Source organism: Pseudomonas fluorescens group sp. PF-69 (assembly GCF_054481235.1).
This window is the reverse complement of the sequence record NZ_JBTMNC010000001.1, coordinates 2,406,204-2,463,874: the sequence shown is the minus strand read 5'-3', so window position 1 is coordinate 2,463,874 and position 57,671 is coordinate 2,406,204. Positions and strand designations below refer to the sequence as shown.

Here is a 57,671-nt window from a genome sequence, read left to right as displayed (position 1 = left end):
GCTTTGCCTTGCTGACCGCCCTCAATACCTTGCTGATACTGCTCGGCCTGTCGCTGTATTTCCTGCCGGGCATCTGGCTGATGGTGACCCTGGCCTTCGGCGAGTACCTGCTGGTGCTGCGAGGCCTGAGCCCGCTGGCGGCGATGAAGGAAAGCCTGCGCCTGACCCGCGGGCATTTCATGCGCATCCTGGTGTGCATTCTGTGCGTGATGGGGCCGTTGTGGGTGCTCAAGGGCGCGACGCTGGCGGTGTATCCCGACCCGCAGAACCCGGTGATCTCGCTGTTGATCGACAGCGCCCACAGCTTCCTTCAACTGTTCACCAGCGTGGTGCTGTTCCGCCTGTTCATGCTGATCGGCGATACGCCGGAAAAAATCGAGGGACCACGCTGACCGTGGGCGATGGCTCGTCACTGGCGTATGCTCGAGGTCAATTTTCGTAACGCGATAATAAGCCGAGCCATGACCCAACCATTGCGCTACGCCCTGCTGGGACTGTTGATTGTGATCGGCCTGGCAGGCGCGATGGTCTACAGCCTGACCTGGCGCCCCGACGTCAGGGAGGTGCTGGCGGTCAGTTGCAGTACTCAGCCCCCCACCCTGGCACCTGGCCAGGCGTTGAAGGTGATGACCTGGAACGTCCAGTACCTGGCGGGCAAGCGCTACGTGTTCTGGGATGACCAGGCGGCCGGCACCGATGAAGCCCCCACCGCCGATGACATGGCCTTCAGCCTCGATGAAGTGGCGCGGGTGATTCGTGACGAACAACCGGACATCGTGCTGTTGCAGGAACTCGATGACGGCGCCAAGGCCAGCGGCTACCAGAATCAGCTCAAGCTCTTGCAGGAGCGGGTCGCCGACCTCTACCCATGCAGTGCCCACGCGTTCGACTGGAAAGCCGACTTCATCCCTGATCCGCACATTTTCGGCAGCGTTGGCCGGCAACTGGCGACCTTGAGCCGCTACGAGATCGAACACGCCGAGCGCCTGCAACTGCCGGTGTCACAGGGCAACCTGATCAGCCGTCAGTTCAAGCCGAAAAACGCCTTGCTGGTCACCTACCTGCCGTTGAGCGACGGCGGCCAGATGGCGGTCCTCAACACCCATCTGGACCGTGCGACCCAACCCGACGAAACCCTGCAAGCGCAGATCTCGGCCGTGGCCAAGGTCCTCGACAAATTCGAAAGCCATGGCACGCCGTGGCTGATCGGCGGCGACTTCAATCTCCTGCCGCTGGGCCAATACCAGCGCCTGCCCAGCGAGCAACGCACGCCCTATTCCGCCGACAGCGCCTTGCATGTGCTGTGGGACAAATACCCGATGATCCCCACCAACAACGAGGCCAGTGGCATCGACCGCGCGCGCTGGCTGACGCACTACCCGAACGATACGAACGTGAGCGGCCCGGACCGGACTGTCGACTACCTGTTTTACAGCCCGCGCATCAAACGGGTCGAAGCGAGGGTGCGACAGGACGATACGCTGCGCATCTCCGATCACTTGCCGGTGATCGCCCGGTTCCTGCTGCCGGCGGCGCCGTAACGCCAGACTCCAGGCCAACACCGACCTTGTGGGAGCGAGCTTGCTCCCACAAAGGAATGTGCATCAATGCACCTCTTCCAGGTCGTCATGCAGCAAGCCGAAAATCTTGCGTTTCATGTCAATGAACGAGTGTTCCATGACCATGTCCAGCGTGCGTGGGCGCTCGATCGGCACGTCGAGAATCTGCTTGATCCGCCCCGGCCGCGCGCCCATCACATAGACCCGGTCACCGAGCAGAATCGCTTCGTCGATGTCATGGGTGACGAACAACACGGTTTTCTTGCTGTGGCCCCAGACCCGCAACAACAACTGCTGCATTTGCAGGCGCGTCTGGCTGTCGAGGGCACCGAAGGGTTCGTCCATCAGCAGGATCTGCGGGTCGTTGGCCAGCGCGCGAGCGATCGCCACACGCTGCATCATGCCGCCGGACAGCTGCTTGGCGTAGTTGTCGGCGAAGTTGCTCAAGCCGACTTCGTTGACGTAGTAGTCGACAATGTCCTTGCGTTGCGCCGCCGGCATGCCACGCCGCTTGAGTCCGAACTCGACGTTCTGGCGCACGGTCAGCCACGGGAACAGCGTGTAGCTCTGGAACACCATGCCGCGATCCGCACCGGGCCCCTGCACTTGCTGGCCCCCGACATAAATCTCGCCCGAAGTGGGTTCGTTGAGGCCGGCGGTGAGGTACAGCAGGCTCGACTTGCCGCACCCCGAAGGGCCGACCAGCACGGCGAATTGCTGGTCCGGCACGTCGAACGACACCTCTTCCAGCGCGGTAAACGTGCCGCCATCGGGTTTCTTGTAACGCAGGCTGACCTTGTCCACTTGCAGTCGTGGCGCGGCCTGGACCGCAGTGGCCTGGGGGGTGGCGAATCGATGATTGGCAGCGGTTACTGAGCCCATGCGGTGATCCTCAGACGTAGGAAGCGGAACAGTTGATCGGTCGCGAGGCCCAGCAGGCCGATGATCGCGATGGCCAGGAAAATCACATCCACTTGAAAGCCGCGCATGGCTTTGAGGCTCAGGTAACCCAGGCCACTGGAGGCCGCGACCAGTTCGGCGACGACCAGGTAAGTCCAGGCCCAGCCCATGGTCACGCGCAGGGTGTCGAGCACGCCCGGCAACGACGCCGGGGCAATCACGTGCAGCACCGCGTCACGACGGTTCGAGCCCAGGGTGTAGGAGGCGTTGATCAGGTCCTTGGAGATGCCCTTGGACACATCCGCGATCATCACCAGTTGCTGGAAGAACACGCCGAAGATAATCACCGACACCCGCTGCTCCAGACCGATGCCGATCCACAGGATGAACAGCGGCACGAAGGACGTGACCGGCAGGTAGCGGATGAAGTTGACCATCGGCTCGAGGAACGCCTGGACGATGCGGAAACTGCCCATCAGCAACCCCAGCGGCACGGCGACCAGGGACGACACAATAAAACCGACCATCACCACTTCGACGCTGGCCCAGACATGCTGGCCGAGCGTGCCGTCGCGACCCAGGCGCACGGCGGCCTCGACCACGGCGCCCGGTGTCGGCAGGAACATGCCCGGCACCACGCCGCCGTAGGACAAGCCGGCCCAGAGGCCGACCAACAAGACCCAGGCCAGGCCGCTCGCACTCCAGATCACCGACACCGGCAGGCCGGTCTTGGGCGTGATGCAGCGGCTCAGCCATGAATTGCGCTTGAACATGCAAACCTCCTAGAGCGGACTGACGAAACGGTTGTCGATCAGGTCGTCATTGCTGACGTTGTAAGGCTTGCCCTGCAACTCGCTGGCGGTCTCGTTGGCCAGTTTGATCAGCGGCTCGCTGTCACCCGGCTTGCCCGGCGAGCCGAGCAGTTTTTCGCTCATGGCCTGATCGTAGAAACGCACGCCTTTTGCGGCCGCCGCCAGCTCCTTCGGATCGGCAAGGTAGCCGCCGACGCCCTTGGCCATGATGGTGTAGGCCTGCTCCGGGTGGTCCTTGGTGTACTGCACCGCTTTGTACAGACCGGCCACCAGGGCCTTGACGTCTTCCGGTTGTTTTTCGATGACGGTGCAGTTGAGTGCCACCACGTCGACGATCACGCCCGGCGTGCTGCTGCTGTCGATCAGCACCTTGCCCTGTTGCTTGTCGCGGACCATCGACAGGTGCGGTTCCCAGGTCACGGCGGCGGGCACGCGACCGGCGATGAAGGCGGTGGCGGCGTCGTCAGCAGTCATGTTCTGCACGGTGATGTCGCTCATGGTCATGCCATGTTTTTTCAGCAGGTAAGACAACCAGAACTGCGAGGTCGAGCCTTCGTTGACCGCCACGGACTTGCCCTTGAGCTCCTGCAGGCTCTTGACGTCCTTGCCCACCAGCACGCCGTCGCCACCATGGCTGTCATCCAGCGCGGCCACCGCCTTGAAGCAGAATTGCGGACGGTATTTCAGCACTTCGTCGATGGTCGAAGCCGAGCCCGACAACTCGCCCGACGCTTGCGCCGCCATGTACATCGAAGCCTCTTCGACGACGGGCAGTTCCACGGTCAAACCGTTTTCCTTGAAGTAGCCCAGGTCCTGGGCCAGGTAGAGGGTGCCGTAACCGACCCAGGTGGTGTGACCGATGGACAGGGTGCCGGCCTGGGCGCTGGTGGCGACCGTCGCGGCGATGGCGGTGACCGCCAGTGGATAAGTAACGCGGGTAAGCAAGGACTTGATCATAGGGCACTCCCAAAGCTGTTGATTTAGTTTTGATGGGCAGTACGGCCAGCGGCCCTGAACATCAGCTGCCACCGGCGATCTCTGACGGACCTTTGGTTGGGCAGCATGGGGCTGACTGGCGAAGTCGATGTTGGCCCAAGGCAGGGCTCAGGAAAATGAGGAAATATGTCGATGGGAACGATGAAAAAACTGGGTAGCGTGCGCGGAAAAAGGGCGGGGTCAGCGAGGGTGCACAGGGTGGGTGCAAGAAATGAAAAGTGTATTGAATGGGCCAATGCAATCGCGAGCAGGCTCGCTCCCACAGGGATTAGTTGTCGACACCATTACCGGGGTCGACACAATCCCGATGTGGGAGCGAGCCTGCTCGCGATAAGGTCCGCAGGACCTTCAGGCGGTGTTAGAGCCGGCCGTATTCCTGCGCCGTACGATCGACTGCTTTCAGGGTCTTGCCCACCAGCTCGTCAATCTCTTCACGACTGGCAATCAACGCCGGCGCCATGATCATCCGCCCCAGCGTCGAACGAATGATCACCCCTTCTTCAAAACCAATCGTGCGGCAGCGCCAGGCGATGTCGTTCTCATTGGCAAAGCGTTTACGGCTGGTCTTGTCTTCGGCCAGTTGCAGTGCCGCCACCATGCCCGTGCCCTGGATATCGCCCACCAGCGGGTGATTGCCGAACACCTCGCGCAGGCACTGTTGCAGGTACGGGCCGATGTCATCCTTGACTCGCGTCACCACCCCTTCATCGCGCAATGCCTTGAGGTTGGCGATCGCCACCGCCGCCGCCACCGGGTGCCCGGAATAGGTCAGGCCGTGGGCGAACACACCGCCCTGCTCCACCAGCACCTGGGCCATTTTCTTCGACAGGACCAACCCACCCATCGGGATGTAGCCCGAGGTCAGGCCCTTGGCGATGGACAGGGTGTCCGGCTCGAAACCGAAGTACTCGTGGGCGAACCATTCGCCGGTACGACCGAAGCCGCCAATCACTTCGTCGGCGCACAGCAGCACGTCGTACTTGCGGCAGATGCGCTGGATTTCCGGCCAGTAGCTTTCCGGCGGGAAGATCATGCCGCCCGCGCCCTGGAACGGCTCGGCGATGAAGCCGGCGACCTTGTCCGCGCCGAGTTCGAGAATCTTCGCCTCCAGTTGCTGCGCCGCGCGCAGACCGAATTCGGCCGGCGTCAGGTTGCCTTCGTGGGCGAAGAAATACGGCTCGTCGATGTGCTCGATGTCGGGGATCATGCCGCCCATTTCGTGCATGAACTTCATGCCACCGAGCGCCGTCGCGGCCAGGGTCGAACCGTGGTAGCCGTTCCAGCGGCCGATCATGATTTTCTTCTCGGGCTTGCCGAGCACCTGCCAATAACGCCGCACCGTGCGGATCAACACTTCGTTGGCTTCGGAGCCGGAGTTGGTGTAGATCGCGTGGCTGTAGTGACCCGGCAACAGGCTGAACAACAGCTCGGAAAGCTCGATCACCTGCGGGTGAGTGGTGTGGAAAAACATGTTGTAGTACGGCAGCTGCTCCAGCTGCTGGCTCGCCGCCAACGCCAGGTCCTTGCGCCCGTAACCGAGGTTGGTGCACCACAGCCCGGACATGCCGTCGAGGTAACGCCGACCGTCGTTGTCCCACAGGTGCAGGCGTTCGCCACGGACCATCACCCGAGGCCCTTCATCGTTGAGTGCCTTTTGATCGACGAATGCGTGGATGTGGTGCGCGGCGTCGGCGGCCTGGTAGTCGCGGGTTTCACGTGGGGTGGTCATCGCCAGTTCTCCGTTTTGTTATCAGCGCAATTGAAACCAGGTGGTCTTCAACTGGGTGTATTTATCGAATGAGTGCAGCGACAGGTCACGGCCAAAACCGGACTGTTTGCCACCGCCGAAAGGCACGGTCACGTCCAGCGCATCGACGCTGTTGACCGACACGGTACCGGCTCGCAATTGTCGCGCCACGCGGTGGGCGCGATTGAGGTCATCGGTCCACAGCGACGACGCCAGACCGTAGACGCTGTCGTTGGCCAGTTGCAAGGCGTGGGCCTCGTCATCGAACGCCGTGACCGCCAGCACCGGGCCGAACACCTCATCGCGAAACAGCGGCATGTCCCGGCTCACGCCGGTAAAAATGGTCGGCTGGATGAAGTTATCGGAGCCATTGAAGATCGACTGCCGGCCGCCACAGACGCGGGTCGCGCCCTGCCGCTCGGCCTGCTGGATAAACGTCATGATGCGTGCCGTCTGGCGGCTGTCGACGATGGCACCGGCAGCGCTCGACGGGTCCAGGGGATTGCCCGGCTGCCAGCACTCGGCCTGGGCCTTGAGGCGCTCGACGAATTCATCGTGAATCGAGCGCTGCACCAGCAACCGCGAGTTGGCGGAACAGACTTCACCCTGATTGAAGAAGATGCCGAACGCCGCCTTCTGCGCCGCCAGATCCAGGTCCTGACAGTCGGCGAACACCAGGTTCGCACTCTTGCCGCCGCACTCCAGCCACACCTGTTTCAGGTTCGATTGCGCCGAGTACTGCATGAAGTATTTACCGACCTCGGTGGAGCCGGTGAACACCAGGCAATCGACATCCGGGTGCAGACCGAGGGCTTTACCGGTCTGCTCGCCAAGCCCCGGAAGCACATTGAGGACACCGGCCGGCAGTCCGGCTTCGAGCGCCAGCTCGGCCAGGCGCAGCGCGGAAAACGGCGATTGCTCGGCCGGCTTGAGGATCACCGAGTTGCCCGCCGCCAGGGCTGGCGCAAGTTTCCACGCGGCCATGTCCAGCGGAAAGTTCCAGGGCACCACGGCCGCGACCACGCCCAACGCTTCGCGGGTGATGGTCGCCAGCACGTTCTGTGCGCTGGGGGCGACCTGATCGTAGAGTTTGTCGAGGCTCTCGGCGTACCAGCGGAACACCCCGGCGGCGCCCGGCACGTCAATGTTGTAGGCGTCCATGACGGGTTTGCCCATGTTCAGCGAGTCGAGCAGCGCCAGTTCTTCGCGATGGGCCAGAATCAGATCCGCCAGGCGCAACAGCACCTGCTTGCGCTCGCTCGGCGAACGCGCCGCCCAGGTGCCGGCTTCGAACACCTGCCGCGCGTTGCGCACCGCAGCATCGACGTCCTCCTCACCGCAAGCTGCCACGTTGGCCAGGCACTGGCCAGTGGCGGGGTTGATGGCGGCGAATGTCTGTCCCGACTGCGCCGCACGGGATTTACCGTCGATCACGGCCTGGTCGGGTAGCCGCAGCGCAGCGGCCTTGTTTTGCCAATATGCAAGCTCGAACACGTTCAGATGCTCCAAGGGCTTTTCTTGTGCATGGATGGTGGCCCAGGCCCGTGTCGAGGAAAAATAGTAAAAATGTCTTCGCAGACGATGAAAAAACTGGGTAGCCAATCTCCCTGGTTGCGCCGCTTGTGGTTATTGTTCAAACGCGACAAAAACTTCGCCTGAAGGGATACGGGCGGTGCGTAAATTGCTTGGATGCCTTACCCGTCCGTCCCGAGGTTTGTCGTGGCCGCCTACAACCTGCGTCAATTGAAGTACTTCATTACCACCGTCGATTGCGGCAGCGTCGCCGAGGCTTCGCGCAAGTTGTACATCGCCCAACCGGCGATCTCCACGGCGATCAAAGGCCTGGAGGACAGCTTCGGCGTGCAACTGCTGATCCGCCATCACGCCCAGGGCGTCTCCCTGACGCCCAGCGGCGGGCGCTTCTACCGCAAGGCCCAGGAGCTGCTGCGCATGGCCAAGGAGTTCGAACAGAACGCTCTGGCCGACAACGACGTGGTGGCCGGGCAAATCGATATCGGCTGTTTCGAAACCGTCGCACCGCTGTATCTGCCAAAGCTGATTGCGGGGTTTTCGGCACTGTACCCGGGGGTGAAAATCCGGATCCGCGACGGTGAGCAGCAGGAGTTGGTGCAAGGCCTGACCTCGGGCACCTTCGACCTGGCGATCCTCTATGAACACGACCTGGACGCCACCATCCAGACCGAACCGCTGATGCCGGCGCAGCGCCCTTATGCCTTGCTGCCGGCGGATCATCGCTTTGCCCAGTTGAAGCAAGTGTCGCTGCGCGACCTGTGCCTGGAGCCGATGATTCTGCTGGATGTACAGCCGAGCCGGACCTACTTCGTCAGCCTGTTCGAGGAACTGGGCCTGACGCCGCACATTGCCTTCAGCTCACCGTCGATCGAGATGGTGCGCGGAATGGTCGGACAAGGGTTTGGCTTCTCGATCCTGGTCACGCGACCGCATTCGGAGTGCACCTATGACGGGCAGAAAGTGGTGTGCGTGGACATTATCGAAGACGTCACGGGGTCAGGACTGGTGGCGGCGTGGTTGAAACGCGGCCAATTGACCAAACCGGCACAGCTGTTTGCCGATTATTGTCGCGAGCAGCTCACCGAAAAATCCGAAAAAACACATCCGACCCTGTAGGCGCCGGCTTGCCGGCGAAGGGTTTGGAACCTGTGGTGTTTTGCAGGACGCCTTCGCTGGCAAGCCAGCTCCCACAAGTTCCGTGGTGGTTCGGCGGACGCCATCTGTAGCAGCCGGGCCAGCGCCTACTTGCGCGGCTTGATCCGCGCGGTCGCCTCGGCCACCAGCGGATCATCCGGCCAGTAGTGTTTCGGGTAGCGCCCCTTCAAGTCCTTCTTCACTTCGGCGTAGGTGCTGCGCCAGAAGTTCGCCAGGTCCTGGGTCACCTGCACCGGTCGCCGCGCCGGGGACAATAGATGCAGCTTGACCACCTGCCGGCCACCGGCGATGCGCGGGGTCTCGGCCAGGCCAAACAGCTCTTGCAGACGCACCGCCAGAATCGGCGGTTGTTCGCTGTAATCCAGACGGATCGACGAGCCCGACGGCACGCTCAAATGATGCGGCGCCAGCTCGTCGAGCCGTTGCGGCAACGGCCAGGGCAGCAGGTTATGAACGATACTCGACAGGTCCAGATTGGCGAAGTGACTGAGCCGCGAGACCTTGCCCAGATACGGCATCAGCCAGTGCTCCAGGCTTTTGAGCAACGCGGCGTCGCTGACATCCGGCCACTCGCTCTCGCCCTTGCCCGCCAGATCCAACTGGCGCAACAAGGCGACCCGCGCCTGCCACTGACGCAGTTCCGGCGTCCACGGCAGCAGTTCCAGCCCCTTGCGGCGGACCAGATTGACCAGCGCCTGGCTGCGGGCGGTTTCATCGAGGCCGGTCAGCGGTTCGCGGCTGAGGATCAGTTCCCCGACCTTGCGCTGACGCTCGGCGCGCAACACGCCTTCGCGTTCGTCCCAATCCAGTTGGTCGACCACGCGCACCTGTTCGGCCAGCACCGAGTCGAACAGTGCCGGATCGAAATCCGTCGCCAGATAAATCCGTTCTTCACGCTGGCCCTGACGACTGCCAAGGTCAGCGATCACCAGCCAGGGTTGCTTCATCAGGCTGTCCGCTTCGGCGAACAGGGCTGCACGGCCGTTGGCCAGGCGATACTCGGCGCCACCCGCGCGGCGCTGCTGGGCGACGCGATCGGGATAGGCCAGTGCCAGCAGCGCACCGAGCCAGCGCGGGTGATCCGGGTCACTGACTGGCGCCGTTGCCTTGCCGCGCAGATAGCCCCGATATTGCCGCGCCAGTTGCCGCGCCCGCTGCACCCCGCCCTGGGCACCGCGAGCGGCGCGCGCTTCGCCGGACAACAGCACCAGTCGGCTGTGCAGATCCGCGCCGGCACCGCGCAAGATATCGCGCTCGCCGAGCAGTGCTGCGACATCGCAGGCCATGTCTGCCAAACCCAGGGCCTGGCCGCGCAACAGCAAATGGGCGATGCGCGGATGGGCCGGCAACTCGGCCATGGCCTGACCGTGACGGGTCAGCGTTTCGCCATCCAGTGCGCCCAAACGCTCGAGCAGGTCCTGCGCCTGAGCGTACGCGGCGGCGGGCGGCACATCGAGCCAGACCAGTTGCCCCGGCGTCACGCCCCAGCGGCCGAGTTGCAAGGCCAGACCGGCGAGATCCGCCGAGAGAATTTCCGCACTGCCGTAGGCCGCCAGCTGTTCATGCTGATCCTGCGACCACAGGCGATAACACACGCCGGGCTCCAGTCGCCCGGCGCGACCCGCCCGCTGGGTAGCGCTGGCCTTGGAGATACGCTGGGTGTCGAGGCGAGTCATGCCGCTGCCAGGGTCGAAACGCGGTACCCGCGCCAACCCGGCATCGATCACCACGCGCACGCCATCGATGGTCAGGCTGGTCTCGGCGATGTTGGTGGCCAGCACCACTTTGCGTTGGCCCGCCGGTGCCGGATCGATCGCCGCCCGCTGCGCGGCCAGGTCCAGTTCGCCGTGCAACGGGCAGAGCAACACCTGAGGGTTATCGCCCAGCGCATCGGCCAGCTGTTGATGCACGCGTCGAATTTCAGCCTGCCCCGGCAGGAACACCAGCACGCTGCCGGTTTCATCGTTCAAGGCTTCGAGAATGGTCTGCACCAGCCGTGGCTCGATGAATTCACCCGCCTGGAACGGCCGCCCCCAGCGCATCGCCACCGGGTACATGCGCCCTTCGCTGCGCAGGATCGGCGCATCGTTCAGCAGCCCGGCCAGGCGTTCGCCCTCCAGGGTCGCGGACATCAGCAGGATTTTCAGCGGTTGATCGTCGCGAAACAGCTCCCGGCCATTGAGGCTCAGGGCCAACGCCAGGTCGGCGTCGAGGCTGCGTTCGGGCTTTTTGTCATTTACACATACTTGTCAAATTCGTCAGAATATAGATAGCGCGGGCCTTACAGATGAGCAACTGCATGACCAAAAATCTGACAATTCTCAAAGGATCGCTGGCTTTGGCGAACTACCCGTTCACCACCCTGCCCGAAGATGTTCAAGACCTTATGCACCGCTGCTATGAGCCAATCGCGCTCGCCGGCATGGGGCAGCTGACTAAGATATTCGACGCCTACTGCAACATGACCCGCGCCCCCATCACCTACCTCAGCCTCTCGTCACCAAGCTTCGAACGCACCGTCCGAGGATTCCTGGGATCCCTGTACGACCCCAACTTCATCGACGTAGCTCGCGGCCTGCGTAACAGCTACGCTCGCGAATTCGTACGGATGTTGCGTGAAATGGCCAAAGTGATTCCACTTCTCCACACCTTCGAAGACCGAGGTGGCCGAGATGGCTGGCCGAAGTTCAACGTGAAGTATTGGGTTGCTATCAAGGATAATCTTGACCCTCACGCCGTCAGGTTCTGGAACGGCTGGCCATTAGAGTATGGCTCTGAAAAAACCGCATATTTGTCTCTAGCCGGCGTATGGATTACTCATGGGCCTGAATTCGCAGAAGAGGTCTACAAATGCATGTCTCAGCACTTCATAAAAATGAAGCGACCAAGGAGCACTGATCTCAATGCATTTTTAAACTTTATCTCCGAGCGTGCTGAAGACTGGCCAGTCGAAACCTTCCAGAACCCAATCCAAATCAAGCACGCCTTCTTGGAGTATATGCGCTATTACTTCATAGATCAGCTTGAAAAAGAAAACGACCTAGCCACAGCCACTAAGACCTACGCCGAATTTATCAACTTGATCAACACCACACTGCTTGCTTCTGGAATCTGGGTTAAGCCTTTTGCCGGTACCCTACCTAAACCGAAAGTTCAAACCGTCGCAGGTATCGACACCAACAAAAAGAAGAACGCGAAGGGTGAAGTAATCAAAGTCAAGCTGATTACCGAGATCCCTTATCAAGTTACGGACACGCAAGCGATCGAGTTTCTTTTCAAAACTATAAAAACTGACAACACCGTTCTTTACCGCTGGGCAAATTCCAAAGCATGGAAAACATCCAATGCACAAAAGGCGCGAAATAAACTAGCAAGTACTGGCAACCCCAAAAAAATCATTTATCCAACTAACGCTCAAACTGAGGATATCAATCCCGATGATGTTTGCGCCGCTGTCAAGGCCCATGGCTTGGGCTACGTCAATAAAGAATTCCCGAAGCGCTTCGGCAAACATACCACCAAGGAGTGGATAAACAGCTTCCTGCAGTTGCCTTCAGCTAACGACCTGTACCCATTTAAACTCCTGCTAGTGCATGAATACCCCTGCATTACACAGTCATTCCTGGATAACTTTGAGCTGTACAACAAGAACGGAGATTTGACGGGATTCATCAAACTGGATGGCTACTATCAACTTACCGGGTACAAAGATCGAAAAGGCGCAAATCTCAGCGAGATGAAAATCCAGCTGAGGCCACGCGACGCCGTCAGAGTCAGGCAGCTCATCCGATGCACCCAGCCGCTGCGAGACTACCTCCGCGCTGAGGGTGACGACGCGTGGCGCTTTCTCTTCATACATTGCTCGCGCGGCCTGACGTATCCAACTAAGATGCAGCCTATACACTGGAACCCTGGAACGCTTGAGACTCGTTATCAGCACCTGGCCGACGAGTTCGCTGAATTCCTCGACTTGCCCGAGAAGCAAATCGAAGAATATATCTGCAGGATCTCTATCACGTCTCTTAGAGCCACCCGAGCAGTGTTGCTGTACATAGAGAATAACAGCTTGACCGAGACGGCCAAAGCGTTGGGCCACGCCAACGTCTCCCCCGATCTTTTGAGCAGCTACCTCCCCGAGCCGATCCTGGCGTTCTTTCAGACCAGGTGGATCAGGGCGTTCCAGCGCGGCATCATCTGCCATGCAATGAAAGACAGCAAATACCTGCTGCAGGTGTCGAATTTCCAAAAGATGGAGGAGCTCCATCAATTTCTCGAAAACAACACTCTCAAGGATATTCCTGAAGCCATGCGAAATCCTGAGGGTTATCGCAATGCCCGAAGCAATCCTCCCCCCCAAAAAAAAGTAATAAGCAAGCCAATACAGCAAACAACGACAGCGCTGACAGAGTGATGATCTCGGTCGACGTCGGAATCCTCACGGCCCTGCTGTCGCTTGAGGAAGCGGTCAGGAGATCGAAGCGCCAAGACGAAATCTGCGCAAAAGCTATGTATTGGGCCAAATTGACGAACTTGCTGGTCAGCGAGATCACCGAGGGTTACGAATTCGATCTCCAGGAATATCTGGCCACCGCCCGAACCCAGATTGACGCCAGCCTAATGGAAAGCCTGATTTATGCTACTGCCGCCTGAACTCGAATTCCTCGCCCCTCTGCTTCGTTCTCCGCGAGAGGAGTACCGGACAGCGCCTTGGCTTCTCAGCGACTTTGATGCGCAGAAGTGGGAGTATTCATTTGGGTATAAGAAGAGTCCAAAAGTTCTCGACTGGGACATCAAGCTCTCAGACGGCAGTTCGCTGCTTGACCCGAAGAACTATGAGCTTTACCAAGGGTTCAAGTACTTCCTGACGTCGAGTACGCGCAGTGACTCAGACTTGGGCGCGTCTAACGAACTCGAGGGCCAACAGGCTAAGCAATTCAGGCGCGCTTGCCATATCATCGACTTCCTTTTGTTGAACGATGAGCAGTACAAGCTTTCCACCTACGGCCTGGGGGGGCTGACGGCAGGCAACCTCATCGAAATGCTAGAGACTATTTCTCAAACGCCATCAACTGCTGAATCGATATACAACTGGACGCAGACTCTGCAAGACTTCTGCTACAGCATCCTGAAAGACACCAGTGAGATGCAAATTCTGAGTGTATTCAGAGAGCGCCCGCAGCTCCTAGTAATCACGAACGAGCAAAAGGATGAAGACGAGCTGGGCATTCCTCACGATCTCATTCCACCTATCCGAGCTGCCTTGTTCATTCGTGGACTGTACGGCACACCGCAAGTGGACTATGGCCACCAGCCAAACACAATCAGGCTTTCGGGAATGCTATACCCCCAGATTTTGTGGGGTAAGAACCAGTTCAAACCTGTGCACGCGATTCTTGGGTTCAACGATGACACGAGCATGTTCACTCGAGAGTTCCCAGGTATCCCTACCAACACGGCCGTACTCGAAAGGATGCGTGACCAGACGTATATTGGCTATCGAGCATCAGTCTATAACCTCGGGACACTGCATGAAATCGGCGTAGCTGGGCCTGCGATTTCCGCTCTGAGGGAAGCAGATAGCTTTACTCCTGAGCTCGGAACCAAAGGGCGCTTCCGAACGGTACCGTCAGATATAGTGTTCACTTCATTGCGCAACGCTATCGAGCTTCATATCGAACACGGGGCGGAGATCATTAAAGGCTTCTGCCGGATCGCGATTGAGTGCCAAAAAAGAGGTGTAAACCCTTCCACGCTTTCCGAAGCGGAGGTGAAAAAAATTGTTGGCCAGTACTTGGTCAACCTCGGAGTTTCACGTTTGTCTCTAAGTGCAAGGATCATCGATACAAAAACGCTGCGCGAGTCTATAAAAGGCGAAAAGTCCGAGTACTATACCAATCTACGGTCAAACGTAGGTTTGTACGACTTGCTTGCGGTTTATGTCGGGGCGATCCAACTGACCATCGGGATCTTGATGGCAAGACGTATTAGCGAGATTTATTCTTTGAAAGCTGACTCTTGCTTAGATGACGCTGGTGAATGGCTCCTTTTCGGTAACGGCAAAAGTACTAGACACCTATTCGGCATGCGCCGTTCCGAGGCCCGCCCTATCGAGCCGATTGCTACGGACATGATTAAAATCCTTATCAAGATGCAGAAAGTCTTACTAAAAATCGGCTACATTAAGTCTTACAAGACTCTTTTTGCGTTACCACAAATGCGCGGCACCCGCGACTTCATTGAATCGAGTTCCAACGCTTATAATCGCAACCTTGACATGTTCTGTGACTATTTCCAGACCTCTCTGAATGACCAAGGTCAACGGTGGTACCTGCGTCAGCACCAGATGCGTCGATTCTTCGCGATGCTCTTCTTCTATTGCGGGAGTTTTTCCAGCCTTGACACCTTGAGATGGATGCTCGGCCACGCGAACCTACAGCATATTTATAATTATATCACTGAGAGCACGGACGGCGCTTTGCTAAACTCCGCTGCGGCTCAGTTTGCAGCAGAAAATATTCACTTGGGGAACACCGATAACTTTACTGTACTAGCTGAGATGATTAAAGAGCATTACGGTACGGACAACTTTGGGCTGATACCAAGCTCAGAGCTTGAAGACTATATCAGCGACAAGATCGAGGAAGGTATGATCGAAATTGCACCTGAGTTCTTTACCGATGCGGGTGGCGAACACATGAAAATCGTAGCAAGGCTCAAATATGGAGCGGCAGCATGACAGGTCGCCCCCCACGCAGTGAAGTAGTCAAGACTGGAGTCTTGGCACTTGAGCGTCTTTTGGCTCATGTGATCACTAAGCCGAGCGATTTCGCTGATGACATTGAGTTGAAGACCGCCATCAAAAGCCAGGCTAGTCTGGCTTCGTTGGATCGTATGGTGAGTGTTGGTGGGGAGCCTGGCGTAAACACGCTCCCTACTAGCCTAAACACACTGAAAAAATACAGCGATGAATACTTAACAGGAGGGTTCAGTACTTTGAACGCTCTCCGGGTGAAGGCTATTGAAGCGTTTGAGCGTGAAGAGCAAAAGAAAGCGAAAAGCAACAAGCGTACGAAAGCCGGACTGAACCTCAAGATCACAAATATCGAATCAGAACTGGAAATGCTGCGCCAGACAAACTATTTACTCCTTCGGGCGCTACAAGAATCAATAGGCCAGATTCAAAATATACGTGACGTAAAAGATCCACTGCTTCGTGAGAAATGGGCATCTGACGCGATTGTCTCGCTCTTGGCAATCACAAGTCTCTGTATACCCCCCTTCAACCTTACCGAGACATCACCACCAAAGAATGCATCCACTACGGTGACAGATATAAATGACTACCGTAAAAAAGATTAATGAACGGTCGACGCACAAGCTTTACAGCTTGCTGGGTAAACTCCAAACATTCAGCCACTACTCTGTGGGGCGCACCAGTCTACGAGACGCTACGAATATTCCATTCCTGAATTGGCCTAACGGATCACCGTGTATTATCGGCAACCTATACATGCTCAGCCTGTTCAACAGAAAGGGGCGAGGCAACAGGCGTGGGCTGTCTCGCTCTGGGCAAGATGGAGGCACAATGGGCGATTATGCGGCGAAGCTAAGTCAACTATTACGTCGCTGCTACCATGATCAAATAGATCCAATCATGCTGTCTGATGGTGATTTCACTGATTATATTGATGAGTTACGTAAAGAAACCTCACCGAAAAAACCTGGGGTAAAGAAGCGTACAGAGACGTCTATCTCGAATATAGGCCGAGTATGGCTGGATTTTCTAAGTTTTGTAGGGCACCTGCACGGCTACAAAGATTTTGTTGCGCCAGAGGGTAGGATACGCGCATTTGAAAAAACCTACAATGTAATAGATAACTTTGGCCTGAAAACACGACGCACCTACCTAGTGCATCATTCGTTCGGCCCACCCTCACGAAAAAAGAGAAGAGACCCGATCACAGCTGAGCAAATAGCGCTACTTAAAGATACTGCGCGAAATGCAAACTCGTCCTTATTTGTTGCAGCCAGGCGCTCATTGCTAGTTGACCTCCTTAATGACACCGGAGCACGCCGATCAGAGATAGAACAAATCACGATCGATGATATAAAGGCTGCAAAGAAACTGGAGACAAATCCAACCCTTAAACTTACCACCTTAAAACAAGGAGTAGTCAGCTATAGACAGGTACCTATCCTTCCAACTCTACTGCATTACTTAGACAACTTCATTGAGCGACAACGCAGACATGTCATGAAAAAAGTATATAAAGGAGGGAAAGATCATCGGTACTTCTTTATCGCTGAATCGACAGGACGGCCTCTAACAAGCAAAACTCTATACAACGAGATTGCAAAACTAAAAGTTCTATCAGGAATTAAAACACCGATTTTTCCCCATATGTTCCGCCACCGATTCATCACCCAGCTCTTCCTAGACCTTATCCTGACGCATCGAGTAACGAACGAAGATGAGTTTCGCCGCAATATTCTGAACACCGAGACCTTTAAAATTGAGGTAACACAGTGGACGGGTCATTTAAACGCGAATTCGATTAACGATTATTTACATTTAGCCTTGGCTGCTTCAGCTAGTTATGCCGAGACTGTAAACTTCGTTCATATGAAGCGCGCCATGGACGCCTACTTCGCACGAGAAGCTGAGCTCACTCGACGTCTGCAGGAAGGGTTGTCCGTGGAAGAGTACACAAAGGAAAAGAAACTGCTGCAGGATTTGGTTCAAAAGGACTTCGAAGTCGCCCGAACTCGGGAGGCATCTGCCAAAGCTGGACGCGGATAAGCGATCTGATATCTGTTGAGGGCGTACTTCCACCATCCCAACACACCAGACATTGCTCCCCAGGCGCGATCTTCATCCTGAAGGGCGTCGAAGTTAAGATCAGTGCAGAAATGTCCTTAAAACCGAGGTGTGTTTTGCTCTGTGTAAACCATTTATATTCCTTGTTAACCACAGTGGTTAACAGTGCCAAAATCGGGGTTACAGAATTTTGCACCGCCGCGCCTTCATGGGGTTCCTGTATTGATCGGCGCTTGGAAATCAGGCCTTCGACGACCCAACGTACCAGCGCGGGGGAGAGATATACATTGCTTCGATCTCACCATTCTAGTGGTTCCAAGACTCTCGTGCCTATTCAGTTTTGACGTAACGCTTGCGTAGCTTCGAAACGCCCTCGGCAACCTCGAGGCGCTCGATCTCTCCAATGACGTCTTCGAGGACTTTCGCAACAGAACGATTATCCCTTAGAGCATAGCTACCGACCATCAACGCTATTGGGTGCGTACCGAGCACAGCAGCGATGTCGTCGAGCTTATCGATGGTCGGAGCGTACATACCTCGCTCCAATGTACTGATGTAGGTCCGGCTGCTAAGGGTGGAAAAGTCCTCCTGCGTTTGACCTTGCTTCACGCGAAGCCACCGAAGAACCGTCCCGAAAGCACTTTTCAATTCCACTTGCATGCCCTGCAAAAGGAACGATAAGGCGCTTTCTGAACAGTATATGACTACAATGTATACTGTTCATGCGGAGGGTTCGTCGTGTTCATCACCAATAGACAGGCGGAAGCGAAATGCTCTGAGGTAATGCTAGAGCCTGGCCACCAAGGCTGGCATTTTGTTCAGCAACAGCTGATGTCGCCTTGGTTTCATACCACGATAGCCAGGTGCGAGGACGGCCTAGAGATCCACGACGTGGTGTTCGTGGACAGCCTGCAAGCGCTAACGTCCCTTCTGGAGCTAACGGAAGTAGGGGTAAAAGTGAAATCGGTAAAGTTGGTGTCGCCAGGGTGGCTCAACGGCTCCGGTGACTGGCGCATGGAAAGACTACTGGAAGTAGCTCGAAGTCAGGATGGGGCTTCGTTGCGATATACCCTCATTGATGGCCGGCATTATTACTACCCTGAGGCGCAACCAGGTTCTTCAGCGACATTTAGCGAGCTGATGTTTCGCTGTCAGCAGGACGAAGGGGCATAGCCTAGTTTTTCTGAGGATTGGATAAGACGTATACAAATTTTTGACAATGCACACCCGAATCAACCAGGTAGCCCGAAGCCTCGGGTAAAAAAGGGTAACTGCAGTACCGTTACCGTGGTGCAAAAAACAGCCCACACTGGCGACGAAGATTTCGCCTACTTCGTTGCCAATGGAAAACTCCGGTCTGAATCGATCACTGTGAGCGGAACCGACAATTTCCGTGGGTTCGTCGACCTTCAAAAATAAAGGCGATAACAATCCCGATGCACTGCTAACTAACCATTGAAGAAAGGCTACACCGTAGCCCTCGCAGAAGGGAGAGGCTATTGATGAAGTTACTTTTGTAGTAGGGCTAGCCAAGGCATTGGCATGACACAGATGCTATACCTTTCGCGGTTTAGCACGCGCTGTTGCCTCAGCCACCAGCGGATCATCCGGCCAGTAGTGCTTCGGATAGCGTCCCTTCAAGTCCTTCTTCACCTCGGTATAGGTGCTGCGCCAGAAGTTCGCCAAATCCTGTGTCACCTGCACCGGTCGCCGCGCCGGGGACAGCAGGTGCAGCTTGACCACTTGTCGGCCACCGGCGATGCGTGGGGTTTCTGCCAGGCCGAACAACTCCTGCAAACGCACCGCCAGAATCGGCGGTTGCTCGCTGTAATCCAGGCGAATCGATGAGCCCGAGGGCACGCTCAGATGGTGGGGTGCCTGTTCGTCGAGCCGTTGCGGCAACGGCCATGGCAGCAGGTTGTGGACGATGCTCGACAGGTCGAGATTGGCGAAATGACTGAGCCGCGAGACTTTGCCCAGGTACGGCATCAGCCAGTGTTCGAGGTTTTTCAATAATGCGGCGTCGCTGACATCCGGCCATTCGCTGTCGCCCTTGCCGTCCAGATCCAGTTGGCGCAATAGCGCGACCCGTGCCTGCCACTGCCGCAGTTCCGGTGTCCACGGCAGCAACTCCAGGCCTTTGCGCCGCACCAGATTGACCAGCGCCTGACTGCGGGCGGTTTCGTCGAGGCCGGTCAGCGGTTCGCGGCTGAGGATCAGCTCGCCGACCTTGCGTTGGCGCTCGGCACGCAATACGCCCTCGCGCTCGTCCCAATCCAGTTGATCGATGCAGCGCACTTGTTCGGCGAGCACCGAGTCGAACAGCACCGGGTCGAAATCCGCTGCCAGATAAATGCGTTCCTCGCGCTGACCCTGACGGCTACCGAGGTCGGCGATCACCAGCCAGGGTTGTTTCATCAGGCTATCAACTTCGGCGAACAACGCGGCACGGCCGTTGGCCAGGCGATACTCGGCGCCCCCGGCACGGCGTTGCTGGGCGACGCGATCCGGGTAGGCCAACGCCAGCAAGGCGCCGAGCCAGCGTGGATGGTCGGGATCGTTCACCGGTTCCTCCGCCTTACCACGCAGATATCCTCGATACTGCCGCGCCAGTTGCCGCGCGCGCTGCACTCCGCCCTGGGCTCCGCGAGCGGCTCGCACTTCGCCGGACATCAACACCAGTCGACTGTGCAGATCGGCGCCAGCACCGCGCAGGATATCGCGCTCACCGAGCAGCGCCGCGACGTCGCAAGCCATGTCCGCCAGCCCCAGCGCCTGCCCACGCAACAGCAAATGGGCGATGCGCGGATGGGCTGGTAGCTCGGCCATGGCCTGACCGTGACGGGTCAGCGCCCCTCCTTCCAACGCCCCCAAACGTTCGAGCAGATCCTGTGCCTGTGCATAAGCAGCAGCGGGCGGCACATCCAGCCAGACCAGTTGCCCAGGCGATACGCCCCAGCGCCCGAGTTGCAAGGCCAGGCCCGCGAGGTCTGCTTGGATTATCTCCGCTGCGCTATAGGCATTGAGCTGCTCATGTTGCGCCTCCGACCACAATCGATAACAGGCCCCAGGCTCCAATCGCCCAGCGCGCCCAGCGCGTTGCGTGGCGCTCGCCCGGGAAATACGCTGAGTGTCTAGACGGGTCATTCCACTCCGCGGGTCGAAGCGGGGTACGCGCTCAAGACCAGCGTCTACTACTACTCTTACACCTTCGATGGTCAGACTGGTTTCAGCGATGTTGGTGGCCAGCACCAACTTGCGTCTGCCTTCAGGCGCGGGATCAATCGCAGCACGCTGTGCACTGAGGTCGAGTTCACCGTGCAATGGACAGAGGAGTATGTCTCTCCGCTCGCCGAGGATATCTGCCAGTTGCTGATTGACTCTTCGAATTTCGGCTTGCCCTGGTAGAAAAACGAGAATGCTACCGCTTTGTTCTTCGAGCGCATCCAAGCATGCTTGGACCACTCTCGGCTCGATGTGCTCACCAGGCTGATACGGGCGCCCCCAGAGAGTCGACACGGGGTACATCCTGCCTTCACTAGTGATAATCGGTGCATCTTCTAGCAACTGTGAAAGCCGCTCACCTTCCAGTGTTGCTGACATCACAAGAATCTTCAGCGGCTGCTCATCACGCAGTAATTCACGACCATTGAGAGTGAGTGCCAAAGCAAGATCTGCATCAAGATTTCGCGAGTGGAACTCATCAAAAATAACTAGCCCAACTCCTTCAAGAGCCGGATCATCCTGAAGACGACGCGCCAAAATCCCTTCAGTGACTACTTCAATTCGAGTTTTTGGACCAATGCGGGTTTCTAGGCGAATACGATACCCAACAGTCTCACCTACCTTCTCTCCCAGCTCACTGGCCAATCTTTCTGCGGCGGCACGGGCAGCTAATCGGCGAGGCTCAAGCATTAGGATGGACTGCTCACCAAGCCACTCTTCGCTGAGGACGGCCAATGGAACGCGAGTGGTCTTACCGGCACCAGGAGGGGCTTGCAGTACAACCTCGTTACGGGCATTCAACGCTTGGAGAAGTGCCGGCATAACGGCGTCGATTGGCAAAGAATTCATGGTGACTCCCAGGCAGACTGAGCAGTATAACGAATGAATGAGTACGACCGATTTAGAAAGCACGAACCGCCAAATCAGCACTGACGTACAGCTAGGTGTTCTGATCGATGAGGTCTGGTGGCCGTTAGAACCGACCATTCAAGGTAAGTCGACACAATAGCCAACCTCTGCGAGCAGTTGCTGGAAAGCAATGGCATGTCCAGCGGCAAAGCCAGCGAGCTTACTGCTTGCCTTGACAGATCATTGTATTCGTCAGCTTCGGCTGTAAGTGGTCTAGGAGGTGGATCCTTTAGTTTTTTACTTGATGCTATTTTTCCCCTTGTGAATCGCATCTGATGCCAGATAAGCTCGCTTTGAATCTGAACCTTCGGATTCAATAACGGGCAGTTTTAAGCCACATGCATGCATCACGCTTAGCGTTGATGACGGCCGATCTGCTTCTCCAACAGGGGCAGCACGGTACGAATAAGCATTAGGTGCTCTCGGATAAAAAAGACCGTCTCGAGGCTCCTGAAAAATACCTAGGTGAGTTGCATTTCGATGCTATTCGCCCCAAAAAGCGAGATGTGCAGTTATGGACTGGTTGCATTCACGCTAGCTTAGAGCTCGTAGGGCTCGATGCAGGTTTGCGTTTAGCGAACTGCAGAGCACATATCGATTTTGCCATGGCTCCTACAACGCCAGGCGAACTGAGCGGATCTCATTTAACCCGCCAGAAAAATGCCCTGCTCTTCTTACTGAAGACTGGAGGCAATAGCTGCAACTCTAGCTTCGGCTAGGCCGGTTGCAGCAATATCAGCGTTCACTTGACTCAACTGTTCGATATATTGAGTCCAGTAGGACCTACAAAACCGCCCTTTATGAGGTGCGAGATCAGAAGCTCAGTGCACGCAAGGATTATCGTGACTGATGCGAGTTCCCAACGACGACCACTGAGCTCGAGTGGTGTTTGTGACGGAGCGCTAATCACAGCTCGACGCTAAAGGTCTCTACGACTGAAGCGCGGCCGTACTGGCCCACAGCGGTACGCATAAAATCGGCTGAAACGCCCACATACTAACGCTCATCCAATGGGATATTTCCAATGGGAAAACGTCGTGGGTTACATAAGTTACTGAAAAAAATCGTGGACGTATTGGCCTCTGAACTCGCTCGCGAATGTCTTCGCAGACTGATTCGCTGGGTTGTAGGAATGATAAACAGTCCGGGCGATTGATAATCCAAAAGCGGCCTACGAACGTAGGCCGCTCCTGCCGATCAATACTGCCAAGCCGGCCCCCAAAAATTTCCCAATGTAAATAATTCACTCATGGGGGACAGCTGGCAAGATGTACACAGACCAATACCAAATGGCCTTGGCCAAGCTACTGCGGAAGTGATGCATCCGGTAATGGGCGCTGCCAAAGTACCTCTGATTGTCCAACCATCTCAGAGCCATAGGTGCACTCCATGGCTCGGCAGCTAGGTAATTGCAGAGACTTGCCCACCCATTTGCATTCGACCTGACCAATCATTTCCAACGGATTTGACCATCAAACTGTGTGGCCGTGACCGGCAGAAAACGACCTAGGCTGTGAAAACGCCTGCGATTAGGCAGAGCGCTCAACGCCGCTTGCAAGGCTCGACGCTCCAGCAACCTAACGGTGTCCCAATGCAGGCCGAACATCTGGGCCACGTGCAGGGGGTTGGAAGGCGTTCGCAGGCCTGAATGACCGCATCGGCCAAGCGGCGCGTCATGCGGGCATAGCGATCCAGCCAACTGACGGCCTCCATGCGTTTGCCGCAGTCACGACAACCAACCCACCTGAGCAAAACGCTGAGGCGCCCGACACGGCCAAGGATGGGCAAATCACGAACGACTCGCTTGCAATACTCATGCGTAGTTGAACAGGGTTTTAGGCAGCCGCAGGAAGGGAATCGGGTGGCGTGAGGGATCAGATCGATTTGTAGTGCGTCGCCATCAGGCTTGATCGTGACGACAGAAAAGCCCTCCCAAAAAGGAAGGAAAGTATTAATATCGCGCATAAGAACGCCGGTTTGTTAGATGTGTTTGTTCGCACCAACATCATCAAACAAATCGGCGTTCTTGTTTCTGTGTTTCCCGGGATTCCGTGAAGAATCAAAAGAAAGGGCGGAAAGTCTAACGAGGCCAGTCATCTTCAATAAGCTGCGACATTCTGGCGCAGTCTGTGCGTTTGACCTGCTGCACAGTGTCTCCTGGTGCTCCTGTGGCAGGCTGTCGCATATAGCGTTGTGGAGCCCAGGCATAAAAAGGCTTTTCGCCTCGTGCGTAGATCGAGCAAAACCCTTAACCTGTTGGCGCTTCGTGGTTTCACCATCCGGTGAAGCAATAGGGAAGCAGGTACGCCCCCCCGGCTATTCCTGCGCTGCCCCCGCAACTGTGAACGGTTAGCTCTCTCGCTTATGCCACTGGTCGATTACGGCCGGGAAGGCGCGGGAGGGTGTCGAGCCGTGAGCCAGGAGACCTGCCACGAGTGCTGCCGAATATACCGGTAGCTTCCAGACCCGCATCCCTCGGAGGGAGAACTGATGCATATCGAACCCGGCGTGCTCAATGCCGCCAAAGTGCTGTACGCCAATGCTGCTGCAATCGCTACGCTGGCGGCGTTTTCGCCGAAGCTGTTACGCCCCGATAATTTGATCAAGACGGTACTCGCCGCAGCATTCTTCTCGGTGTTCATGGAAGTATTCCATTTGCCCGTCGGCGCTTCTGAATTGCATTTCGTTGGTGCTTCCGCCGTCTACATCATCTTCGGCTTTATCCCCACACTGTTTGGTTTTGCCATTGGCCTGCTGTTACAAGGGTTGCTGTTCGAGCCACAGGATTTGGTGCACTTAGGGGTAAACTCGTTGTCCTTGATGTTGCCGCTGATTGCCGCCCATGGCTTGCTCGGTCGGCGCTTCTTCGACGTTGCCGGACGCAGTATTCGTTGGGCGGAAGTGGTCAAGTTTGATGCGCTCTATTACACCGGTGTGGTCGCGATGGTGGGCTTCTGGTTGTCCATGGGCGAAGAGCCAACGCCTTTGAGCAACTGGGCGTTGTTCGCCGTTTCTTACCTGCCGTTGGTGTTGTGCGAGCCACTGTTCACCTGCTTGGTGGCGCGGACACTCAAACGCTATTCCGACAACGCCTTTGTCGAGCGTTTCACCTGTGTGAAATCACTCAAAGTCGCGTAATTGACTCGTGTCCCCATCGTTCAGGAACCTCTGGGCGGTGGGGTTGATCAACATCTCTCGATCTTCAACCCCGCGTGCTTCGGTGTTAATGTCGCTGCCATGAAATTGTCCCTCTCAAACCGCTCACTCGTTGCCTGGACGCTGTATTTTTGCGTCCTGTTCAACGTGTTCGCCTGCGGTTTGGGGCATGGGCAGATGACCGGGCTTGAACTCAATGGCATTGGTGGTCAGTTTTGCTCTGCTCTGGGCAGCAAGAACCCGACCCAGAACACGGATTTCACTGACCCGTCAGCCAGGGGGTGGGCCGGTAGTTTTTCCTGCCCTATCTGTTCTGCGGTGACGTTGGGCATCGCCTTTCTGTTTTGCTTGACTTGGCTGCTACGGGTCGGACAAAAACCGCGCCCTAGCCGCGAACTGCGCTGCAAGGCACCTCCCCGCTATTCCTGGCCCTCGGCCAACCCTCGCGCTTCCCCTTAGGTTTGACGCTTGCAAGTAGCCAGTTTGATTCGCCGGCTACCGCTTGTTTTTTCGTCGTCTGTTTTACACCAGGTTGTCGCTGATGCGACCACCGGTGGACGCCGTTTAATCGTCACGGGAAGGAAGGCAGTATGTCTCGCGTTATTGATCATTCAGGTTGCAGGTTCAGCCCTCTCGAAGGGCTGATCTTTAGTTTTTCGGCATCCTATAAACTGCAAGCGGCGATGGCATGGAGGCCGGCATGCGTTCTTTAGCCATCCCTTCAGGGGCTTCGCGACTGGTCAGTAAAACGTCACGTGTGAGCAGTCGTGGCGACTTCCTGTTGCCGTTTCCTGACTACCCCAGTAATGCACGCTGTTTTGTTCACCTGGATGCCCGATTGCTGCCTTACTGGCATACGTTGTTCGACGTGTGTCCGGGGTTACTCAAGCTAGATCCACCGGATGGTCTGAATATATTTCGCAGTTTCATGACCTGGGCATACCGCAATTATCCGCCGCTGAATTGGACTTACTACCTCAGTGTTTGCCGTTGGTTACTCACGTCGACCTACCAGGCGCAAATCCACGAGGAGCACATCGATTCCTTCATGACGGCAGCAGCGGCCCGCTGGATAAATACTGACGATAGCCAGGCACGAGGGCTAGTACTGGCGTGGCAAGGTTCTTCAGTGAGGGTGTTTGACTGGAAAGTAGCACCTCGTTCTATCGCTGGCGTTGACCCTGAACAGGAGGAGTTTCCACCGACGCCTTGGGACTTTGCCTGGTGTCCTTTGACAGGGAAAGGCGGCGCCGGATTTCGACGATGGTTACCTATCCCCGAATAACTCAGGCCCCTCCAGTCAAGCAATGTCCAGAATGTCGGGTGGGCTTTAACTCTTAAGGTGCTTACTTGGAAATCGAGGCACTCGCCAAGCTCAGCCTTATAGATGTGCTTGACTCAAATGAAATTTTACATTGGGTGCCCGAATAACTGTTTGGGTGTTAAACGCAAAACAATTTGTCTTTATCTCACTTCAGGGCATGCAGGTATGAGCATTACTCAACATAAGTTTTCTATACACATCGGAATAACATGTTTCAGATCTATCGCTCATGTAGCGATTTCGTTGGTGGGCTTGCTGATCCCACCTGTTGTGTTGGCTGAAAAAGTTGCCGCGGTACCGGCCGTGGTTCCAATTGAGAGCTTGCAAGCTATGGGCATTAACAGCATGGGTATGCCGCATGACCTGTCGCCGTGGGGCATGTACCAGAACGCCGACATCATCGTGAAAATCGTCATGATCGGCCTGGCCATCGCCTCGATCATCACCTGGACCATCTGGATCGCCAAAGGCCTGGAGCTGATGGGCGCCAAGCGCCGTCTGCGCGGTGAAATCGCCCAGCTGAAAAAATCTGCCTCGCTCAAGGAAGCCAGCGTCTCCGCGGCAAAGGCGGGCACCCTCGCTAATTTGCTGGTGCACGACGCCCTCGAAGAAATGCGCCTGTCGGTCAACAGCCGCGAGAAAGAAGGCATCAAGGAGCGTGTCAGCTTCCGCCTCGAACGCCTGGTCGCTGCCTGCGGTCGCAACATGAGCAGCGGTACCGGCGTGCTCGCCACCATCGGTTCCACTGCGCCGTTCGTAGGCCTGTTCGGTACCGTATGGGGCATCATGAACAGCTTCATCGGCATCGCCAAGACCCAGACCACCAACCTCGCCGTAGTGGCCCCCGGCATCGCCGAAGCCTTGCTGGCGACGGCGCTGGGACTGGTTGCCGCGATTCCCGCGGTCGTCATCTACAACGTATTCGCCCGCTCCATCGCCGGTTACAAGGCGCAGGTGTCCGACGCTTCGGCGCAGGTCCTGCTGCTGGTCAGCCGCGACCTCGACCACCAGCCTGAGCGCAGCTCGCAACCGCACATGGTGAAAGTGGGGTAATCGGCCATGGGCCTGCATTTGGAAGAAGGCGCAGACGACGATCTGGCCGAGAATCACGAAATCAACGTCACGCCGTTCATCGACGTCATGCTCGTGCTGCTGATCATCTTCATGGTTGCGGCGCCGCTGGCCACCGTGGACATCAAGGTCGACCTGCCGGCGTCCACCGCCAAACCGGCGCCACGCCCCGAAAAACCGGTGTTCCTCAGCGTCAAGGCTGACCAGCGCCTGTTCCTCGGCGAAGACGAAGTGAAGGCCGAAACACTCGGCGCCACACTCGACGCCAAGACCCAGGGCAAGAAAGACACGACGATCTTCTTCCAGGCCGATAAAGGCGTGGACTACGGCGACCTCATGAGCGTGATGGACACCCTGCGCTCCGCCGGTTACCTGAAGGTGGGTCTGGTCGGTCTCGAGTCGGCAGTCAAGAAATGATCACGACGCGCCATAAGCTGACGCGATACGGCGCGAGCCTGGCCGTGGTGCTGGGCATTCACGCGCTGGCCGTTGCGCTGGCCGTGAACTGGACCACTCGCCCGCCTATCGAATTGCCGCCCCAGGCAATGATGGTCGAGCTGGCACCGCTTCCCGCCCCGCCACCGCCTGCACCGCCAAAGGTCGTCACACCGCCGCAGCCGCCGGCTCCGGTTGAAGAACTGCCGATACCGAAACTCGCCGAAGCCCCCAAGGCCGAGATTGCGGTGCCGAAACCGGTCAAGCCCAAGCCCAAACCTCAACCGCCCAAGCCTGTGGAGAAAAAGCCCGCGCCGCCCAAGGAAAAGCCATCCGAGGCAAAACCGAGCGAAGCGCCACCGACGCCGGCACCGACGGAGCAATCCGCTCAGCCAGCGCCTGGCCCATCGGCGGCTCAAGTGGGGGCCAAGGCCAGCTGGCAAGGTACGTTGCTGGCGCACCTGCAGAAGTACAAGAAGTACCCGGCCAGCGCTCTAGCGCGGAACAAGGAAGGGCTGAACCGTCTGCGGTTCGTGGTCGATGCCGAAGGCAGGGTGTTGTCGTTTGAGCTGGTGAGCGGCTCCGGCAACGCCGATCTGGACCGGGCAACCCTGGACATGATCAAACGCGCGCAGCCGCTGCCCAAGCCTCCGGCTTATCTGCTCCACAGTGGTCAAATCGAGATCATTGCTCCTTTCGCTTACACATTGCAGAAACGCTGAAACGTTGTCTCTGGCTTACACCGTGCCATCCTATGTGTTTTGAAGCTTTCAGCAGAGGCAGTCGTTATTTCCACCGGATATTATTGAGCGGAGTTTGTATTGCCATTGGCGCTCTGAGACGTTGACTAGCGCCTTTTCAAAGGCAAGGGCGGCGCCGGATTTCGACGCTGATATCCATCCCTGGAACACTCAGGCGCTTCTATCCGGCAGGATCGCTTGGCTGGGACGATACTTACTTCGACATCCAGGCGATAACGGCCTTGTAGTCTTCGGCGCTACAGTCCATGCACAGGCCGCGCGCCGGCATGGCATTAAAGCCTTCGGTCACGTGTTTGACCAACACATCAGTGCCTTGCTCCAGGCGAGGTTTCCAGGCCGCTTGATCGCCTTTTTTCGGCGCCATGGGTAGCTGGCCACTGTGGCACATGGTGCAAGCACGGTTGAACACCGCCTCAGGATCCTGCGCTGCGTGTGCGTTAGAGAGTGCGAGTAAACAGGCAGCAGCCAGTATTTTTTTCACGGTTGACCTCATTGGACATTTTTATATTCAGGGCTTGGCCTTTGAAATGACTCAATCCATCCGTGGCGCTTGAGCATTGCTGGTGCCTGAACCGTTTGGCACAGCGCATATCAGCAAGGCGTTCCGAGTGTAATAACGGCGGTTCGACATCCCAAGTGCGACAGGCTGCCGCAGCCGTCGACTCGCCTATTAAGTAGTTGTGATTTTGCTGATTGGTGGATTTGGCTGTGGCGTGTTGTCGCAGCTCCGCCAGTGAGTGAATGCGTGCTAGATTCAAAGCTGATACGAAGATTTCTCTTGGCAGGGTTAACGTCGTATCACCGAGTGCCAAGGGCCGAAAGGCCCTTGGCACTCTTCTTTTTTGCCGCTAACCGCGACTCTTACATCTGATACTATTGGCCCTTCTTTTCTGGGCGACGTTTCTACCACTGATGGTGAGATATTTTGATTGCGGGATTTTGCCTCCCATGGTCAAAGAAGCACTGATGCGCCGTCATCTATTCTCAGTGCACGAATGTAGCGACCTCCATGATTCGTGACGCCATGTATAGCTTCTTTCTCAGCGGAGTGGTCGGCGCAACAGCCAGTCATGTTTGCACCGGTTCGACTTTGGGTTTCATCGTTTTGCTATTCGCGAGCATCGGCTGGGGAACCGTTCTGGTTCTATTCACTGATACCCGAAGAGATTGGTCGTGCGGGGTGGTTGGTTATTGCGCTAGCGTGCTGTTATTCTCGAAAAGCCTGTCCGAGTTACATGCCATGGCCACAAAAAGGTTTTATGGCGCGGTACTCGGTGAACTGCCTGAGCTTGTTTTGATGGTGATTCTTCTACCGCTACTGGGGGTTGTGGTTGCTCGCCTCGTGCAATTGGTCTTCAAAGGCTGAACCACTGTCTTCGCGTAACGCTTCTTGCAGTTTGCCCCGACAAAACCCTACCGGAGACTTTACACAAGGGGCCTGCATAACAAGCCCCTAATCAGACGATATGCTCTCCTTTTTCAGGCCTCCGAAGTCTCAGTTACCTACCGTGAAACCATAGTTGCCATCACTCTTGTGGGTGTCGACCGATACCGCATGCCATTCAACTTTGTACTTCCCAGCAGCCAGCGGCTTTTCCGATGTGACGATCAACGTCTTCTGGTCGCCCGGAGCGGTTTCAATGCTCTTGACCGCAACCGCAGCACCATCGGCAGTGATGGAAACTGTTGTGAACTTGGCTTCAACGCCCTCGGAAAACACCAGATGCAAATCTTTCGGTGCAGTGACCGTGCTGTCGGCGGCCGGCGTTTGACTCTTCAGGTGGGCATGCGCGAACACCGAAGTAGCCGTAGCAAAGGATGCAAGCAACGCAACGGTAGTCAGTACTTTCTTCGCAAAATGAGCAGACATCAGTATTACCTCTGGTTAACGACGGAGTATTTCGTTGAATTTGTTTTTTTAAAATTACTTGGGTTCGTATTCAAAATCGAAAACCAGCGGCGGAGCCAAGGAGTCAGACCCCGCCACTGTGGGCACAAGTGTTATCCGGCGCCCAGGCCGAGGAAGTTGCGCATGGGTGCGATACGCGACAGTACGCAGCGTTCCAGCAACCACAGCACCAGCATCGATGCGCCCATTAGTGGAAGGTATAGGCCAAGCAAGACCAGTATGCCGAGCAGGATTACCGGGTAACGGACATCGACCGGAGCAGGCGGCGCACCGAGAACGCCCTGTGGACGTCGACGCCACCAGAGCACGCAGGCGCTGAGCGACAACGTCATCAGGCCGAGGGTGGTGACCAGGCCCAGCAACTGGTTAGCCAGCCCGAACAGTTGGCCTTCATGAGCAGCCACGCCGTAGCCGATGATGCGGTCGAGCAATGGTCGCTGATTGAAATCAACACGCTTTAGCACCATGCCGCTGACCGGGTCGAGCACCAGGTTGACCCGTTGCGGACGGTTGGCAGCATCAGAGCGTGCGGTCCAGTTCGGCGTTTGTGCCGAAGGCGGCGAGATCAGTACCGGTGACGGCAGTTGCAGGGCGTCGACGATAGGTGCCAGGCGCTCCAGTGGCTCATAGATCGACGCGGCCGGGGCACTCATGGTCATCGCCATGCTGCCGTCATGGTGCATGCCGGGCATATTGGCGTGCTCGTCGGCCGGCGTGTTCATCGCTCGGCGCTGAGCCAGTTCCGACGCGCGGCCGGTGGTCCAGTCCTGTTCGATAGCGTGGCTCGCGACCCACTGCCGCAGCTCTTTGAGGGTGCCGCCCCACACGCTCGCCCAGGGCAGGCCGCTGAGGATCAGCAGCACGGCGAACAGCGATACCCAGAACCCGACCACCGCGTGCAAGTCACGCCAGAACAGTCGACCTTGCTGGCGCAGGCGCGGATAGAGGACACCCGCCAGGCGTCCGCCCCGTGGCCACCAGAGATAAAGACCCGAGAGCAGCATGACGACGGTCCAGCAGGCAGCCAGTTCCACCAGTGCCGAGCCGAGGCTGCCCATCAGCAGTTCGCCGTGCAGGTGGAACAACTGGCGTGTGAAGCGCTCGTCATCAGCCACGCTATGCAGCACCTTGGTCGTCACCGGGTCGATGTACACCCGCAGCAGGGATTTGCCCTTGCCGATCAGCACTTGCGTGGCCTCAGTCGGGCCGTCGGGCAGTTGGTAGGCGTTGAGCACACCGCCCGGCACCAACGCCAGGGCCGCTTGCACCTGCTCGCTGAGCGGTCGCCGCGCGGCTTCTGCCTGGACATGGTTGTAGGGGCTGTCGAGCAATGCGTCGATCTGCGGGCGGAACAAGTAGATTGAACCGCTCAGCGACAGGGCGAGCACGAAGGGGATGCAGAGCAGCCCGGCATAGAAATGCCAGCGCCAGATGAGCCGGTAGAGCGAGGCGCGACGCTGGTTGCTGTCGCTCGCGGAGTGTGTGGCGGTAGTTACGCACCGAGGTTCTCGAAGGTCAGTAGTCATAGTTCAACCCTAGGAAAGCGGTGCGTTGCTGATAGGGATGCGGACTGACGAAGTACTGTTCGTTGCCGAGGTTGTCGATGCCGGCGGACGCGGTGAGGTGCGCGTCGATCTTGTAGCTGGCCTTGACGTCGAACACGCTGTAATGACTGATGCCGCCGTAGGTATCGTGGTCGGTGTCGGTGTTGAGCAGGGTGCTGTAGGCGCCGCTGGAGTAGCGGTAGCCCAGGGCATAGGTCAGTTGCGGGTTCTGGTGGTAGATCGCCGAGACGCGGCTGCGCCAGCGCGGGATGCGCGGGAAGTCCTTGCCTTCGGCCGCCGGCGCCTGGTTGTCCTCCTGCACCTCGGATTCGGCGTAGGTGATGCTGCCCGACAGTTCCAGGCCCGGCAGGCCGACGTCCTGGGCATCGAGCGCGGTTTCCACGCCACGAATGCGCGCGCGGTCGATGTTCTCGATCTGGGTCAAGTTGGGACTGACGGTGGTGTCGGTCTGCGAGAACAGTGCGTCGTGACGGTTTTCCTGGAACAACGAAACTCGCAACTGGTACTGGCTCCAGCTGTACTGCGTGGTCCAGTCGTAAGACTGCACGTCCTCGGGTTTAAGATCGGGGTTGTTCTGCACCAGTTGATTACCGCTGGTGACCTGCTGAAACAGCTCGGTCACGGTCGGGTAACGTACCGCACGACCATACGAGAAGCGGGTTTGCAGCTCAGGGGTGATGTCGAAGGCCAAGGCGGCCTTGGGCGAGAAATTGCTGCGGTGCTGGCCCGGGTAGTTCACCTGGGTCGGGGTGGTCGAGGTATTGAGGTTGAAGCCGTCGAAGGCTTGCCAGTATTCCTCGCGGCCGCCTAGGGTCAGGGTCCAGCGCGGCGCCAGTTTCCAGACGTCCTGCACATACAGCGCCTGGGTGCGGGTTTCACCTTCAGACGACGCGGTCTTTGGGCCGCTGGCGCCGTTCTTCCACTCATCGACCTTGTAGGTGTCCTGCCTGAGCAGGTAGTCATCGACGTGGTAGCCGAAGGTGACTTCATGGGTTTGATCCAGTAGCGGCTGTGGGCGCCAGATACCACGCAACTCACCCGTCTGCCAACCGGTGCCGTCCTGCACCTGGCGGCTGCCGGCCTGGGTCTGGCCGTAGTTGGAGGCCGAGCGCGTTTCTTCGTTGAGATAGTTGTAGTTGCTGTAGGCCGCATGCCAGTCGAACGGCCCCTTGGTGTCGCTGCCAATCGACAACGCGTTGAGCATGTGCAACTCGTCGGTGCTGCCGGGGTTGAGGCCGGATACGGTGTAAGCCTTGCCGTCGATGTTCACCGGACCGTTATAGAAGGTCTGGCCGCTGCTGCTTTTCAGGTAACTGTCGACGCTGGTGTGCGATTCATCGGCCCACAGACCCAAGGTGTAGGTGGCGGTGATGTCATCGTTGATGTCCCAGCCGAGCTTGATTTTGCCCTGATCCTGCACGCTGTGGTCGATGGCATAGCCACCGAATACCAGGCGCTGGTTGCCGTTCTGGTCGGAGTCCTGATGTGAGCCGCTGACCCGTGTGGCGGAAGCTGCGGCGGTCCTGCTCGAGAGGTTGGCGGTGGCAAAGCTCATCGGCTGGCCGTGGGCGTCGAGATGATCGTAGGAGACCCAGACCGAAAACGGTCCGTTACGGCTGCCGCCGGCCAGGCTGACGTTGCCGGTGTTGTAGTTCTCGTGGGTGCCGTAGAGCTTGAAGTCCTGTTGCGAAGTGTTGATCGCGGCATGGAATTCCGGTTGGGTCGGCATACGGGTTTCCAGGGTAACCACGCCACCCATGGAATTACCTGGATACAACGCACTGAACGGGCCATACATCACGTCGACGCGGGAAATCTCACTCGGTGACACCATGCCCCAGCGTGGCGGAAAACTGTAGCTGTTGCCCAGCAGGTTGGAGAGCAGCAAGTCGTCGGCATAGACCAGCGACTGGGCACTGGACACGGTGCCGGTGGTGCGGGTGGAAACAATGCCGTTGCGGTCGCCGATGTAGCGTTCGCGCACCTCGATGCTGGGCAGGTATTTCAGGCTCTGCGCGGAGGTCATCAAGTTGACGCTATCGCGGACCTGTTCGGCGCTGCGACTTTCTACCACCGCCGGGGCGCTGGCGACGGCGTGGGGCAATGGCTGTGTTTGTGTCTGGCCATCGGCGGTGACCAGCACATCGTCGAGGACCATGGGGCCGGAGGTGACGGGCGCGGTGCTGTCTGCAAGCGCAGGCAGCGCGGTCGGCAACAAGAGCAGGCTACTGGCCAGGGCCGTGAGCAGAGCGTTGTTCAGGTTCGACAGGCGCATCGCCGGGTGTGGCGCCAGCGAACGGGCGGCAGGAGACTTCAGCGCGGTGATCGCGCGCTGCGAGTGGATGATAGGCATCGGTTCTGATCCATGATTCAGGGCGACAAGACACGCAGAAAACCGCAGACGCCTTGGCGCCTGCGGCATTCATGCGCAGGTTGTGTGTTCGATGAAAAACGCCGGGATCAGACTTGTGGCGGCCCGCGAGGACAGAGGTTCAGCGGCCATTGATACGGTGGTAAGGGGGGCGTGCAGGGTGTTGTGTCGAGTGCGGAGGGCACCAGCGCTGGCAGCACCGCCAAGGCCCACGGCAGGGCCGGGTTATCGCTCAGCAGCGAGCAATAGGCACACGCGTCCAGTACATGACTGCCGGCATGACCGGACTCACTGGGGTGATGGGCATTGCCCATCGTATATTCAGAACACCAGGCGCCATCTGGCGAATGCTCCAAGGCTTGAACAGTACGGGAAACCGTGGGGGCAAACAGCAGCAGGCCCAGGGCCAGCATGGCCAGCCAGGTCGCGAATCGCCGCTGAGTTCGAGTGCGAGGCACGCGCAGTTTCCATGGGGCAGGAGAAAAGTGCGCCATCTTGCCATGATAGACGTGGCGGGCAACACCTGCGACAGCCTGTCGCATCCTTATGACCGCAACAGAAATCACAGGATTAGGGTTCAGGCAGGTTCTATTTCACAAACTAATAATTTCATTTTATTTTCTAATGACAACCGAAGGCGACAGCGGACTTGGAGAGTGTCTAGAAAACCCGGGGCGATTCAACAGAGAGTAGTGCTGCACTGAGTGATCTATGACTGGCGTATCCTCATAATGGAATCTGTGATGGCTTGAGCATTTGTGTCCAGCGTTTCCATTGCCGACATTGCATGAGCGGCGACACTGCCTACCCCATTTTCTGAAAGCAACTTGGTTATTTCTTCTATCACCGCACCCAGGGCGTGCTGATTGTGCAGCAGCAATGTAAGAGCGTCCGCCGTGGCGATCTAGCAGTCTGAGTTATCTGGCTTTTGAACAGTAACTTCCCTGGTTACGCCGGCACAAGGTGGCCGTTTTCTACCTGTCTGCGCAATCGCCGCCGCTTAAAATGTGCCGTTCACTTATGCCCGCTTGATGATTAGTTGGAGCGCACGGGCTCGACTCAGGGTGAAGCTGAGTCGCTCGACTTCGGTGTCAGAACTATCGCGCCGTCGATCACTTCAATCGTCAACACGTCACCGATGCTCAGTCCTAAACTGGCGAGTAGCTCAGGCGGCAAATCAATGATGACGTCGCCACTTCCATCCGCAGGATCTTGGCATTTCACTGTCCAGCGTTGGGCTTCGGTCATGATGTTACTCACACTTTGGTCCTGGCGGGGACGATTCATTATGCTCGCTATGTCTTCGCAAGTTGAAGCGTGATGCTGACCCCTGAGGACTCCTTCTGGCCGTTCTCTGCAGATCATGGTCACAAAGTGTGCCGGGCAAATCCGGTACAATCGGTGGTCAGCACGAATGCAAATGACTGGTCAGGTCGAATGCAAACGGGTGGTCAAGTGGAGTGCAATTTCGCAGCAGCCACAAGGAAGCGAACCATGTTGAATGCCGTCATTTCTGGCAAGAAACGAGGCACCGGGCTTGAAGGTACCCGCTTGATACTCGGCCAGGCTGAGGGCGCGGAAGACGTGATCACTGCGAGCGTCTTCGAGCGTCTTGCTTACCTGCCAGACGACTTATTCAGCGCCACGTTGACCAAGTTGCTGGACGGAGCCTTTGGTGCAATTGAAGACATTGATTTTTGGCCATCGTGGTGCCAGCCTGATGGTCGTCGTATAGAGCCTGATGTAGTGATAAGTGATGGGCAACAATCGCTACTGGTGAAAGCCAAACGCCATGACTACTCTCGGCAACAATACGCGGGGCAGTTGGCGGCAGAGCTCCAAGCCGGTTGGGGTGATGGCAAGCTCACGGAAAACTGTATCTTGTTGACCCTCGGTGGCTTGACTGATCTAAGCCACAGCACGCGTGAAGAACTGTATCAAAACATCATCACAGCCCTCCTTCCTGGCAACGACTACCGCTTCAAACTGGTCTGCTTTAGCTGGCAACAACTGTTCTGCCTCTTGGAGGACGAACTCAAGAAACAATCTGCGCCAGGGCTGCGACTGAGCGAGCCAAGGGTGATTTTGATTCATTTTTCGTCGTACCAGCGGATGTAGGAGTCAACGGCCTGAATGAACTGCTCAATGGTTGTGGCCCGCCAGTCCCGAGGGTAGAACAGCTCCGTTTTCAGCCGTCCGAAGAAGTCTTCACAGGCCGCATTATCGGGCGAGCACCCTTTGCGCGACATCGAGCGAATCAGTTTCGCATCGCGTATCCGAGTGAGCCACCCAGGCCAGCGATAGTGGGCACCGCGATCAGAGTGGACGGTGGGCCGGTCATTGCTGTTAGCCACCGTCTCGATGGCAGCATCCAACATGGTGTTCACAAAGTCGGCATCTGGACGCGTGCCGATTGTCCAACTGATGACCAGCCCATCGAAGCCTTTACTGGGTCAGTTTTTGCTCAGCGGCAACAGCGTTCATGGTTTTGTGGGTGTCGATTAGGTGCTGCACCACACTCGGATCGGCCAGGGTGGAGATATCACCCAACCCATCGTATTCGGCCGCCGCAATCTTGCGCAGAATCCGCCGCATGATCTTGCCCGAACGGGTTTTCGGCAGGCCCGGTGCCCAATGGATGATATCCGGCGAAGCAATCGGGCCGATCTCCTTGCGTACCCAGTTCCTCAGTTCAATACGCAGCTTTTCGTCTGCCTCTTCGCCGCTATTGATCGTGACATAGACATAAATGCCCTGCCCCTTGATGTCATGCGGCACACCGACCACTGCCGCCTCGGCGACTTTCGGGTGGGCGACCATGGCGCTTTCGATCTCGGCGGTGCCCATGCGGTGGCCGGAGACGTTGAGCACGTCGTCCACGCGACCGGTGATCCAGTAGTAGCCGTCGGCATCGCGACGGGCGCCGTCACCGGTGAAGTACATGCCACGGAAGGTCTTGAAGTAGGTGTCGACGAAGCGGTCGTGGTCGCCGTACAGCGTACGTGCCTGGCCTGGCCACGAATCGAGGATCACCAGGTTGCCCTCGGCCTCGCCTTCGATGATGTTGCCCAGGTTGTCCACCAGCGCCGGTACCACGCCGAAGAACGGACGGGCCGCCGAACCCGGCTTGAGGGCGTGGGCGCCCGGCAGCGGGCTCATCATGTTGCCGCCGGTTTCGGTCTGCCACCAGGTGTCGACGATCGGGCAGCGGGACTTGCCGACATTCTTGTAATACCAGTCCCAGGCTTCCGGGTTGATCGGCTCGCCGACCGACCCGAGCAGGCGCAGGCTGCTGCCGTCGGCGCCTTCAACGGCGGCGGTGCCCGAGGCCATCATGGCGCGAATGGCGGTCGGGGCGGTGTAGAGGATGTTGACCTTGTGCTTGTCGACGATCTTCGCCACCCGGGTGATGTCCGGGTAGTTCGGCACGCCTTCGAACAGCAGCGTGGTCGCGCCGTTGGCCAGCGGGCCGTAGACGATATAGGAGTGCCCGGTGACCCAGCCGACGTCGGCGGTGCACCAGTAAACCTCGCCCGGGCGGTAGTCGAACACGCGCTCGTGGGTCATGGCCGCGTACAACAGGTAGCCGCCGGTGGTGTGCTGTACGCCCTTGGGCTTGCCGGTGGAACCGGAGGTGTAGAGGATGAACAGCGCTTCTTCGGCGCCCATTTCCTTCGGCGCGCACACGGTGCCCGCCACTTTCATCAGGTCTTCGTACCAGATGTCGCGATGCTGGTTCCACTTGATGTTGCCGCCGGTGCGCTGGCACACGATGACCTTCTGGATGCTGCTGGTTTCCGGGTTGGTCAGCGCGTCGTCGACGTTGGCCTTGAGCGGGATTTTCTTGCCGGCACGAATGCCTTCGTCGGCGGTGATCACCACTTTCGACTTGCAGTCGATGATGCGCCCGGCCAGGGCTTCGGGCGAGAAGCCACCAAACACCACCGAGTGAATCGCGCCGATCCGGGTGCAGGCCAGCATGGCGACCACGGCTTCGGGGATCATCGGCATGTAGATCGTCACCACGTCGCCGCGGTGCACGTCCTGGCCGCGCAGGGCGTTGGCGAATTTGCAGACTTGTTCGTGCAGTTCGCGGTAAGTGATGTGGCGGCTCTCCGCCGGGTCATCGCCTTCCCAGATGATCGCGACTTGATCGCCGCGCTCGGCCAGATGACGGTCGAGGCAGTTGTAGGAAACGTTCAGAGTGCCGTCGGCGAACCATTTGATGTCGACATGGTGATCGTCGAAGGAGGTCTGCTTCACTGTGGTGAAAGGCTTGATCCAGTCGAGGCGCTTGGCTTGCTCGCGCCAGAAGCCGTCGGGGTTGACGACCGACTGCTGGTACATGGCCTTGTAGGTCGCCTCGTCGGTCAGCGTGTTGGCCAGAACCTCGGGACGAACGGGATACAGGGAAGCCGCACTCATCTTTCTTACCTCGGTGGAATAGTTGTTTTTGTTGAATGTTTGGCCCTGCTTGAACGTACCCGGCTCGTAAACGCGCCTGCCAACGTCTCATGCAGCCCGTGATGGAGTTGTGCTCTTTTGACGACACGTCGGATCCGGAAGCGGCTAGCAATATGGATTTGGGCTTCGTACCGCTTCTTACTTTGCCTAATCCAACTGACCTGGGTGGCATCAGTGACGCAATAGCCTACGTAGAGGAACCCCATCTTTAAGTACTGGGGATTTAATTACGATATAACTGAAGTACTTGGAAATACCGATATTCTTGTCCAGAAGCGCTTCCATCACTTCCTGATAATGCTGAATACTGCAGGTCATGAAGCGCACCAAGTAATCGTAACCACCGCTGACCAAATGGCACTCAAGCACCTCATCGACCAGACGAATATTGGATTCGAACTTGGCGAAGTCCTCCCGCTTATGGTCGCTGAGTGTGATCTCAGTAAATACGGTGACCGAATCGGTGATCTTGGCAAGGTTTAGATGAGCTCTATATCCGGAAATATAGCCGGCCGATTCAAGCCGTTTGACCCGCTGTAAGCATGGGCTGGATGACAGACCCACCGCGTCGGCCAGACTGACGTTGGTCATTCGACCATCTTTTTGAAGTTCAACCAGGATACTGATATCAATTCGGTCTAGTTTAATTAAACCTTCCATCGGGTACCTCTTGATTGTTGTTCCGTTAGACAGCGGTTTTAGCAAACTCAACGTCTTAAAGATAGCTGGTGCTGAGCGACCAGGTCAGCCATGCTAGTAATGTAAAAATCTGCGGAATACTCCTGAGTATAATTCTCATCGCCACGGCGGATCAGGCACAATCCAGCCGATTTTGGCAGCTCCGCAGGAGGTTTGGTAATCTGCAGAATATTTTCAGGCTGCAGGTTGTTGGCCAGCAACCATGCGTCGTCCTCCAATGGTTTGCTGGCTCGGGAATGCAGGTCTTCGGATAAAATACCCAAACGCTCACAGAGCTGCTCGCGATCCTCAGCATCACGATCACAGTACACCAGCAACCGATAGAATTTACGCAGATACAACATGGCACCGGGCGCGTCCTCGAACAGCGACCAGTTGCATGCCGAACGGGCGAAACTCATGCCCTCTTCCCAACTGGCCTTGAGCCCAAAACGCTCTGCCAGCTGACGATGGGCAAAGCACAATAAGCCACTGAAGCCCAGCTCGGAAAAACGTGGATAAAGCGTGCGCACCGCCTCGTCAAACTCAGCCAATACCTCTTCCCTGCCTGGCATGCCCGCTTGGTTTTCGAGCAAAGGTTGCAGGGCCGTCCAGATACCGGAATCCCGATCGACCAGGACTTCGTCGCAATCAATCAGCAGTGCACGATAATCAGTCAGGTGCATGGTGTGTAGCCTCCCATGATGCATTCATCAATCCATGTGCTCTAAATGCCCTCGGTCGGCGCATTGCTACATTGCGCCAACCGAGACCTGAGATTAATCCAATACCCGTAGCAATGCCGCTTCAAGAATTGTCAGCGCTTCGTCGATCTGATTTTCTTCGGTTACCAAAGGAGCCAGGAAGCGCAGCACATTTCGGTACACCCCGCATTTGATCACCAACAGCCCGCCAACCCTGGCCTGATCGATCAGTTGTTGGGTGAGTTCTGCATCAGGGCTGCGGGCCTCATCGTCTTTGATCAATTCAATTGCCAGCATGAAGCCGGTGCCGCGTACGTCACCAATTCGAGGGTGACTTGCCTGCAAGCGCAGCAGGCCCTGACGCAGCCGCTCGCCCAATACTTCACCGCGCGCGAGCAATTGCTCCTGCTCATAGGTTTCGATCACCGCCAACGCCGCTGCGCAAGCCAGGGCGTTACCGCCGTAAGTACCGCCGAGACCACCAGGTAATGGTGCGTCCATGATGTGCGCACGTCCCACCACGCCCGATATGGGCAAACCACCGGCGAGACTCTTGGCGACGGTGACCAGATCCGGTTGAATCCCGGCGTGCTGGAAACCGAACCACTTGCCGGTACGGCCGAAACCGGTCTGAATTTCATCGAGAATGAGCACGATGCCATGTTGTTCGGTCAGAGCCCGCAGCGCCTGGAGAAACTCCGGCGGCGCGCTAAGGAAGCCTCCATCGCCCTGCACTGGCTCGATGATGATCGCCGCTACTCGATCCGGAGCGACTTGGGTCGCCAGCAATTCGTTAAGAGCTTGCAAAGCCATCTCGCTGCTGAAACCGCGATAGGCGTTAGGGTATGGGGTATGGAAGACTTCTGGAGCGAAGGGCCCGAAGTTTTGCTTGTAGGGTTGGCTCATGCCAGTCAGCGTCGTACCCAGTAAAGTACGCCCATGGAAACCGCCACGAAAGGAGATAACAGCTGAACGATTGGTATGCGCGCGGGCGATCTTCACCGCGTTCTCCACAGCCTCTGCACCGGAAGTAAACAGCGCCGCCTTGTAGGCTTCTTGACCACCCACCAACTCGCACAAACGTTGTACCAGGTCGATATAGGGTTTGTAGGCCACCACCTGGAAGCAAGCATGGCTGATCTTTTGCAATTGGGTCTGCACTGCCGCAACCACCTTCGGGTGATTATGACCGATGTTCAAAACGCCAATGCCGCCGACGAAGTCCAGGTAGCGCGTCCCGTCCACGTCCCAGACTTCAGAACCTTGGGCCCGGTCGATGACCAGCGGGTGTGCCGTGACCAAACCCCTTGGCACAAATTGATCGCGCTGACGGAGCAAACTCGGGGTTTCTTCGACTTTACTGTTCATGGTATCTCCCATAGTGAGCCTGGCAACCTGGAAGTGGTTGCGATGTGCTCCAAGAGTAAGCTTTCGACGCAATTGTCTAAGCCGAACTTGGCCTCTGAGAAATCCGGATTGACTGTTTTCACCCCGGCAAACAGCAGAATCCTTCAGCTGTAGCCAGCCCTCATGGAATCTGCCGACATGCACCCCATACAACGCAACGTTATGCGTTTACGCAGATTCTTTCGACATATCCTGCTCTGCCACTCGGGCATGCTGGATACTCCCAATCTAATGCGAGAAGTTACCCATGGCGCTGCTCTATAAAGCTGACCCGGTGCGTGGCGAACAATGGAAGCGTCTATTCGCTGAGCGCGCTCCGGATATCGAATGGCGTGCCTGGCCGGACATCGGCGATCCGAAGGATATTCGCTACTTGGCGGCCTGGCAGGCGCCGGACAATCTCGAAACATTGTTGCCAAATCTGCAGGTACTATTCGCCTTGTCGGCAGGGGTCGACCAACTTGACCTTGACCGTCTGCCAACGACCCTGCCGGTGGTACGTTTACTCGACCCGAGCATTACCGGGGGCATGTGCGAATACGCCAGTTTTGCGGTACTCAGCCTGCACCGGGATATGCTCCGTTATCGCCAGCAACAAATGGCTCGGTGCTGGCAGGCTCACCTGCTGCAACCGGCAGCCAATCGTCGGGTAGGTGTCATGGGGCTCGGCACACAAGCTCAACAGATTCTGGCCACCTTGCAGACCTTTGGATTCGCCTTATCGGGCTGGGCACGCAGCGAGCACCACATTGCCGGAGTGGACTGCTTTGCGGGTGCCGAGCAACTTCCAGCGTTCCTCAGCCAGTGCGACATAGTGCTTTGTGTCTTGCCATTGACCGAGCAGACTAAAGGGATTCTCAACCGTCAGATGTTCCAGCACCTGCCCAAAGGCGCTGCCTTGATCAACATGGGCCGGGGTGGGCACCTGATAGAAGAGGATCTGCTTGAGGCTCTGGCCAGCGGCCAGCTCAGTGCGGCGGTGCTCGACGTACTGGAACAGGAGCCGGCGGCGCCGGACCATCCCTTCTGGCACCATCCGCAGATATTGCTGACACCGCATATCGCTGCAATGACCCAACCGGAAAGTGCGTTTAGCGTATTGCTGGAGAATATCCGCCGGCATCAACGCGGTGAGTCAATGCTTGGCCAGGTTGACCGCGAGCGAAGTTACTGACCAACGACTGCCAACCCACCGGTAACAACCAACCGGCGCCAGATTTTTTTACTTCTCCGAGGCAAATCTGGCGCTATACAAAACAAACCTGTTGTTCATCCCACTTTGCTGTTTTTGCGCATACCCGCAAAAAAAACAAGCCGACATTTGCTGCTGATCCCCCTCCCCGATTGAGTAGTTATTGCGGCTCGTGAAGTCGCAACTTATGCAATCTACCGAATTGACTGCACCCCATTGTCAGGTCTCGCCGTAACTGCGATACAGCCACCGCTGCGCAGCCCCGGCTGCTGGTCAAGTCCACCGCAAGGCGCTGATCGACAGGACTCTCCCGGGTTTACTTCGCAGTGGTTTACCTGAGCTGCCGCAAGAGCGTTGCTTGCCGTGCAGGCAACGAACACTAATAAGAACTCATGGAGTAAGCGATGAACATCGCAAAACTTAGCTCTCTCTCCTTGGCTGTCATTGCCGCCACCACGCAACTGGCAATAGCTGGTCAGCAACAGGAAGCCAATGGCTTCATTGAAGACAGCAGCCTCGGGTTGCTCAATCGTAATTTCTATATGAATCGCGACTTCCGTAATGGCGGCAGCAATAGCCAAGGTACCAACGGCTCCAAGCCGGCCAGCGAGCGCAATGGCTATCGCGAGGAGTGGGCACAAGGGGCCATGCTCGACTTCGCCTCCGGTTTCACCCAGGGCACCATCGGTTTCGGCACCGATGCCTTCGCGTACGGTGGAGTCAAGCTGGACACTGGCCGCGGCCGGGCCGGCAACGGCCTGCTGCCGATCAGCAACAACCGCACCGCTGAAGCTGAAGTGCCGGACAGCTACGGCGAGATCGGCGGCGCAGTGAAGATGCGCATTTCCTCTACCGTGCTGAAGTACGGCGAACAACGCCCGACCGCTCCGGTATTCGCCACCGGCGACAACCGCTTGCTGCCGGAAACCGCTACCGGCTTCCAACTGTCGAGCAAAGAGTTCGACGCTGTTTCTTTCGAGGCTGGTCACTTCACCGCATTCAACAATCGAGCCTCGACCAACTCCGATGACAAACTGCTCACCACTTACGGTGGAACCGAAGCTGACAGTGTCGACTTCATCGGCGGCACCTATAAAGTCAACAATAACCTCAGCCTGATGGCGTACACCAGTGAGGCAGTCAATGTCTGGCGTCAGCACTTCGGCAGTGTCTCCTATACGATCCCTCTGAGTGATCAGCAATCGCTGAATTTTGGCTTGATGGCCTATAAGACCCAGGACCAAGGCGAAGCGCGTGCCGGTAAACTGGACACCACGAGTTGGTCGGCAAAAGCGGCCTATTCCTTGGGGGCCCACAAGCTCACCCTGGCCTATCAGAAGATCGATGGCGACGAGTATTTCGACTATATCGGTGTGGACTCGATCTGGCTGGCCAACTCGATTCAGTACTCCGACTTCAACGCCCCCAACGAGCGTTCCATCCAGGCTCGTTATGACCTGAACATGGCTACATTCGGCATACCGGGACTGAGCTTCATGGCCCGCTATGTCAAAGGTGATCAAATCGATGGCACCAAGGCCGATCCGCACGGTGCCTATGCCAACCAGGTGGGTGACGACCAGAAGGAATGGGAGCGTGACCTGGAAGCCAAGTACGTGGTCCAGGCAGGGGCCGCCAAGGACCTGTCCTTCCGCCTGCGCCAGGCTACACACCGCGCGACCTCGTTCGAGAGCGATATCGACGAGGTGCGCCTGATCATCGAGTATCCACTGAGCATTCTGTAAGGTTTGGTCCTGGCCGGTTTTACCTGTGGACCGGCCGGTTTTATTGAAGGTCTTCTCCACGCGCTCTTAGCCTTGAGGCGCCCATCCGGGCGCCTTTTTTTAAGCAATCTCCCCATCAGAAGTGCCTTTTTCTTTGCTCTGCATCCTGAAAGTCGATCCAGTATTTACTGCCGATACTGCTTCTCATTTGAGCAGTAAATGTGGCCTACAAAGCTGTCGCTTAAAGAATCTACCGAATCAATGGAGGCCTCTTGTCAGGCCTCGCAGCAGGTGAGATACCAATACTTTCCACGGAGAAATCCGACCGATCACGCTCCCTGTATACGGAGATCTGTCATGTCCAATTCGCAACGCCCTACGTATAGCTATCGCCCCATGACCCCGGCCGATGTGCCGTTGGCCCACGCCTTGTCCATACAGCTGAAATGGCCCCACCGCTTGGAGGAATGGGCCATGTTGCAACGCATCGCGCAGGGTTTTGTCGTAGAAGATGGAGGTCGCCTGATAGGTACCTCGTTCACCTGTGCGCAGGGAGATTACGCCACTATCGGTCTGGTGATCGTCAGTGATGAGTACCAGGGCCAGGGTATAGGTCGCAAGCTGATGGAACTGGCACTTGAGGCTTGCGGATCACGTACCGCCATGCTCAATGCGACGTTAGCCGGTGCCCCACTTTATGCCAGTCAGGGATTTATTGACTTTGGACATATTCAACAACATCAGGGGCATGCGCTGCCCCCTGTACCAAATGATCTGCCAGCCGGTGAGCACTGCCGCCCGCTGACCGAAGCCGATCGAAGCGATCAAGTCGAACTGGCTAACGCCGGCAGCGGCCTGAACAGACAAGCCGTGCTCAATGATCTGTTCGATAGTGTCGAACACTCAGTCGGTATCGAGCGCGAGGGTCAGCTTCGCGCCTTCGCTATGCTGCGCCCATTCGGCCGTGGTCGCTGCATCGGCCCGGTCATCGCGGAAAGTCCAGAACAGGCCAAGCACTTGATCGCGGTGTTGTTGGCCCAAGTGCCGGACGCATTCGTGCGTATGGATATACCGTCCGATAGCGGACTGGCCCATTGGCTGGAAGAGGCCGGGCTGAAGCAGGTCGACACCGTTGCGCAAATGGCTCGTGGCACCCCGCCGCAGGCTATCGGCGGAGTGCGCCAGTTTGCGCTGGTGACTCAGGCCATCGGCTGACAAACCCACAGATCCATCCGACGCTACACGATGCATTTTCCTGGAGAAACACCTTCATGTTAGAGCCCACTGCAGTGCTGTTGGCACACGCCGACGGCAGTCCCGTTCCGACAAAATTCACCCCCGGTTCGTTGGGAGCCACCGATCCTTTCGACAGGCACATTGCTTATCTTGGGCCGGATGACATCGCTGCTGGCGTGGTCCAGGCGAGCGGACAATTCAGCGTCGATGACTATCCCTACAGCGAAATGATCGTGGTTCACACAGGACGCGTCACCCTGCAGAGCCAGGATCACACGCTTCAACTAAATCCCGGTGACAGCGCCGTGATCGCCCGCGGTACGTCGCTCCAGATCGAGGCGCGACCCGACTCTCTCTGGGCATTCTGCGCGGATACCCAGCTCGTTGAGGAACGTCATCCCGGGCTCACGGCGCTCCCCCCGCTAACGCTGCTCACTCCTTCTGCGGCACCGGATGCAGAGATTCTGCTAAGCCCGACGCCGCAATGTCGCTCGCACAATTTGTTTGTCGAAGAAGCGACCAACCTGCGCATCGGCGTCTGGGACTCGACGCCCTATACCCGCAGGGCGAGGCCACACAAGCTGTATGAACTGATGCACCTGCTCGAAGGCAGCGTCACCCTCCAGGCAGCGGACGGGACCGATCTGACGGTCAACACCGGCGATACGGTATTCGTACCCCTGGGTGCCCCATGCGCCTGGCAGAGTAGCGTTTATGTACGCAAGCTCTACGTCGTCAAATAACTTGAACCGTGTTAGCGCCGACAGACGGATTTTCCTCCGTCGGCCCCACCACCAAACCGATCAATCACTTGCGGAGTACAGACAATGGGATTAGGTGGCCTCAGTGCCGGAAAACTCCTGATCATCCTGTTGATCGTGATCATGCTGTTCGGAACCAGACGCCTGAAAGGTTTGGGGGCGGACCTCGGCGACACGATCAGGGGGTTCCGCAAGTCCATGGGCGACGATAAGCCCGTCACCGAGGAGCCCGGCGACCCGCCCATTGACGCTCAGGTGCGTACACTCGAAGACTCGGTAAGAAAATACTGAATCCTAATCTATATCGGCTTTAGCGAATGACTTTTGGTGGTCCAGGCAGCTCTGAAGAGATCACTAATCGTGCCATTGAAGCTCGTCAGCGTGGCGAATGCCAAGCCTAAGTAAACAATTCAAACAGAGGTGAGAAGCGAGAATGGAAGTGCAGCTGATGTCAGACAAGTCTGTCGCTGAGGAAGCACTCTGGGAGCGCGTGTGCGCAGCCTATCCTGAGCAGCGCCCCCTATTGAACCTGAACAACGCGGCAGTGAGTCCGCCACCGCTGGTGGTAGAGCAGGCTATGATTGATGCCTATCGGCTGATCAGCCACAACCCGGACGTCAATATGTGGAGCAAGCTCGACGCCGAGCTCCCTACGATCAAGCAACAGCTGGCTGACATGGCTGATTGCGATCCCGATGAGATCGCCCTGAACCGCAACTCATCCGAAGGCTTGTCGACAGCCATTTTCGGCATACCATTGAAGGCCGGCGACCAAGTGCTGGTCTCACTGTGGGACTATCCGAGCGTAATAGCCGGATGGTTGCAGCGTCAGCAGCGCGAAGGCATCGAAGTGGTGACAGTCGACTTCGACCTGATGGACGATGAGAATGTCATCGTGGAAGCTTATGCACAGGCAATTACCCCGCGTACCCGGGTGATCCAACTGACCCACATGCTGCATTGGACCGGGCGAGTCCTGCCGGTCAAGCGCATCTGTGCGCTAGCCCGAGCGCGGGCAATTGTCACTGTGGTGGACGGTGCCCAGACATTTGCGCAGATGCCGCTCAGCTTCCGCGAACTGGATTGCGATTACTTCATCACCAGCCTCCACAAATGGCTGGGGGCGCCGGTCGGCAATGGCATGCTAATTGTCAGGCGCGACCGAATCGACAGCACCTGGCCGTTGCTGGGGCCCTTCGATCCACCACCGCTTCAAATCGACAAATTCGACCACTGGAATCTCGGCACCTATAACTCGGCGATACAGGCGGGCATTGCCCCGGCTATCCGTTTCCATACACAAATCGGCACGCGAGTCATTCACGCGCGCCTACAGGAGCTAACCCGTTACTGGGTTGACCTCGCCAAAGACATTCCTGGTTTCAGGCTCCACACGCCACTTGAAACCGACGAGCTGGGCGCAGTAAGCCTGTTCTCTATCGATCAATGTGATGCTAGATGGGTTGAGCAAGAGCTTCGAAAAACCCACCAGGTGCATGTCAAGTTCCGCCAGATCAGGCACATCAGCGGACTTCGGGTGTCGCCGAGCATCTACACGCAGAAGAGCGATCTAAGCCGCTTTGTCGAGGCGCTAAAGCAGGTGGTTGCAAGCAAGTAGCCCGGCGGGCCAGGGGATACACTTGAGACCCGCAGAGGCAGTAGCCCTCTGAAGGTAGCTTGGGTGTGTTCCCCCCACCGCTGCTAGATGCCCTCACCCGAGGAGTACAAAGGGCTAACCAAATCGTAATTCTTTGTCAGGCGCTCGATGCTGCCATCACGCTCCAACTCCGCCAGAACCTTATCGAGACGCTGCATGAACTGGGGCTTGTAAGGATAAGCCGAAGCATTGAGCCGGGTATAACCAAGGTACCCCGCCTCACCGGTGAGCCAAGGTCCTTCGACCAGCCAGTTGAGATCGTTCTGGGCAAAGACGCCCTCGCGTTGCATCTGCTCAAGTTCCCATTGGACCGAAAGGCGGTCATTGATATAGACATCTATGCGCCCATGATAGAGCTTGGCCAGGTTGGTACGATTGTCGTTGGCATAACTCTGCTTCAAGGCACCTGTAGCGAGCATGCTTTGGTAGTCCTGATCATCAATGCTCATGAACCCTCTGTTCACGCCAATACGTAGACCGCTATAGGCGAACGGGAAACGTTCGACCGGCCGTTTTCGCGTTAACTCTGCGCGCACAAAGACGACTACCTTCTCCTTCAATATAGGCCGCGAGTAGTCCATCCAGGGCCGTGCGCTGGGGCGATAGTAGGGCGGATAGAGAGCAAAGGCACGGCCGCTGGCCACTTCCGCCAGACCACGCGCCCAGGGCACTGGACGAATGTGCACGTTGTATTCCGGCATGCGGCTAAAAGCTGTGCGCAGAATATCGGTGTAAAGCCCTTTGGCCTCATCCCCCTCGGCGTAACTGTATGGCGGGTAGCCGGCGTCACAGAGAATGACCACGTCTATGGGGGCGCTCGCCCAACTCTTGGCGTGTATGGCGCAGCCCACCAAAATCATCAATAACAACCGCATACTCGCCTTCTTTCACATTCGTTTGATCCCTCTTATTCTCTGGATCTTCGCAACACTGAAGGAAAGAGCCGTTAGAAGCAGTTCCACTGTGCAGGCGCTCAGCAGGGCACCTTGAAAAGAGACTGTCAGAGGGGTATTTGCACGCGATAAAAAAAGCCCGCAGTGAGACGGGCTAAAAGGGTGAGACACAAGAAGGGGTGGAGCTCTCCAGCCGACCTGTTGTTATCTGGAGTTAAAGTGCCGCAGCGATGGCCATACCGACATCCTGGGTCGAGCCTTGTCCACCCAAATCAGGGGTGATCGGCCCCTCGGAGATGACCTGCTCGATAGCCTTGAGAATACCGTTATGGGCCGCACGGTAGCGCTCATCGCCATTGCCCAGGAAGTCCAGCATCAAGGCACCGGACCAGATCATCGCAATCGGGTTGGCGATGTTCTGTCCATAGATATCCGGCGCTGAGCCATGGACCGGTTCGAACAGCGAGGGAAAGCGCCGCTCCGGATCGAGGTTGGCCGAGGGGGCGATGCCTATGGTACCGGCGCAGGCCGGTCCCAGGTCGGACAGAATGTCGCCGAACAGATTCGACGCCACCACCACATCGAAACGATCTGGTTGCAGCACGAAGCGCGCGCAGAGAATGTCGATGTGTTGCTTGTCCCAAGTGACGTCCGGGTACTTCGCGGCCATTGTCGCAGTGCGCTCATCCCAGTAGGGCATGCTGATGGAAATGCCGTTGGACTTGGTGGCCGCGGTCAGGCGCTTGCGCGGCCGGGTCTGGGCCAGATCGAAGGCGAACTTAAGAATCCGGTCCACGCCGCGCCGGGTGAACACCGACTCCTGCAGCACGAACTCATGCTCGGTGCCTTCGAACATCTTGCCGCCGACCGACGAATACTCGCCCTCGGTATTTTCGCGGATCACCACGAAATCGATGTCCCCCGCTTCGCGACCGGCCAGCGGACACGGCACGCCGGGAAACAGCCGTACCGGACGGATGTTCACGTATTGGTCGAAGTCACGGCGGAACTTCAGCAGCGAACCCCACAGGGAAATGTGATCCGGCACTTTGTCCGGCCAGCCCACGGCGCCAAAGTAAATCGCGTCGAAGCCCTTGAGTTGTTCGAACCAGTCAGCGGGCATCATCTGCCCGTGTTCCAGGTAATAATCGCAGTGAGCCCAGTCGAGCACCTCGATACTCAAATCCAGCTGCCATTTCTTCGCGGCCTGCTCCAGTACCCGCAGCCCTTCAGGCAAGACTTCCTTGCCGATACCATCGCCGGCAATCGCGGCAATTCTAAATGGTTTACTCATCAATCGTGACTCCTCAATACCCAGTTCAAACGGTGACCGGATCACAGCCCACCGATGTGGAAGGCTTTGACTTCAAGGTATTCATCCAGGCCGTACTTGCTGCCTTCACGGCCCAGACCCGATTGTTTGATACCGCCGAATGGGGCGACTTCCATGGAAATGAGCCCGGTGTTGAGACCGACCATGCCAAACTCCAGCGCCTCGCCGAACCGCCATGAACGGCGCAAGTCCTGGGTGAAGAAATAGGCGGCCAAACCATAAGGCGTGGCATTGGCCAGGGCCAGTGCCTCTTCTTCATGGGTAAAGCGCATCAGCGGTGCAACCGGACCGAAGGTTTCTTCGTTGGCCAGCAACATCCCGGCATGGGCCTCACCGAGCACTGTCGGCTGGACGAACTGGCCGTCGCCCTCGGGGATGCCGCCACAGAGCAGACGGGCTCCCTGGCTCAAGGCATCGTCGATATGTCGAGCGACCTTGCTCACCGCCGCCGCATTGATCAGCGGGCCGATGGTCACGTCGGCGTCCAGGCCATTGCCGACCTTGAGCTTGCCCGCCTCCTCCACCAGACGCTGGGCGAAGCGCTCGTAGATCCCATCCTGCACCAGAATCCGGTTGGCGCAAACGCAGGTCTGGCCAGCGTTGCGGAACTTGCTGAGCATGATGCCGGCCACTGCCTGTTCCAGATCAGCGTCGTCGAACACAATGAATGGCGCGTTACCGCCCAGCTCCAGGCTCAAGCGCTTGATGTGTTCGGCGCTCTGGCGCATCAGCAGCCGACCGACAGCAGTGGAACCGGTGAAGGAGATCTTGCGCACCGTCGGGTTTCCGGTCAGTTCTTCGCCGATGCCGGCGGGCATACCGGTCACTACGTTGAACACCCCGGCCGGAATGCCGACGCGCTCGGCGAGCACCGCCAGAGCCAGGGCGGACAGTGGCGTCAGATCCGAGGGTTTGACGATGACCGTGCAGCCGGCCGCCAAAGCGGGTGCGCATTTGCGGGTGATCATCGCGTTGGGGAAGTTCCACGGGGTGATCGCGGCGCAAACCCCGACCGGCTGCTTGAGCGTGAGCAAGCGACGGTCGCCACTGGGTGCCGGTATGGTCTCGCCGTAAACCCGGCGGGCTTCTTCGGCGAACCATTTGACGAAACTGGCGCCATAGCGGACCTCGCCCTTGGCTTCATTCAGCGGCTTGCCCTGTTCGCAGGTCATGATCAGCGCTAAGTCGTCGAGGTTGTCGATCATCGCCTGGTACCAGCGCTCCAGCAGCGCAGCCCGTTCTGCCGCCGGGCGTGCGCGCCAAGCCGGCCAGGCGCTTTCGGCAGCTTCGATGGCGCGTCGGGTTTCGCTGCCTTGCATCGCGGGTACGCGGGCGAGTAACTGGCCGCTGGCCGGGTCGATAACGTCAAGGGTCGCGGCGTTGTCGGCGCTGGTCCACTGACCGTCGATGTAGGCGAGTTCTACCAGCAGGCTGGGGTCTTTCAGGCGATTCTTGAGCATGGTCGAGTCCTGTTCCGAGACAGCCTTCAGTCTATTGTGTCGCCACAGACGAGGATGCTGAAAGCGCCGCCCCGGCAGCCTTGAATGCTGAAAATCAGCATTCGACAGCAGGCTCTACTGTTGGTTTGTGATGGCTATCGTCACGCTCCCAGGTACCGAGATGCAGCCGGTTATCGGGTATGAATGAGGCGCAACGAGTCTCGATCAGACGATGAAATGCTTGACCATGCTATTCAGCTCGCGGGCCAATCCCGCGAGCTCCCGACTAGAGACTTGGCTCTGATTGGCCCCGACCGTGGCCTGTTGGGAAACATCACGGATATTGAGCAGGTTGCGATCCACCTCACGGGCAACATGGGATTGCTCTTCGGTGGCACTGGCAATACACAGATTGCGTTCGTTGATCTGGGCGATGTCGTCTACGATGGCATTCAGTGCCGCGCCAGCCGCACGGGCGACCTCCAGGGTCTCCCGAGTTTTACCATTACTGCTTTGCATGGCTCGTAGCGTGCCGTGACTGCTTTTTTGCACTGATCCGATGATGCTCTCAATCTGCTTGGTCGACTCCTGGGTTCGTTGCGCCAAGGCCCGGACCTCGTCGGCCACCACAGCGAAGCCCCGTCCGCTTTCGCCCGCGCGAGCCGCCTCGATCGCCGCATTTAAGGCGAGCAGATTCGTTTGTTCGGCAATGCCACGAATCACATCCAACACCGAGCCGATGTCACCTATCTGACCTGCCAGGGCTTGTAGGGCGCTTGCGGTATCCTCGATATCCTCGCTCAATGATTCGATGGCACCAACTGTACGGCTGACGCTGTCTTGCCCCTGACGCGAACGCTGGTCTGCTGCTTGAGAAACCTCCGAGGCCCAAGCGGCATTACGCGCCACGTCTTCGATCGCACCTGTCATCTCTGTGACCGCAGTGGCCGCCTGGTCGAGTTCAGCACTCTGGCGTTGCACACCACGGGTGGCGTCATCGGTCACGGAACTTAACTGAGCCGACGTCGAGGCCAGTCGATCGGAAGAACTCAAAACCTGCCTGACCGTACTGCGCAGATTCATTTGCATGCGCTCAAGCGCCTGCAGAAGGCGTGCAGCTTCATCCATACCAACGATATCCAGTGGTTGGGTCAGGTCACCCTCGGCGATACGCTCGGCGGCTGCCATGGCCATCGCCAACTGTTTGAGCAGACGCAGCACGATCAAGGTGGCCAAGGTACCACCAGCTAACAACAGCGCCAGCAAACCTGCGGACATCAGGAGGAGACTCTGCCAGGCACTGTCGCGGCGTTTCACCAGCGCCTCATCGAGTGCCGTCAGCGCTGAGCGGCCAACGGCATACAAGGCGTCAACAGGTTTATTGTAAGCCGCGAGATAGTCGCCGACCGGGTAATTCAGCTTAAGCGCGTACAGGGCATCGGTAGACTCGTTATTCCCGGCGGTGTTTGCACTGGGCGCGAAATCCATGTCCATTTCAACAGCCGATACCAATCGCGAATTGCTGAGTTCAAGCGCCTGCTGGATTTGCGGACCTAACGCCGTTAGCGGCGCTTCGAGCAGAGCCTTGAGTTCAGGCTCGGCGGCACTCGCCTTGGTCAAGGCACGTGCCATCTTGTCAATGCTGCTCAGCGCCTGGGTGGACAAGCCACGCAGTGCACCTTGTTGCTCAGGCAGGATCCGCCCCTGCGCCAGATACAGGCCGCCGGCACCCCGCAACTGACCTAATAACTCGGTGGCCTGCGGCAATTCGATCAAGGCACCCGCCATTAGCGAGTAAGTCCCTAATACTGGATCAAAGGAGAGTTTGAAGTGATCGAGCATTGCGTCCTCGATCAGCAGGTAGGCTGCGATCAACTGGCTATGACGGGCCAGACTCTGCGGGCCCTTGACTGTGGACTGAGCAACCTGGCCGGCCAGCTCTTGCCATTGTTGCTGCGCCTGTCGCCAGGCAGCCAGAATGGTGGGAGCGACTTGGGCCTCCTGTAAAACCCGATCGGTTGCCGCGAGGGCGCGATCCACTTCGGCCTGTTTATCCAGACGGGCTTTGTTGAAGTCCCGGTTGCCGGCCAGCGCGGCGGATGACAAATCGCGATGCTGCTGCGTCAAGTGAATAAGCTCGAGCAACACCAGCACCGGTCGTATGCCGCGTAGCTCCTGATTTGTCTGGTAGCTACTCTGATAGGAGCCAAGTACGTAAAGGCAGGTTGGAATGGTAATCAGGGTCACGGCTAGCAAGCCGAGCAAGACGAACTTGCCAGCGAATGTCAGGCGCTCAAGCACTTTCATGGGGGGACTCCGGAAGGGTTGCGAGTGGCTGGGTCAACAGCCCCGGTCAAGCAAGCCTGGGAAGCCTTTCTCAGCACTTCCCACACTGTCAGTACGGGTGAGCGGGTGAACTCAAACTCGGGACGTCACGCGTTCCTGGACGCCATGCCATAACAGGGCCATAAGCGCGGTGAGCGAGTGTCCGGAGTAGGCAAACGCAACACTAGAGCCGCATCGAGCCCAACAAACCTTGCAGAAAGTGCTCGCCGGCTTCCATCTGGCTGATCTCGATGAACTCGTCAGGCTTGTGTGCCTGTTCTATCGAGCCCGGGCCACAGACCACAACCGGCACATCCAAGCGTTGTTTGAACAACCCGCCCTCGGTGCCGAATGAAACTTTGGCAGTGCCGGTGTCCGGCGCGGCAAAGTTTTTCAGAAAACGCACTGCTTCAACGCTTGGGTGGGTATCGAGGCCCGGATAAACGTTCAGGGTTTCGATCTCGATATCCGCCACGCTGGACAGCTTTTTGGCTTCGCGAACGATCAGCTCGGCCCGTTCGCGCATCTGCTCCAGGAACTGATCCAGGTCGTCCGCCGGCAAGTTACGCACTTCGAAATCCAGGGTGCACAGGTTCGGCACGATGTTCAGCGCCTTGCCGCCGACGATCTGCCCGACATGCACGGTGCTGTAGGGCACGTCGTATTCGGTATCCTGAGCGCCCCGCTCTTGCAAATGCTTCTGGCCCTGACGCAGCGCGGCGATGAAGTCGCAAGCCACATGAATCGCATTGACCGAGCGCGGTGCCAGCGAAGAATGGGCCTCCAGGCCGCGACAGTAAGTGCGGTAAGAACCCTTGCCCTTGTGCCCGAGCACGAACTGCATATTGGTCGGCTCACCGATCACGCACAAAAAGGGCCGCACTGGCGCCAGATGCAACACATCCAGTAAACGCCGCACACCGACACAGCCGATTTCTTCGTCATGGGACAGCGCCAGTTGCAACGGCCGGTTCAATGAATGATCGGCGGCATCGAGCATGGCGTCGATGGCCAGCGCGACAAAGCCCTTCATATCGCAACTGCCACGGCCATAAATCCGCCCGTCCTGTACCGTCGCCTGAAACGCCGGGAAGGTCCAGGCCTGTCCCGCTGCCGGCACCACATCGGTGTGCCCGGACAGCAGAATTCCCGGCACCTCCCGTGGACCGGTGCTGGCAAACAGATTGGCCTTTTTGCCGCTTTCATCCTTGACGATCAACGACTCGATACCCTTGGTCAGCAGCAGATCGCGCACGTACTCAATCAAGGCCATGTTCGATTCCGAAGAAACGGTTTCAAAGGCCATCAGGCGTTTAAGAATGTCCAGTACACGGAGCTTCATGAGGCCTTGCTCCGTTGCTCGACTGAAGAGGCGAACCGGCGGATGGAGAACGGCTCAATCGAAGTGCTGGTACTGCCGGTGCTGATCAGTTCGGCCATCACATCGCCGACGCCCGGGCCGAGCTGGAAGCCATGGCCGCAGAAGCCGAAGGCATAGAACAAACCATCGACCGTACCGCTTGGTCCCATGATCGGCAAGGAATCAGGTAGGTAACCCTCGATGCCGCTCCAAACCCGGATAATGTTCAGATTGCCGACACCCGGCAGCAGGCGACGCATCTGATCCATTTGATTGAGCAGACTGCGCGGTTCGAAATAGGCCCGACGATTGAGCATGTCCGGCTTACTCCGATAACCGCCGCCGATGACGATGTTGCCGCGCGGGATCTGGCGGAAATAGATCACTTCCTCGGGAATCTTGGTGTACACGCCGATCACCGTCGGCAAGGCGTAAGGCACCGGTTCGGTCACGGCCATTTGCGGGCCGTGGGTGTCCAGCGGCACCGGTTCGCCGAACTGTGCCGAGAGTTTCTGGCCCCAGGCGCCAGCGGTGATCAACAGCTGAGCGGCGCTGAACTGACGACCATCGGTGGTACTGATGCTGAACTCGCCCCCGACCTTTTGCACCTCGGCCACTTCAGTGCGCTCTTCGATCTGAGCACCGAGGCGTCGTGCTGCGCGGGCAAACGCCGGCGCCGCCAGACGCGGGTTGGCGTGCCCGTCGTGGGGCGCGTAGGAGCCGCCCTTAACGTCTGGCCCGAGGAACGGGAACCGCACGCGGAGCTCGGCACCGCGATAGATCTTGAGGTCCAGTTGCGCCGCTTCGGGCGCGGCGGCATAGGCCTCAAGTTCGGCGATCTCGTCTTCGCGGTAACATACCCGCATATGCCCACTGGCGATGAATTCGAGGTCGTCATCGATCAGCTCCGGCAGACGCTTCCACAACGCCCAGGACCGATTGGCCAACTCAAGCTGACCGAGGTAGCGCCCCTGTCGCCGGACGTTGCCGAAGTTCACGCCGCTGGCGTACTGACCAATCTGGTCACGCTCCAGCAGGATCACCGACTGACCCCGCTGACGCAAAAAAAACGCCGCCGCCGAACCCATCAGGCCGCCGCCGACAATCACGACATCGGCTTTGTGAACCGTCATGGCGACACCTCCTCGGTGAGCATTGAAAGGGGTTTGACTGGTGCCTGGCCGCGTTGTCGGCCAACCTGCTGCACACTGACGCCGGCCGCAGCAGCAATGACCTCGGCCCCGGCCTGGGAGCAATAACGGCCTTGGCAGCGACCCATGCCGACACGGCTGAACGCCTTGGCACGATTGACCTCGCAGGCCCCTTTTTCGCTGACGGTGCGGCGCAACTCCCCAGCGCTGATCATTTCGCAGCGACAAACGATGGCTTTGTCCGGCAGCGCCTTGGCCTGTGCCGCAGGCCAGGGAAACGCCTGGGCCAGCCCAAGGCGAAACTGATCCATCACCTCCAGCGCGTGGCGTTGTTCGTCGCGCATCCCGGCATTCACCGGTTGCTGCAGATCCTCCAGCAGCGCCATGGCCACCAGCCGTCCGGCGTGCTCAGCGGCATCGGCGCCACGGATCTTCGCCCCATCCCCGGCGGCATACACACCGTTGACGGTTGTCCGGCCTTCCTCGTCCACGGCCACCCACCATTGACCGGACGCTTCATCAAAGCGCATGCGGCAACCGGCCAGGTCGGCCAACTGCGTTTCCGGGCGCAAGTGATAACCCAGGGCCAAGGCATCGCAATCCACCGTCAAGGTCTCACCGCGTGCCGTGCGCACGCGTACGCTACTGACACCGCTGGCCGCATCGCCCAGCACTTGAAGCGGCGAAATTCCCAGGTGCACCGGGATCTTCGCCCGGTAAAGCTGCGCCAATAACTTCATCCCGGTGAACAGCAACCCCGGACGCGCCAGCAGTTTCGGCATGGCAAGGATCCGTTTGCTCAACGGCGAGGTGTCGAGCACTGCCGCGACCTTGGCTCCCGCCTTCACATACTGACTGGCAACCAGATACAGCAACGGTCCGCTGCCCATGAATACCACACGGTGGCCGATGGACACGGCCTGGGATTTCAAGGCGATCTGTGCCCCGCCGAGGCTGTAAGTGCCCGCCAACTGCCAGCCTTCAATCGGCATCAAGCGGTCGGTGGCACCGGTGCAGAGGATCAGCGCGTCGTAATCCACCGTAGAGTGCTTGCCTTGGCTGACGCAGCACAGTTGCCCCGGTGTCAGGTTCCACACCAGC

48 protein-coding genes, 4 pseudogenes and 1 riboswitch (2 of these 53 cut by a window edge) are annotated in these 57,671 nt (G+C 57.8%); of the genes and pseudogenes, 23 read left to right on the top strand and 29 right to left on the bottom strand.

Annotated features, from left to right (window positions below; genetic code table 11):
- Nucleotides 1-392, top strand: partial view of a YciC family protein gene (locus ACX3YF_RS11360; protein ID WP_130204687.1) — the 3' portion only. 283 nt of this gene lie to the left of the window's left edge; the window shows 392 of its 675 coding nt (coding positions 284-675); its start codon lies beyond the left edge, outside the window; the stop codon is at nucleotides 390-392.
- Nucleotides 393-461: 69 nt separating this feature from the next.
- On the top strand, nucleotides 462-1,541 hold the full coding sequence (locus ACX3YF_RS11355; RefSeq protein ID WP_130204685.1) for an endonuclease/exonuclease/phosphatase family protein: 1,080 nt from the start codon (nucleotides 462-464) through the stop codon (nucleotides 1,539-1,541).
- 63 nt (nucleotides 1,542-1,604) lie between these two features.
- Here the strand turns inward: ACX3YF_RS11355 and ACX3YF_RS11350 are convergent, their stop codons facing one another.
- From ACX3YF_RS11350 to ACX3YF_RS11330, 5 genes are all read right to left on the bottom strand, one after another.
- A complete protein-coding gene (locus tag ACX3YF_RS11350; protein ID WP_047533636.1) occupies nucleotides 1,605-2,441 on the bottom strand; it encodes an ABC transporter ATP-binding protein in 837 nt (278 codons plus the stop codon).
- On the bottom strand, nucleotides 2,429-3,232 hold the full coding sequence (locus tag ACX3YF_RS11345; protein WP_047533639.1) for an ABC transporter permease: 804 nt from the start codon (nucleotides 3,230-3,232) through the stop codon (nucleotides 2,429-2,431). The genes ACX3YF_RS11350 and ACX3YF_RS11345 overlap by 13 nt, the downstream gene beginning before the upstream one ends.
- Nucleotides 3,233-3,241: 9 nt before the next feature.
- Complete coding sequence (locus tag ACX3YF_RS11340) at nucleotides 3,242-4,228, bottom strand: ABC transporter substrate-binding protein (RefSeq protein ID WP_047533642.1); 987 nt, start codon at nucleotides 4,226-4,228, stop codon at nucleotides 3,242-3,244.
- A gap of 397 nt (nucleotides 4,229-4,625) precedes the next feature.
- Nucleotides 4,626-5,996, bottom strand: a complete 1,371-nt coding sequence (locus tag ACX3YF_RS11335; protein ID WP_090325426.1) for an aspartate aminotransferase family protein — start codon at nucleotides 5,994-5,996, stop codon at nucleotides 4,626-4,628.
- Between the two features lie 21 nt (nucleotides 5,997-6,017).
- Nucleotides 6,018-7,508 (bottom strand): aldehyde dehydrogenase, encoded by a 1,491-nt coding sequence (locus ACX3YF_RS11330; RefSeq protein ID WP_130204681.1) that lies wholly within the window; start codon nucleotides 7,506-7,508, stop codon nucleotides 6,018-6,020.
- Nucleotides 7,509-7,733: 225 nt separating this feature from the next.
- Here ACX3YF_RS11330 and ACX3YF_RS11325 point away from each other — a divergent pair, with 225 nt between their 5' ends.
- Nucleotides 7,734-8,663: a LysR substrate-binding domain-containing protein gene (locus ACX3YF_RS11325; protein WP_130204679.1), complete on the top strand. Its 930-nt coding sequence runs from the start codon at nucleotides 7,734-7,736 to the stop codon at nucleotides 8,661-8,663.
- Nucleotides 8,664-8,788: 125 nt separating this feature from the next.
- On the opposite strand, the pseudogene hrpB (ACX3YF_RS11320) reads toward ACX3YF_RS11325, so the two are convergent.
- A pseudogene (hrpB, locus tag ACX3YF_RS11320) lies at nucleotides 8,789-10,936 on the bottom strand (ATP-dependent helicase HrpB); the annotation flags it as partial.
- A gap of 65 nt (nucleotides 10,937-11,001) precedes the next feature.
- Here hrpB (ACX3YF_RS11320) and ACX3YF_RS11315 point away from each other — a divergent pair.
- From ACX3YF_RS11315 to ACX3YF_RS11295, 5 genes are read left to right on the top strand one after another with little or no spacing between them, the layout of a single operon-like run.
- The gene (locus ACX3YF_RS11315) at nucleotides 11,002-13,113 is read left to right on the top strand and encodes a hypothetical protein (RefSeq protein ID WP_458973781.1); all 2,112 of its coding nucleotides are present in this window, start codon (nucleotides 11,002-11,004) and stop codon (nucleotides 13,111-13,113) included.
- On the top strand, nucleotides 13,113-13,352 hold the full coding sequence (locus tag ACX3YF_RS11310) for a hypothetical protein (RefSeq protein WP_458973780.1): 240 nt from the start codon (nucleotides 13,113-13,115) through the stop codon (nucleotides 13,350-13,352). Before ACX3YF_RS11315 ends, ACX3YF_RS11310 begins: the two co-directional genes overlap by 1 nt.
- Nucleotides 13,336-15,438 (top strand): integrase, encoded by a 2,103-nt coding sequence (locus tag ACX3YF_RS11305; RefSeq protein WP_458973779.1) that lies wholly within the window; start codon nucleotides 13,336-13,338, stop codon nucleotides 15,436-15,438. Before ACX3YF_RS11310 ends, ACX3YF_RS11305 begins: the two co-directional genes overlap by 17 nt.
- Entirely contained in the window at nucleotides 15,435-16,061 is a 627-nt protein-coding gene (locus ACX3YF_RS11300) for a hypothetical protein (protein ID WP_458973778.1), read from the top strand. The genes ACX3YF_RS11305 and ACX3YF_RS11300 overlap by 4 nt, the downstream gene beginning before the upstream one ends.
- Complete coding sequence (locus tag ACX3YF_RS11295; protein WP_458973777.1) at nucleotides 16,039-17,502, top strand: tyrosine-type recombinase/integrase; 1,464 nt, start codon at nucleotides 16,039-16,041, stop codon at nucleotides 17,500-17,502. Before ACX3YF_RS11300 ends, ACX3YF_RS11295 begins: the two co-directional genes overlap by 23 nt.
- A gap of 348 nt (nucleotides 17,503-17,850) precedes the next feature.
- On the opposite strand, the gene ACX3YF_RS11290 is transcribed toward ACX3YF_RS11295, so the two are convergent.
- Nucleotides 17,851-18,054: a hypothetical protein gene (locus ACX3YF_RS11290; protein ID WP_458974879.1), complete on the bottom strand. Its 204-nt coding sequence runs from the start codon at nucleotides 18,052-18,054 to the stop codon at nucleotides 17,851-17,853.
- Nucleotides 18,055-18,180, bottom strand: a pseudogene (locus ACX3YF_RS11285) (helix-turn-helix domain-containing protein); the annotation flags it as partial.
- A 78-nt stretch (nucleotides 18,181-18,258) separates the two neighbouring features.
- On the opposite strand from ACX3YF_RS11285, the gene ACX3YF_RS11280 reads away from it, so the two are divergent.
- Nucleotides 18,259-18,693, top strand: a complete 435-nt coding sequence (locus ACX3YF_RS11280; protein WP_458973776.1) for a hypothetical protein — start codon at nucleotides 18,259-18,261, stop codon at nucleotides 18,691-18,693.
- Nucleotides 18,694-19,074: 381 nt separating this feature from the next.
- Here ACX3YF_RS11280 and hrpB (ACX3YF_RS11275) read toward each other — a convergent pair whose 3' ends face one another.
- On the bottom strand, nucleotides 19,075-21,594 hold the full coding sequence (hrpB, locus tag ACX3YF_RS11275) for an ATP-dependent helicase HrpB (protein WP_458974837.1): 2,520 nt from the start codon (nucleotides 21,592-21,594) through the stop codon (nucleotides 19,075-19,077).
- Between the two features lie 1,591 nt (nucleotides 21,595-23,185).
- Nucleotides 23,186-23,619 (bottom strand): annotated as a pseudogene (locus ACX3YF_RS11270) (helix-turn-helix domain-containing protein); the annotation flags it as partial.
- 284 nt (nucleotides 23,620-23,903) lie between these two features.
- Nucleotides 23,904-24,102: riboswitch (cobalamin riboswitch) on the top strand.
- 42 nt (nucleotides 24,103-24,144) lie between these two features.
- Between ACX3YF_RS11270 and ACX3YF_RS11265 the strand changes: the two are divergent.
- From ACX3YF_RS11265 to ACX3YF_RS11240, 6 genes are all read left to right on the top strand, one after another.
- On the top strand, nucleotides 24,145-24,792 hold the full coding sequence (locus ACX3YF_RS11265) for an energy-coupling factor ABC transporter permease (protein ID WP_458973775.1): 648 nt from the start codon (nucleotides 24,145-24,147) through the stop codon (nucleotides 24,790-24,792).
- Nucleotides 24,793-24,891: 99 nt separating this feature from the next.
- Nucleotides 24,892-25,269 (top strand): DUF2946 domain-containing protein, encoded by a 378-nt coding sequence (locus ACX3YF_RS11260; RefSeq protein ID WP_458973774.1) that lies wholly within the window; start codon nucleotides 24,892-24,894, stop codon nucleotides 25,267-25,269.
- 241 nt (nucleotides 25,270-25,510) lie between these two features.
- Nucleotides 25,511-26,095, top strand: coding sequence for a putative natural product biosynthesis protein (locus tag ACX3YF_RS11255; protein WP_458973773.1), 585 nt, complete (start codon nucleotides 25,511-25,513; stop codon nucleotides 26,093-26,095).
- A gap of 369 nt (nucleotides 26,096-26,464) precedes the next feature.
- Nucleotides 26,465-27,187 (top strand): tonB-system energizer ExbB, encoded by a 723-nt coding sequence (exbB, locus tag ACX3YF_RS11250; protein ID WP_458973772.1) that lies wholly within the window; start codon nucleotides 26,465-26,467, stop codon nucleotides 27,185-27,187.
- Nucleotides 27,188-27,193: 6 nt separating this feature from the next.
- A complete protein-coding gene (exbD, locus tag ACX3YF_RS11245) occupies nucleotides 27,194-27,622 on the top strand; it encodes a TonB system transport protein ExbD (protein ID WP_458973771.1) in 429 nt (142 codons plus the stop codon).
- On the top strand, nucleotides 27,619-28,362 hold the full coding sequence (locus ACX3YF_RS11240; protein ID WP_458973770.1) for a TonB family protein: 744 nt from the start codon (nucleotides 27,619-27,621) through the stop codon (nucleotides 28,360-28,362). The genes exbD and ACX3YF_RS11240 overlap by 4 nt, the downstream gene beginning before the upstream one ends.
- 232 nt (nucleotides 28,363-28,594) lie before the next feature.
- On the opposite strand, the gene ACX3YF_RS11235 is transcribed toward ACX3YF_RS11240, so the two are convergent.
- Nucleotides 28,595-28,882, bottom strand: a complete 288-nt coding sequence (locus ACX3YF_RS11235; protein WP_458973769.1) for a c-type cytochrome — start codon at nucleotides 28,880-28,882, stop codon at nucleotides 28,595-28,597.
- Nucleotides 28,883-29,410: 528 nt separating this feature from the next.
- On the opposite strand from ACX3YF_RS11235, the gene ACX3YF_RS11230 reads away from it, so the two are divergent.
- A complete protein-coding gene (locus tag ACX3YF_RS11230; protein WP_458973768.1) occupies nucleotides 29,411-29,767 on the top strand; it encodes a hypothetical protein in 357 nt (118 codons plus the stop codon).
- A gap of 129 nt (nucleotides 29,768-29,896) precedes the next feature.
- Here the strand turns inward: ACX3YF_RS11230 and copC are convergent, their stop codons facing one another.
- From copC to ACX3YF_RS11200, 6 genes are all read right to left on the bottom strand, one after another.
- The gene (copC, locus tag ACX3YF_RS11225) at nucleotides 29,897-30,271 is read right to left on the bottom strand and encodes a copper homeostasis periplasmic binding protein CopC (RefSeq protein ID WP_458973767.1); all 375 of its coding nucleotides are present in this window, start codon (nucleotides 30,269-30,271) and stop codon (nucleotides 29,897-29,899) included.
- A gap of 131 nt (nucleotides 30,272-30,402) precedes the next feature.
- A complete protein-coding gene (locus ACX3YF_RS11220) occupies nucleotides 30,403-31,836 on the bottom strand; it encodes a PepSY-associated TM helix domain-containing protein (protein WP_458973766.1) in 1,434 nt (477 codons plus the stop codon).
- Nucleotides 31,826-34,228, bottom strand: coding sequence for a TonB-dependent receptor (locus ACX3YF_RS11215; protein ID WP_458973765.1), 2,403 nt, complete (start codon nucleotides 34,226-34,228; stop codon nucleotides 31,826-31,828). Before ACX3YF_RS11215 ends, ACX3YF_RS11220 begins: the two co-directional genes overlap by 11 nt.
- A 107-nt stretch (nucleotides 34,229-34,335) precedes the next feature.
- Entirely contained in the window at nucleotides 34,336-34,704 is a 369-nt protein-coding gene (locus tag ACX3YF_RS11210) for a DUF2946 family protein (protein WP_458973764.1), read from the bottom strand.
- Between the two features lie 251 nt (nucleotides 34,705-34,955).
- Nucleotides 34,956-35,150, bottom strand: a complete 195-nt coding sequence (locus tag ACX3YF_RS11205; protein ID WP_458974836.1) for a hypothetical protein — start codon at nucleotides 35,148-35,150, stop codon at nucleotides 34,956-34,958.
- A gap of 155 nt (nucleotides 35,151-35,305) precedes the next feature.
- Nucleotides 35,306-35,494, bottom strand: a complete 189-nt coding sequence (locus ACX3YF_RS11200) for an AbrB/MazE/SpoVT family DNA-binding domain-containing protein (protein WP_458973763.1) — start codon at nucleotides 35,492-35,494, stop codon at nucleotides 35,306-35,308.
- Between the two features lie 246 nt (nucleotides 35,495-35,740).
- Between ACX3YF_RS11200 and ACX3YF_RS11195 the strand changes: the two genes are divergently transcribed.
- Nucleotides 35,741-36,364 carry an F-box domain-containing protein gene (locus ACX3YF_RS11195; protein WP_458973762.1) on the top strand — a complete coding sequence of 208 codons (624 nt, stop codon included), beginning with the start codon at nucleotides 35,741-35,743 and terminating at the stop codon, nucleotides 36,362-36,364.
- On the opposite strand, the pseudogene ACX3YF_RS11190 reads toward ACX3YF_RS11195, so the two are convergent.
- The 5 genes and pseudogenes from ACX3YF_RS11190 to gabT form a co-directional block, all read right to left on the bottom strand.
- Nucleotides 36,340-36,687: pseudogene (locus tag ACX3YF_RS11190) on the bottom strand (transposase); the annotation flags it as partial. The gene ACX3YF_RS11195 and the pseudogene ACX3YF_RS11190 sit on opposite strands and share 25 nt — an antisense overlap.
- Nucleotides 36,688-36,691: 4 nt before the next feature.
- The gene (acs, locus tag ACX3YF_RS11185; RefSeq protein ID WP_458973761.1) at nucleotides 36,692-38,671 is read right to left on the bottom strand and encodes an acetate--CoA ligase; all 1,980 of its coding nucleotides are present in this window, start codon (nucleotides 38,669-38,671) and stop codon (nucleotides 36,692-36,694) included.
- 210 nt (nucleotides 38,672-38,881) lie between these two features.
- Nucleotides 38,882-39,370, bottom strand: coding sequence for an Lrp/AsnC family transcriptional regulator (locus ACX3YF_RS11180; protein WP_458973760.1), 489 nt, complete (start codon nucleotides 39,368-39,370; stop codon nucleotides 38,882-38,884).
- 47 nt (nucleotides 39,371-39,417) lie between these two features.
- Entirely contained in the window at nucleotides 39,418-40,074 is a 657-nt protein-coding gene (locus ACX3YF_RS11175; RefSeq protein ID WP_458973759.1) for an HAD family hydrolase, read from the bottom strand.
- Between the two features lie 93 nt (nucleotides 40,075-40,167).
- A complete protein-coding gene (gene gabT, locus ACX3YF_RS11170) occupies nucleotides 40,168-41,460 on the bottom strand; it encodes a 4-aminobutyrate--2-oxoglutarate transaminase (RefSeq protein ID WP_458973758.1) in 1,293 nt (430 codons plus the stop codon).
- 286 nt (nucleotides 41,461-41,746) lie between these two features.
- On the opposite strand from gabT, the gene ACX3YF_RS11165 reads away from it, so the two are divergent.
- The 6 genes from ACX3YF_RS11165 to ACX3YF_RS11140 all read left to right on the top strand — a co-directional run bounded on the left by ACX3YF_RS11165 (nucleotide 41,747) and on the right by ACX3YF_RS11140 (nucleotide 48,030).
- Nucleotides 41,747-42,673: a 2-hydroxyacid dehydrogenase gene (locus ACX3YF_RS11165; RefSeq protein ID WP_458973757.1), complete on the top strand. Its 927-nt coding sequence runs from the start codon at nucleotides 41,747-41,749 to the stop codon at nucleotides 42,671-42,673.
- A 422-nt stretch (nucleotides 42,674-43,095) separates the two neighbouring features.
- Nucleotides 43,096-44,436 carry an OprD family porin gene (locus ACX3YF_RS11160; RefSeq protein WP_458973756.1) on the top strand — a complete coding sequence of 447 codons (1,341 nt, stop codon included), beginning with the start codon at nucleotides 43,096-43,098 and terminating at the stop codon, nucleotides 44,434-44,436.
- A 336-nt stretch (nucleotides 44,437-44,772) separates the two neighbouring features.
- Complete coding sequence (locus ACX3YF_RS11155; protein ID WP_458973755.1) at nucleotides 44,773-45,630, top strand: GNAT family N-acetyltransferase; 858 nt, start codon at nucleotides 44,773-44,775, stop codon at nucleotides 45,628-45,630.
- A gap of 56 nt (nucleotides 45,631-45,686) precedes the next feature.
- Entirely contained in the window at nucleotides 45,687-46,394 is a 708-nt protein-coding gene (locus tag ACX3YF_RS11150) for a cupin domain-containing protein (protein ID WP_458973754.1), read from the top strand.
- 84 nt (nucleotides 46,395-46,478) lie between these two features.
- On the top strand, nucleotides 46,479-46,703 hold the full coding sequence (tatA, locus tag ACX3YF_RS11145) for a twin-arginine translocase TatA/TatE family subunit (protein WP_458973753.1): 225 nt from the start codon (nucleotides 46,479-46,481) through the stop codon (nucleotides 46,701-46,703).
- Between the two features lie 142 nt (nucleotides 46,704-46,845).
- Nucleotides 46,846-48,030: an aminotransferase class V-fold PLP-dependent enzyme gene (locus ACX3YF_RS11140; protein ID WP_458973752.1), complete on the top strand. Its 1,185-nt coding sequence runs from the start codon at nucleotides 46,846-46,848 to the stop codon at nucleotides 48,028-48,030.
- Between the two features lie 83 nt (nucleotides 48,031-48,113).
- On the opposite strand, the gene ACX3YF_RS11135 is transcribed toward ACX3YF_RS11140, so the two are convergent.
- The 7 genes from ACX3YF_RS11135 to ACX3YF_RS11105 form a co-directional block, all read right to left on the bottom strand.
- On the bottom strand, nucleotides 48,114-48,944 hold the full coding sequence (locus ACX3YF_RS11135) for a substrate-binding periplasmic protein (protein WP_458973751.1): 831 nt from the start codon (nucleotides 48,942-48,944) through the stop codon (nucleotides 48,114-48,116).
- 232 nt (nucleotides 48,945-49,176) lie between these two features.
- Nucleotides 49,177-50,256 (bottom strand): tartrate dehydrogenase, encoded by a 1,080-nt coding sequence (locus ACX3YF_RS11130; RefSeq protein WP_458973750.1) that lies wholly within the window; start codon nucleotides 50,254-50,256, stop codon nucleotides 49,177-49,179.
- A gap of 41 nt (nucleotides 50,257-50,297) precedes the next feature.
- Nucleotides 50,298-51,755: an NAD-dependent succinate-semialdehyde dehydrogenase gene (locus ACX3YF_RS11125; protein WP_458973749.1), complete on the bottom strand. Its 1,458-nt coding sequence runs from the start codon at nucleotides 51,753-51,755 to the stop codon at nucleotides 50,298-50,300.
- Between the two features lie 204 nt (nucleotides 51,756-51,959).
- Nucleotides 51,960-54,041, bottom strand: a complete 2,082-nt coding sequence (locus ACX3YF_RS11120; protein ID WP_458973748.1) for a methyl-accepting chemotaxis protein — start codon at nucleotides 54,039-54,041, stop codon at nucleotides 51,960-51,962.
- Nucleotides 54,042-54,243: 202 nt separating this feature from the next.
- A complete protein-coding gene (argE, locus tag ACX3YF_RS11115; RefSeq protein ID WP_458973747.1) occupies nucleotides 54,244-55,401 on the bottom strand; it encodes an acetylornithine deacetylase in 1,158 nt (385 codons plus the stop codon).
- Nucleotides 55,398-56,552, bottom strand: coding sequence for an NAD(P)/FAD-dependent oxidoreductase (locus tag ACX3YF_RS11110; protein WP_458973746.1), 1,155 nt, complete (start codon nucleotides 56,550-56,552; stop codon nucleotides 55,398-55,400). Before ACX3YF_RS11110 ends, argE begins: the two co-directional genes overlap by 4 nt.
- On the bottom strand, nucleotides 56,549-57,671 hold the 3' portion of the coding sequence (locus ACX3YF_RS11105) for an FAD/NAD(P)-dependent oxidoreductase (RefSeq protein WP_458973745.1). The gene runs 269 nt beyond the window's last position; the window shows 1,123 of its 1,392 coding nt (coding positions 270-1,392); its start codon lies beyond the right edge, outside the window; the stop codon is at nucleotides 56,549-56,551. Before ACX3YF_RS11105 ends, ACX3YF_RS11110 begins: the two co-directional genes overlap by 4 nt.

Bases quoted from the DNA above. Each gene is read 5' to 3' on its own strand.
- ACX3YF_RS11230 (WP_458973768.1), top strand. From the start codon at position 29,411: ATGATTCGTGACGCCATGTATAGCTTCTTTCTCAGCGGAGTGGTCGGC.
- acs (WP_458973761.1), bottom strand. From the start codon at position 38,671: ATGAGTGCGGCTTCCCTGTATCCCGTTCGTCCCGAGGTTCTGGCCAAC.
- argE (WP_458973747.1), bottom strand. From the start codon at position 55,401: ATGAAGCTCCGTGTACTGGACATTCTTAAACGCCTGATGGCCTTTGAA.
- copC (WP_458973767.1), bottom strand. From the start codon at position 30,271: ATGTCTGCTCATTTTGCGAAGAAAGTACTGACTACCGTTGCGTTGCTT.
- ACX3YF_RS11310 (WP_458973780.1), top strand. From the start codon at position 13,113: ATGATCTCGGTCGACGTCGGAATCCTCACGGCCCTGCTGTCGCTTGAG.
- gabT (WP_458973758.1), bottom strand. From the start codon at position 41,460: ATGAACAGTAAAGTCGAAGAAACCCCGAGTTTGCTCCGTCAGCGCGAT.
- ACX3YF_RS11295 (WP_458973777.1), top strand. From the start codon at position 16,039: ATGACTACCGTAAAAAAGATTAATGAACGGTCGACGCACAAGCTTTAC.
- ACX3YF_RS11110 (WP_458973746.1), bottom strand. From the start codon at position 56,552: ATGACGGTTCACAAAGCCGATGTCGTGATTGTCGGCGGCGGCCTGATG.
- ACX3YF_RS11290 (WP_458974879.1), bottom strand. From the start codon at position 18,054: ATGTACGCTCCGACCATCGATAAGCTCGACGACATCGCTGCTGTGCTC.
- ACX3YF_RS11215 (WP_458973765.1), bottom strand. From the start codon at position 34,228: ATGCCTATCATCCACTCGCAGCGCGCGATCACCGCGCTGAAGTCTCCT.
- ACX3YF_RS11240 (WP_458973770.1), top strand. From the start codon at position 27,619: ATGATCACGACGCGCCATAAGCTGACGCGATACGGCGCGAGCCTGGCC.
- ACX3YF_RS11340 (WP_047533642.1), bottom strand. From the start codon at position 4,228: ATGATCAAGTCCTTGCTTACCCGCGTTACTTATCCACTGGCGGTCACC.
- ACX3YF_RS11195 (WP_458973762.1), top strand. From the start codon at position 35,741: ATGTTGAATGCCGTCATTTCTGGCAAGAAACGAGGCACCGGGCTTGAA.
- ACX3YF_RS11130 (WP_458973750.1), bottom strand. From the start codon at position 50,256: ATGAGTAAACCATTTAGAATTGCCGCGATTGCCGGCGATGGTATCGGC.
- ACX3YF_RS11160 (WP_458973756.1), top strand. From the start codon at position 43,096: ATGAACATCGCAAAACTTAGCTCTCTCTCCTTGGCTGTCATTGCCGCC.
- ACX3YF_RS11345 (WP_047533639.1), bottom strand. From the start codon at position 3,232: ATGTTCAAGCGCAATTCATGGCTGAGCCGCTGCATCACGCCCAAGACC.
- ACX3YF_RS11120 (WP_458973748.1), bottom strand. From the start codon at position 54,041: ATGAAAGTGCTTGAGCGCCTGACATTCGCTGGCAAGTTCGTCTTGCTC.
- ACX3YF_RS11220 (WP_458973766.1), bottom strand. From the start codon at position 31,836: ATGACTACTGACCTTCGAGAACCTCGGTGCGTAACTACCGCCACACAC.
- ACX3YF_RS11200 (WP_458973763.1), bottom strand. From the start codon at position 35,494: ATGACCGAAGCCCAACGCTGGACAGTGAAATGCCAAGATCCTGCGGAT.
- ACX3YF_RS11305 (WP_458973779.1), top strand. From the start codon at position 13,336: ATGCTACTGCCGCCTGAACTCGAATTCCTCGCCCCTCTGCTTCGTTCT.
- ACX3YF_RS11355 (WP_130204685.1), top strand. From the start codon at position 462: ATGACCCAACCATTGCGCTACGCCCTGCTGGGACTGTTGATTGTGATC.
- exbB (WP_458973772.1), top strand. From the start codon at position 26,465: ATGGGCATTAACAGCATGGGTATGCCGCATGACCTGTCGCCGTGGGGC.
- ACX3YF_RS11140 (WP_458973752.1), top strand. From the start codon at position 46,846: ATGGAAGTGCAGCTGATGTCAGACAAGTCTGTCGCTGAGGAAGCACTC.
- exbD (WP_458973771.1), top strand. From the start codon at position 27,194: ATGGGCCTGCATTTGGAAGAAGGCGCAGACGACGATCTGGCCGAGAAT.
- ACX3YF_RS11165 (WP_458973757.1), top strand. From the start codon at position 41,747: ATGGCGCTGCTCTATAAAGCTGACCCGGTGCGTGGCGAACAATGGAAG.
- tatA (WP_458973753.1), top strand. From the start codon at position 46,479: ATGGGATTAGGTGGCCTCAGTGCCGGAAAACTCCTGATCATCCTGTTG.
- ACX3YF_RS11315 (WP_458973781.1), top strand. From the start codon at position 11,002: ATGACCAAAAATCTGACAATTCTCAAAGGATCGCTGGCTTTGGCGAAC.
- ACX3YF_RS11265 (WP_458973775.1), top strand. From the start codon at position 24,145: ATGCATATCGAACCCGGCGTGCTCAATGCCGCCAAAGTGCTGTACGCC.
- ACX3YF_RS11135 (WP_458973751.1), bottom strand. From the start codon at position 48,944: ATGCGGTTGTTATTGATGATTTTGGTGGGCTGCGCCATACACGCCAAG.
- ACX3YF_RS11350 (WP_047533636.1), bottom strand. From the start codon at position 2,441: ATGGGCTCAGTAACCGCTGCCAATCATCGATTCGCCACCCCCCAGGCC.
- ACX3YF_RS11260 (WP_458973774.1), top strand. From the start codon at position 24,892: ATGAAATTGTCCCTCTCAAACCGCTCACTCGTTGCCTGGACGCTGTAT.
- ACX3YF_RS11175 (WP_458973759.1), bottom strand. From the start codon at position 40,074: ATGCACCTGACTGATTATCGTGCACTGCTGATTGATTGCGACGAAGTC.
- hrpB (WP_458974837.1), bottom strand. From the start codon at position 21,594: ATGAATTCTTTGCCAATCGACGCCGTTATGCCGGCACTTCTCCAAGCG.
- ACX3YF_RS11255 (WP_458973773.1), top strand. From the start codon at position 25,511: ATGCGTTCTTTAGCCATCCCTTCAGGGGCTTCGCGACTGGTCAGTAAA.
- ACX3YF_RS11150 (WP_458973754.1), top strand. From the start codon at position 45,687: ATGTTAGAGCCCACTGCAGTGCTGTTGGCACACGCCGACGGCAGTCCC.
- ACX3YF_RS11335 (WP_090325426.1), bottom strand. From the start codon at position 5,996: ATGACCACCCCACGTGAAACCCGCGACTACCAGGCCGCCGACGCCGCG.
- ACX3YF_RS11300 (WP_458973778.1), top strand. From the start codon at position 15,435: ATGACAGGTCGCCCCCCACGCAGTGAAGTAGTCAAGACTGGAGTCTTG.
- ACX3YF_RS11125 (WP_458973749.1), bottom strand. From the start codon at position 51,755: ATGCTCAAGAATCGCCTGAAAGACCCCAGCCTGCTGGTAGAACTCGCC.
- ACX3YF_RS11180 (WP_458973760.1), bottom strand. From the start codon at position 39,370: ATGGAAGGTTTAATTAAACTAGACCGAATTGATATCAGTATCCTGGTT.
- ACX3YF_RS11155 (WP_458973755.1), top strand. From the start codon at position 44,773: ATGTCCAATTCGCAACGCCCTACGTATAGCTATCGCCCCATGACCCCG.